This is a genomic window from Pseudozobellia sp. WGM2, from assembly GCF_017810075.1.
Taxonomy (GTDB): domain Bacteria; phylum Bacteroidota; class Bacteroidia; order Flavobacteriales; family Flavobacteriaceae; genus JADNYK01.
Genome location: NZ_JADNYK010000001.1, coordinates 115,343 through 173,013, shown reverse-complemented (window position 1 = coordinate 173,013; position 57,671 = coordinate 115,343). Strand labels below are relative to the sequence as shown.

The window sequence follows — 57,671 nt, the reverse complement described above, 5'->3', positions numbered from 1 at the left end:
CCTAAGCTAATATAGAATTCTTTATCGAGTGAATTCCCATTGCACTCAATCCGTAGATAAGATAATTTAGGGGTTATACTAAATTTAATTCGAACTTATTACAATGTTTGATATGGAGAATTTCTATTTTCAACTTAAGTAAAAATGATACAATGATCTAATTTTTAAGTAAACATCCGAGAAAATAGATACACTATATGTATTCTCTAAACTCAATTTATACATCTCCGTGTATTTTAACAAAGCCTCTTTAACGTCAAAATTATTTTTAAATAATTGCAATGAGAAATTATACATATCATCGTAATAAGCATGGTCTTCAGTAAGACGCTTTATATTATACAGGTTATCCCTCAAGTCTTTAGCACTAGCTACATTTCTTTCTGAAAAATTAGTGCTGAAAAAATTTTCGAAATTTTCATCATTTATTAAAATAGGGATTTCTGAGTTTTTTGCTGGGGTTAATACGGGTAAGCCTAGAGAAGCACCTTCCATTATACCTCTTCCGGTCGCAATTACAGCGTCTGCCAAATAAAGCATTTTAGAAGCTTCTTTGGTATATCTATCATCAGTAAGTAAAGTTATATCCGTCCTACCTTCTATAAGCTCAAACAACTTCACTAATGCATCTTGATCTTGAATGGTACCAATTAAATAAAGCCGTATTTTAAATTCTTGCTTATTAAGTAGTTTAACAAGATTTACAGTTTGTTTAATACTATTAAAATGAAAATGACTTATTCGGGCTATTCTTACCAAACAAAATTTAGAAGCATCTTTACTAATATCAGCTTCGGAATGAACGGTTATTTTTGAAGAGCGATTTGGTATTAACATCTTTAAGGTGTTTTTATATTTTTCTCTCGATTCAAACCACATTAAATTTTCTTTGCTGAACAGAACTAAGTTCTCAACTTTAGGATGGTCAGCTGGGTTTGGTCCACCACATAGATTAGTTACTAATTTGAACTTTTTTTTAACAAATAGTTTGCAGATATTATAAGCGTTAGAATCAAAAAAATGAATAATATCTGGTTTGAGCTCTAAAAGTACGGAGGACAACTCTTTCTTTAAATACCAAATATTTAATCCATTAAAATGTATGTGTCCTTTGAAATATGGGTTATTTATTAGAATATCGCTTTTTGATGTACCCAGAGATAAAATGCCCACACTCTCTCGACTTCCAACTTCTCTTGATATGTGGTTAAGGGAATGATAGTGACCACCTCGACCCTGTTTTAATACTGAAATTATAAATAATACTTTCATAAGAACGCTCTTTATGGAGAATACAAATGCCGTTAGGTTTTCATTTCGTTGATTAAAGAATTTTAAGTGCACATTTAAACTCGTAATTTTTTAATCAGTTTAAATACCGGTATAAAATCACTCTTTTTGTAATAAAGAATAGATTTTACAGGTATACCAACCTCTTTGCTATAAAAAAATAGAAACAAAATAGCTGCTAAACTATAGCTAATGGTAGAAGCAATGGACGCTCCATCAGCTCCGTAATCTGGTATTAATACAAAATTTAAAATTATATTAACTATTAGAGCTGGCACCATAGCCTTTAAAGCAACCCATGGTTTACCTTTACCTGCCAAATCCATATTCATTACTTTGAAGAAGGTTAGCAACAGAACACCAGGTAGTAAAATATTTAGTACACTTACACTTCCTTCGAAAGACTCTCCAAACATGCCAATAATAATGAATTCCGAAAAACAAAAAAGTACTAAAGAACCTATACCTATAGCAACTAAAGATAATCGGAGAAGTTGAGTTATTTTGTATGAAAAAGCCTTATCATCTTTAGAAACTGCACTTCTTGCAAATACGATAGTACTTAAGAGCATAGGAATTTGCCACAAATATTGCGTAATAGCTGATCCCTTTGAATAGATGCCCGTCTCTAAAGGGACACTCAGATAATCTAAAAGAATTACGTCTAACTTATAGTTCAAATTAATTACCAACAAAGAAAAGGCATAAATAAGACCTAAGCCTAACATCTTTTTAATAATACCCCAGCGAAATCTTAGGCTAAACGCACTAGCAAACTTATTTCTATAAAGCAAAGCAACGGATATAAAAAGCGGTCCGCCAATCATTGCTATCAGATAACCTGCAATACCATAAGACAACCACCAAACAAGTAAACCTGTTAACAGGAGTAAAATGAGTGTAGGTATCCAATTAATCTTATTAAATGAACTGATTTGATTTTTACCAAGAAAAATACCGGTATTATAGGTAGCAAACAATGAAAAAGGAATAGGGATAAGGGCCAAAAGCACAAAATCAAGATTGTCACCTGACTTACTTAGGTATCTCATTAATAAAAAACAAACTACTACACTCAAAAAGGCGGTCATAAACCAAATTTGGGTGATTGCAGTTTTTATATCTCGTTCATTAAAGATTTTTTTTCCTAAATAATACGCCGTTGATTGTCTAATTCCCAACGAGCCTATACTCATAAATAACGAAGGGTATACCATTAAAGCCGCAATAATTCCATTTTTTTCAGGTCCCAAAGTTCGTGCAACTATGATAGAAGTAGTAAGACCAAAAAGAATCATCAGAACCTTTGATATGCCTACACTGAACAAATCTGAAACGAAAGATTTCATTCTTTTTTATTTAAAATTCTGCAGGGAATACCAACAGCAACAGTGTTAGGTGGCACATCAATATTAACAACACAATTAGCTGCAATAACTGCATTTTCACCAATGGTAACACCTCCTATAATTTTAGCACCGGTATAAATTTTAGCTCCACTTCTGATTATAGGATATTGTTTCTCTCTGCTTTTTTTACCATGACTACCAAGGGTTACTTGTTGAAATATAGTAACATTATCCTCTACAAGAACTTTATCACCTATGACTATTCCTATTGGATGAGGCAAAGTTAATTTCTTACCGATTACTGCGTTATAGGAAATATCACAACTCCTCTTTACTATTAATTCTTTTTTATAATATGCCCCTAGATGCTTAAATAAGAAAAAGCTACTATTTGAAAAATACTTACCAATACGGTGATTTAGCAAGACCCTGAATTGCGAATTATAAACATAGTTTATGACAAAAACTTTTAACGTAACCCTATTCGACCTTAAATCATTCTTAATATCGAAAAATGTTTTTCTAAGAGAATTCATTCCACTTCCTTAAATAGTAATTCCCAACCCACTCAATTTTTCTTCTAAATTTTCATACCCTCTACCAATTTGCCAAGAACTTTCTATAATAGTTTCTCCTTCTGCCGTTAAACCTGCCAAAAGTAGGGCTATGCCTGCCCTCAAATCCAATGCTTTCACTCTTGCACCATTTAATCGATTACCACCTTTAATGACCAGCATATCTCCATCAACTTTATATTCCATACCCATTTTCGCTAATTCTTCTGCATATCCGTATCTACCTGGAAATCTCAAATCGACAATTTTCGAAACTCCATTGGACATAGCTCCATAAATTGCAAATAATGGTTGCATATCAGAATTTATACCGGGGTATGGACCGGTACTAATCTCAATTGGGTATGCTTCTCCACCTTTCACTATCAAACTTGTACCACCTCTATAAAATTTCATTCCGCTCTCTCGCAAATATACAAGTGGAACCTCTAAATGTTCAAAAGGAAAGTTTTCAATTTCGACCTCCCCCTGCGTTATTACCGCGCCAATTGCCCAAGTTAAAGCTTCTATATTATCTGGGATAACAGTATGCTTCACGCCTGATAGCTCAGAAACCCCTTCGACCACTATACATTTTTGACCGAACACCTCTATCTTGGCTCCCATCTTTGTCAACATATCAATTAAGTCTATGATTTCAGGTCTAATATGTGGATTCCATATTGTAGTGGTCCCCTTCGCTAAACTTGCACATATTATCGAATTCTCAGTAGCTCCGGTAGATCGCATCGGTAGATGTATATCTTTGGCCACTAAGCCCATTTTAGCCTCAGCACAAAGATAATCTCCTTCTTCCCATACTCTTGCTCCCAAATTCTCAAGCAACATGACATGCAAATCATATTTTCTTTCCCCTAGCTTACATCCACCTGGAAGAGGCACTCTACCATAGCCATGACGAGCAGTAAGCGCACCTAATATCAAAAGTGTATTGCGTATTGAGCGACCACTCCATTCTAAAGTAGTTATAGTTGAGTTTTTTTCCTCAATGGTAATTTCATCCTCTATAGCCTTACATTTTTTACCAAGCACCTCAAGCATATTTAAATGAACTTGAACATCTAAAAGTCCATTTGGAAAATTTTTAAGTTCAATAGATCCTTTGGTAAGTAAGGATGCAGCAAGTAACCGTAGTGAGCTGTTCTTAGCTCCGCTCACTTTCACACTACCTGCAAGGGTGCCTTTCTTTATTCTTAAAGTTTTATCTTGTTCCATAATTTTATATCTTTTCTGGATAAATATTTATTCACGTTTTTCCTACCTCAATTTTATTCTATAATATTATTTATAAACCTTCAGAAAAAGTGTTTACTCTTAATATTAAGACTTAGAATTAGGTCTTTTGCCCAGTTTTCTTCAAATAGTTTTTTTCAGTAAGTCTAGCAATATTAGACCAGTCATAGTATTGGTAAATCTCATTCCATATTTTATCATCGGGAAGTTTATGTTTCTCTAAACTTGCTTTAACAATAACACGATTCAGTTCTTCAACGGTTAACTTTTCAAGAACATATCCAATATTTCCTATTTTAAAAGGCTCAGATAACCCTCCTACATCAGATACTATAACTCTCTTTTTTTCACTAATGGCAGTTAAAAGAACACCACTCTGAGAAATTTTTTTATAGGGAAGAAGAACAAAATCTGATAGTTTGAGGCAGGCTAAAAATTCTTCCTGAGAAAGAAATCTGTTCATTATAACGCAATTATCAATTTTTTCCAACTCCTTCAAATCAGTAGCATCGCCTTTTCCTGCAATAAGTAATTTCACTGTTTGATTTCTCCTTAAGTTTTGCCTCTTCCAAGCACCAATTATTAAATCGATGCCCTTATAATCACTTATACTACCCAAAACTGAAAATATCACCTTATCCTGTAGTTTAAAATCAGATTTAAATTTCAAATAGCTTTGGTCTATTTTTTGGTGGTCTACTTCTCCACTAAGATTAAGTATACCATGCGGAATCACATTAACTTTGCTCTCACTAACTTCAAATTTACTGATTAGTTCAATCTTAGTTTTCTCTGAGTGAACAATAATTGAATCTACCGTGCCATAAATTTTTCTAAATATTTTCTTGTAATTTTCACCTGAATCGTGAGGTAGTAGGTTATGGGCCGTGAATACAATATTAACCTTATTTGATATTAATTTTAATATTAAGTAATCAATATAAGGCACTTTGAACCATTGAAAGTGTACGGTATCTACCTTGTGGTTTCTGATTTTCTTTAGAAGTCTTATTTGAGACCATAAATAACTTAAAAGTTTTGATACCCCTGTCTTGCTCGAGTATGTATATATTTTATTGAAATTAGCATTAAACATTTTATAATCATATTTCTTGCTACAGAAATATTCTACATGACAGTTATCCAAATTAGATAAAAGCGAATAATCATAAATGGAAAGATTATTATAACTCATAGGATTAACATAAAAAATACTTAACCTTTCTTTTCTAGGTTTTCGATTATTAACTTTAGTCATTATGGGTTAAGTTTAAATGGGTAAGTAATTGTAGTGGTTTAATTCAAGCCACAAAAATTTCGATATTACCCTATTTTACACTAGGTAGCATAAAGTTTATAATATTCTTTGCTCGTTGAGTAATATCGAATTTTTTAGAGTATTTCATTGCATTTACACCCATCTCCATTAATTTTTCATCATTAAAAAGCGTATTGCTTAAAGCCTCATTAATTGCTTCAACACTCAACGGGTTTACAAGAATTGAAAATTCTGGTTCACACTGAAACCTTATTTCAGGTATATCTGATGAAATTATAGGCAAACCACAAGCCATTGCCTCTACGATAGCATTACACGAACCCTCATGTAAAGTGGGCAATACGAAAATATCAGCAGCCGATAAGTACTCATGAACTTCATTTGTAGGCACTTTATCCTTAAAAACTATCTTATCGCTAATAAGTTCATCACTGCCGCCACCTATAAATATTATTTCTGTATTATCAATATTTTCTACTGCTTTGAGAACTCTTGAGGGGCCTTTATCGTGCACGAAACGCCCAACAAAAATAACCAATTTCTTATCTAAGGGTAATTTATGCTTCATTCGCATCTCAACCTTATCTCTTTTGAAGAATTGATTAAAATCAACCGCATTGGGGCTAATTGTAATCTTATCACTATTAACTCCAACTTCAATGAGATTATCTTTAATCTGGGGAGATACTGCAATAAAACCTTCTATTTTTGATATCAGCTTCTGATAATCGCTGTCTTTATAATATGTTTTTCTGAGATTTATATTTTTCAATTCGCCTTCCGCTACAAAAATGGGTTTACCTAAATAAGATAGTGCTTTGACCGCAATAATTCCATTAACCAAAAAATGACCATATACTACATCGAATTGAAGATTTTCCTTTTTAACAGTCTCTCGTACGGCCTTAACCATGAACTTTTCACCAATTAAGTGGGTATTAAAGTTAAATATCTGCTTATTGGATGCAGAAACAACGTAAGGTCTATAAATAGTTGCTAATTCTTCACCATAATTTTGTTTTGCCCTTTGGCCAATCAATGGCTTCTTCCAAATGGTCCTTGGAGCGATTACTGTTATCTCATGACCCAATTTTACAAATTGCTGTACAAGATTATACACGAACACCCCATAAGTCGGCGCTTCTTCAGAAGGGTAATTATTAGAAATTATTAATATCCTCATTGTTTTATATCGATATACTTTAATACTTATAAACTAACTCTTTTCTCCTGCGTAGATTTTCGAGATCAAGCGTTTTCTACTACCTAACACATATGCCGCCCTACCTCCAATACTTTAACGTTTGACCTAAGGGTATGGTATAAGAGAATTCCATCTTTTTAAATAACTTCATTTTCTATATAGGATAAATTAATTTGAATCAATTTTTCATTGAATTTTTAACCTCATTTTTATCAAAAGTAGAACCAATCAAAATCGCAAAGAAAAACCAAAAGAAGATTTTACCTATTGCACCGCCTGTTTTTCCCATATTGAATAGTACCACGGCCAACATAACCAAAAAAACAACACGTCCATTTCTTTTAAAACTTTGATGCAAATTTTTCCAGAGTTTTAAAATAAAAATTAGATAGAACAGAAAACCGAATAGGCCGGTTGTCATTAAAACATATAAAAAAACGTTATGGGGGTCAATAAGGCGGCCTGTGTATTTCATCATCTCAGGTAAGGCCCCAGCTAACCCTACTCCAAGAAAAAGATTGTCTTCAATTATAATCAAAGAGGATTCCCACAAATCGTTACGACCTGTATCACCAGTTTCAATCGTATTCATAATTCTTCGTTCAAAAGCAGGATTAGTCTTCATCACTATACCTAGAAAAAGGATTGAAAAACCTATACCACCAATCGTCAGAAGAATTTTTTTCCAGATAGTAATTTTCATGAACAAAATTAAAATCGCCAACCCTAAAAAAACAGATAGTAAAGCCCCTCTAGAACCCGTGAGTATAATCAAATTCAAAGTAGAAAATATATATAAACCATTAAGTAATATCTTCTTTAAACTTAGCTTATCATTAATCAGTCTAGATACCACAACTAAGAAGGCCACTACAGCTTTAACACCTATCGAATTGGGATTTTCTCCAAATAATAACAAACGTCCATTTTTAAACTCTGTTCCCACACCCGATAATGCCAAAATATATAATAGAATTATACTAATGACATAAATATTTAAAGCCTCATAGACCAAAGACTTATCATTATAAAAATGATTAACAATCAAGAACATTAATATTATTAATGTGATTACTCTTAAATCGTAAGAATCTTGATAAGATTCTGCATACCCACTATTAAGAGCGGTAGAGAAAATTCCTATTATTGTAAATAAGGTTAAAGGAATCAGGTATTGTTTAAATGAAGAAAGACGGAATTGAGATTTAAGTAGCGGAAGCCAAGATAAAATATATAAAATACTTGCCATATAAGTCACCGATACAATACCAGAGAGATTAAAAGGGTCCCAATTTTCGAATGTGACTGAAAATACCAGTAAAAAAAAACAGTATTTGTTTATTTTTTGTAGGAATTGCATAAATAATTTTTAAAAATACTATATAAATTCAAATCTTATTTGAAAACGTATTTCAGGTTTACATTAAGTCTCAAACAAAAAAGTTCTTACCCTACATTTACCTAGCAAAGAAGGGCAAAAGTATATTAGTCGCTTGGCATTTAACCTGCAAAATTACTCTAAAAGAATTGGTAAACGAAAAATAACTTGATTAACGGAATGAAATCTCTGTTAAACCAATCACGCAAAACTTTATAAAAAGTTAAGCAAAATACTGCTCTTTTATATATTGTTCGATTGGGTCAATATTATCACTATAATCATACGATTAGGGTAGAACTAGGATTGGTGATATATTTGCTGAAATTAATTGCAGAAAATATAAAGACTAAAATAAAAATTCTAGTCAGAGGTGTCTAACGAGGTTGTCAAAAGAAACAAGAATGAACATTTTATATCTACATCAGTATTTCCATACTCCATATCAACCAGGAAGTACTAGATCTTATTGGATTGCTCAAGAACTTATTAAGAACGGGCACAAAGTGACCATGTTGACAATGAACAAAAAAATTGAATCTAATATTGAGAGAATTCAAATTGATGGAATCAATGTAATATACCTTGACGTTCAATACGATAGCGGAACCATGAATATTGCTCAAAGACTTAAAGCATTTTTGAGCTTCGTTTTTAAGTCGATACCAGTTGCTATGAAAGAAAAAGATATTGATTTGGTAATAGCGACCTCCACTCCACTTACAATCGGTTTGCCTGCCTTGGCCTTAAAATGGTTTAAGAAAAAACCATTTGTTTTTGAAGTAAGAGACCTTTGGCCTGAGGTACCTATTCAAATGGGAGGTCTCAAAAATGTTTTCATGATTAAGGCTGCTCTCTTTCTTGAAAAAGTTATATATAATAATGCTAAACAGATAGTCGCCCTTTCACCCGGAATGTATGATGGTGTTATAGCCAGGAACATTTCTCATGATAAAGTTTCAATGATTCCGAATATGTCGAAAATAGATGAATTTTGGTCTCGTGAAAAAAACTTAGACCTGGTTAAGAAATTAGGGTTAAAACCTCATTCTTTTAAAGTGACCTATTTTGGCGCTATGAATATTGCCAATGGTATGCATTACATAGTTGATGCCCTTGAACTTTTAAAAGATGAGGCTGATATAGAATTTATTTTCTTGGGTGGGGGTGCCACCAAATCGGAACTGGAAGAACGTTGTAAGAAAAACAACCTTGTAAACGCAAAATTTTTGGGAAGTTTCCCAATGGAAGAACTATCCGAAATTGTCAATCTCTGCGATGTTTCTTTAATCACCTTTCAAAACATTCCAATACTTGCAACTAACTCTCCCAATAAATTATTTGATTCGTTATCGGCGGGTAAGGCTATTATAGTTAATTCTGCCGGATGGACTAAAAATTTGGTAGAAGAGCATAAATGTGGTCTTTATGTTAATCCTGAAGAACCTGGTGATTTGGCAAAAGCTATTTCTTATTTGAAGGAAAATCCTAAAATTTGTGAACAAATGGGACATAATGCCCGGTTACTTGCAGAAAATACATATGATAAATCAATTCTCTGTGAGAAATTCGCGAAATTGATAGATTCTCTAGAAATGTAATTTAAAGAGACTTTGTTACCTGGGTATTTGTTGTAAGCATTCGATTAGTAAAGCATTTTTCAAATTCTCTTATAAACAATTAGCATATACATTGGGTTAAATAAGTTTTATCCTTATTATAGGTTCTTTGTCTATTGATAAGTCATAATAGAAATATATGTTTTTAATTTGTCATAACTATCACCAAATATTGATATGTATAAACGTTTTTTCAAAAGGCTTTTAGATTTTCTCATTGCCTTGTCAGTTTTAATTATAGCGTCACCAATATTATTAATAGTTTTTATATTTCTAGGCTTCGCCAACAAAGGAAAAGTTTTTTTTATCCAAAATCGTCCTGGCAAAAATGGACAGATATTTACCATTTGGAAGTTTAAGACCATGAACGACCAAAAAGACGCAGAGGGCAACCTGCTTCCTGATGAAATTCGGTTAACTGCTGCCGGTAAATTTGTTAGAAAAACATCTCTTGATGAGCTCCCCCAACTTATTAACGTACTCAATGGAGATATGAGTTTGGTCGGACCTAGACCCTTATTGGTTTCGTATCTTCCCCTATATAACCAACAACAAAAGAGAAGGCATGAAGTTCGCCCAGGCATTACTGGCTGGGCACAAGTAAATGGTCGAAATGCAATTTCGTGGAGTAAAAAATTTGAGTATGATGTTTGGTATGTTGATAATCAATCATTTTCGTTAGATTTAAAAATAATTCTGTTAACCATAAAAAAGGTTTTGAAAAGTGATGGTATCAGTTCAGATACAAGTGCCACTATGGAAGTTTTTACTGGTAATCAATGAGTATGAAGCTTAGTATAATAATACCCTGTTACAATATGGAACTCTATCTACAAGAATGTGTAGATAGTATATTGAACCAAAACTTGTCATCTTCTGATTATGAGATTATCATTGTTAATGATGAATCTAAAGATTCAACTTTACAGATTGCCCATACATACGCAAGCACTCATAATCATATCAAGGTTCTAGATAAAAAAAATGGCGGTGTAGGCGCAGCACGAAACTCCGGCTACGATATTGCAAAAGGTAAATATATTTATTTCTTAGATCCAGATGATTACTTAGCGAAAGACACATTACCCCTATTATTATCAAAGCTTGAAGAATTTAATCTTGACATATTAAGTTTTGACAGCAAATCGGTTTTTGAAAAAAAATACCCGATATCAGATAATCTCGATGGTAAATTCAATGAATTAAAAATTTCTGATGGTTTAACGTATATCGCGAATAAAAAATATCATAACGAAATTTGGTGGTTTATCATAAATAGAGAGTTCATGCAATCTACTGGTATTCGGTTTATTGAGGGTAAATGGATGGAAGATGCCATACTTACGGCAGAGCTGTTTTGCGAGGCCAAAAAAATGACCCATGTATCGCTAGATGCTCATAGATATCGCATTTTACCGACTTCTGCCATGCGAAATAAAAGTCGTGAACATTACAACAAAGTTATTTATGACAATGCCAATGCTGCTCACGTATATCATAACCTGATGCAACGGCTACCTAAAACCCATGAAAATACAGAAGCCTGTCTTAGCCGTTTAAAAACAAGGCAACAATCTTTTGTGTTTTTCTTGCTGGTCAGGTTGATGAAATCTGATATATCTGTTTCAGAGATTCCTAAAATGCTTGATGGCTTTAAAAAAATCGACGCGTACCCTTTAAAGAAGTTCTTGGGTCCTGACTATCACGGGTTCAGTTATTCTTTTTTGGTATTTATATTCAACCGAAAACCATTAATAAATCCTTTTATAAAATTATTCAGGTCATTTTATAACCTCATTAAATGAATATTCTCATATCCTCTGCCGGAAGGCGCGTATCTCTTATAAGGGCATTTCAGAAAGAACTTAAAAAAATCTTTCCAGAAGGCAAGGTTTATGCTTCAGATGCTGACCCGATTTTATCAGGTGCTTGTCAAATTGCAGATGGCTACTTTAAAGTACCTTATTTATCAGAACCTGAGTATTTTGATATATTGATAAAGGAGTGCACGGAACGGAATATCGACTTAATCATTCCAACGATTGATACCGAACTCCTCCCACTTGCGCAAAACAGATCACTTTTAGAAAGTAAGGGCATAGTACCCTTGGTTGCTTCAGAAAATTTTGTTGGCAAGTGTCGAGACAAAAGAGAAATTCATAAGTTTTTTGAATCTCATCAGGTTTCCGTTGCCAAAGAATATGGTAAAAACAACTTTAAACTACCGCTATTCATTAAACCAATTGATGGTAGTCGAAGTGTCGATACGTACTTAATCAAAGAGGAGAGCGAATTGACCGATTATCATTTTGAAAATGAAAAATTAATGTTCTTAGAGTATTTAGACCATGACAAGTACGATGAATTTACCTGTGATCTTTACTATGGGAAGGATAATGAACTAAAGTGTATTGTTCCGCGAAAAAGGTTAGAGGTTCGAGACGGTGAAGTGTATAAGGCGCTTACCGTATATAACAAACTTGTCCCCTATTTGCAGGAAAAACTGATTAACGTTCAAGGGGCTGTAGGTTGTTTAACTGCCCAATTTTTTCTTCACCAGTCGACCCATGATATCTATGCTATAGAAATTAACCCGAGATTTGGTGGAGGATTTCCATTGTCTTATCTAGCTGGGGCCAACTATCCCAAATGGATTATAGAGGAATACGGTAAAGGAAGCAAAATTGATAAAGCATTTGACTGTTGGGAAAAAGACTTGCTAATGATTCGTTACGACGATGAAATTTTAGTACATGGATATAAAGGTTAATTCACAAACAGTGGTAGTATTCGACCTTGATGATACACTTTACAATGAACTCAACTACCTACAATCGGCCTACCGAGAAATAGCCTTCAAAACGGATCCTAAAAGTTGGCACAAACTTTATTTACAAATGTTCTCATTGTACAGATGCAACGAGAATGTCTTTGATTTTCTGGCTAAGAATCATAATCTTGATAAAAGTGAATTAATTACCCTCTATCGAAACCACAAACCAAAAATTGCACTGGCCGAAGGGGTTGCAGAACTATTTCAAAAATTAAGAGAGAAAAAAGCAGGTCTAGGCCTTATCACAGATGGTAGAACGGGCACGCAACGGGCAAAGTTAAAAGCTTTGGGTATAGAAAATTCATTTGATTGTATCGTCATTTCAGAAGAGTTTGGTTCTGAAAAACCATCGGAAGAGAATTATTTGGCCATTGAAAACCAATTGCCTGAGTATACTGACTTTTATTACGTAGCGGATAATGTAAAAAAAGACTTTATAGCGCCAAATCAACTTGGCTGGGAAACCATAGGTGTTTTAGATAATGGCCTAAACATTCATAATGATGCTCACCTATACATGACTAAAAAACATCTTCCCAAAAAATATGTTTATAGAATTGGTGATATAAATATCATCTAATCATCTACATACATGTACTGAAGGTATAGGTAGAAACTTTAATGTACACCAATTACTAAACTAAAGCAATTAAATTCAATAGCACGCGTTTTAAATACTAAAGAAAACTATTTAACTGAATATTCTTAATTATTTCATAAAATACATCTAAGAGTTGTATTTCATCGTAAATATTTACACTTAAACCCCAAAAACAAGATTAAGTGTCTTTAAAAACAAATGCCCCACGAAAATCTAATTCTCATCAATGGCTAGCGACATTGAGAGAGGAAATCATATTATCTATTTATCATAGATATCCGGTATTCTTCTTACTTTTCATTAGATAAGGGGCTATAATCAAATTTTTAGCTCTTACAATTGACAAGATTAGAAAAAAGATTTAAAAGTCTTGATGGAAAAAAAGTTATTTTTACAGACTTTTTTGATACCCTTGTGCACCGTTCGGTACACCCGAACTATACATTGCGCTTATGGGCAAAATTTATTATTCGCGAACTCGGAGTTGAAATTACATCTGAACAACTTTTCAGTATAAGAGCTAATACCCACACATTTTTATCTACTAGGGAAAACAAAAACTCGTTAGAAATTGACTATACTTTGTTGATACACGAAGTGTTTCTGAGATTGCAACACAACAATCTCTTGCAAGGTGTAAGCCTCAATGTCTTTGAATCACTTTTTAAACAGGCTGACACTATTGCAGAAACTTCGGTTCAGTTTAAAAACGATAACCTCATTCAAGATTTATTCAAACTGAAGGAAAAGGGATACAACATCTATCTCTTGTCCGACTTCTACCTTTCCAAAGAAATCATTTTGAAAATTATTGAACATCATGGTTTTTCGAATTTATTTAGAGACGTTTTTATTTCAAGTAATGAAGGTGCTTGTAAAGAAAACGGATCGCTTTATCAGCACGTGCTTAATCAACTGAATATCGACCCCTCAGAAGTAGTAATGATTGGCGATAATAAGAATAGTGATATCTTAAACGCAAAACGTCATGGTGTTACGGCCATTCATTTGAAGCATAGGTCGCACAAGTTTAGAAACAAAAAAAATCTTTTTGGTACCGATAAAAAAGATTTTTATAGGGTTTGTAAGTCAATTGAAAAAAAGTGTTTGAGAAGCGAACACCCCTTTAGTGAGTATGTTACACACTTCTATTTTTTTACAGAAAGACTTTATATAAATGCTAAAAAAAACGGTATTAAAAATTTATATTTTTTAGCCCGTGAAGGTCACTATTTAAAAAAACTATTTGATTGTTATCAAGATTTAAACCAGATACCAGAAGATAATAGAATAAAAACACATTATTTAAAGGCATCCAGACAGTCGGCCACCCAATTAGCCTTAAAACCTTTAGAAGAAGAAAACTTTAAGAAATTAACAAAGAAATTCGGCGAAATGTCGCTGAGTCATTTTTTAGATTGGTTTCCTTTCGATACAGACGTTAAGCAACAAATCATTGACGAATTAAATTATCCCTCCGACAAGTTGCACACTCAATTTCCTACTTCTGAAGCAATGCTTCTGCTCAGAGCGAATAGCACTTTTCAAAATGCTTATGCCGATAATAGACAGCTTCAAAAAAAGGCTTTCATAAGTTACTTGAATTCTTTTGGAGCCAATTACCAATCCGAAGGTCTTACCTTGGTTGATGTAGGTTGGGGGGGTACAATGCAAGAAGCGCTATATAAGTTCTTTAACAAAAAAATCCCCGTTACCGGTTATTATTTAGGACTCAAGGAAATTTATAATATTGAGAATGATACCAAACGTTTTGGACTGAACTTCTCTATTTATCCAAACAGTACATTTTCAGATGATATTCTAATGGCTAATGGGCAACTGTATGAACAACTTCTAGCGGCTCCCCATGGCAGTACGTTGTATTATAATTTAGATTCCAGCAAACCAACCATGGAGTTTCATGAGGAAAATGAAAAATATAATTACGGTCATTTAATTGCACCCATTCAAGATTTTATGTTCGAAAGGTTTAAAGAACTTTTTAAAGAGCTAAGAAGCGTTGATTATACTCAAGAAATGGTTCAAGACTATATGACCGACATGGCTTTACGTACTGGTATCTTTTCTACTAAAGAAAAAATTAAGTTCATAAATCAACTTTCAAAAGGCTTTTACCAAAATGTGGGTGCCAATAAAGTCGGTATTGCTTACAATCCAAACCAACTGAAAACAAGTAAGCTGACCTTACTGAAAAGATTTATTATATCTCCGGAAAAAGTATTTAGATATTTAGTTAAGCTAAAGCCTTTTTTATACAGTAAAGGTCTCTACTGGGCTTCAAAACCAATTGATTTAACATATTACTATATTAAATTTAATAGTTGGGCAAAAAAGAAATGGTTCAATAAAGGACTCATTTCTTAAGTGCGATCCTTTCCTAGAATTTAGTGATGACAAAATCAGATCTTCGATTAACCTTATGTTTCTCTTCATCACAATAAATAGTATCATCACATTCGTTTAGCAGTTCTTCTTCTCCTTTCGCCTGTGCCTGCAGTCTTTCTTTTGAAACCCCTAATGTTAATAGGTATTTCAAGGTTCTTTCAACCCTTCTTTCCGATAACCAGTTATTGTATTCATTAGTTCCCCTTGAATCTGTATGTGAAGAAATTTCAAGTTTTAGCTGAGGATATTTCTTCATAACATTTGAAAGTCCTTTCAAAACTTCTTTAGAGTCTTCAGAAAGATACGATGAGTTTAGAGCGAAGTAAACATGCCCTAGGGCTTTAATTTCATTCACAATACGCTTTTTTCTGGCGTTTTCAGCTGCAAGTTTAGCTTCTTCGATAGCTTTTTGTTCAGCTAACATTTTTTTTCTGGCCAATTCTTGAGCTAAAGCTTCTTCTGAACGGTTAATAGCTTCTAAGGAATCTTGTTTTCTTTGTCTCGCTTCTTCTAGAGCTTCGATTTGAGCAAGTCTTTCTTCCCCTTTCTGAGATAGTTCTTTTTCAATTCCAAATCTATAGACTACACTAGCAGCGTGCTGTAAGTGATTGGTACCAATATTACCCATTCTCCATTTACCAGAAGAATTTAAGTCCAAAGCTATTTTTTCGGTTATCCAAGTCCTTAATCCCACTACCGCGTTATAAGTACCTCTCGGCTCCTCCCTAGCTGATGTATAGCCCAGCCCCACACCTATATATGGGTCAAACCAAGAATCTCTACCGAACAACTTCATTAAATCATAAGTTATTCTAGAGTCTATAGCATAATAGTCCATTTCCTCTTGATTAATCTCACCGTCAATCAATTTACCTACTTTATATTTATTATAAGATCCGATAGCTTCCACACCGAGCCCACTTTTAAAATATCTGCCAATATTTATTCGCGATGGATAAGGGAGGGCGTTCCATTGGTCACTGACAGAGAAAAGCTCATCAAATACATCCCCCGAATCATCAATTATATTATATCCGATACCAATATGCCAAGAACGGGCAATCACACTATCTTTTGAAGTTAAGTGAATCTCATATTCTTTATCTTGCGAGTAAGAAGATTGAGATATAAGGCAAAGTAAAGCCAGAGTGACTTTTATAAAATGATTCATAACCGATAAGATTTGGGCGTTCTCTATACAAAAATACCCGGTACTCATCAAGTATTTAAAAAAAGCATGTGAATTACATTGATTCTCGTCGGAATGCACCTAACGGCATGTGAACCACTAATCTAAGTCTTATTTGATTACCACCTTTTTATCCATTTTGTTCAATAGGTATATTGAAAAGGGCACCAGCATTGTAGAGCTAGACTCTCTGATGAAGTCATTCTCCCTTTCAATTAGTATAAGTGAATCTTGAGTTGATTTGCTGAGAACCAACTGGGAAGTGGTGTTGGCATTAAAATTCCGATGCCTATAAAATAGTAACATATTCGTTGAAAAATCTACCTTGAGAAGCGGAAGCCCAGGTTTTCTGGTACTATTGATCTTTGAGTACAACTTCTGAAGACTTTTAAAGTCTCTAATGACCAATACACGTTCCACACTAGTACTATCAATATAATCCCTCGAAAGCAGTGTCAAGGTGGATTTCGCTAAGTCACTTTTGCCTAAAATTTGATTTGGTTTGTTTTTTTGCCCTTTACAGGATAAGGCAACGAAAACCAATAAAATTAATAGCCATGATATTTTAACCGTAAGTTTTGTCGAACCTACTTTTATATGCTTCTTCATAAAGACTTTCGTACAACGGTAGAACTTTAAGAATGTCAAATCTTTGAGCCGATTCTCCTGCATTCTGTTTAAACTTTTCAAGGACCTCGTCATCACCTAAAATTTTAAGAGCATTTTTGGCCATTTCCTCCACGTCTCCCACATCACTCAAAAACCCGGTGACCCCTTCAATATTCACCTCAGGAATTCCTCCGGCGTTACTTGAAATGACCGGCACCTTATTTATCATGGCTTCTAGAGCGGCAAGACCGAAACTTTCTGATTCTGAAGGTAGCAAAAACAAATCTGAGAAACATAGTATTCGATCTATTTCGTTACTATTACCCAAAAAGATTACTTTATCCGAAATTCCCAAGGTATCGCACAACCGTTCTGCAACCTCCTTTTGAGGCCCCTCGCCTACCATTAGCAATTTGGCGGGTATTTCTTTCTGAACACGATAAAACACTTCCACAACATCAGGTATTCGCTTTACTTTTCTGAAATTGCTGATATGCGTAATGATTTTTTCATGCTCTTCTGCCATAAGTGAACGCTGGCAATCGGTAAACGTAGTGCTATACTTCTTTTTATCTATAAAGTTCGGCACCACTTTAATCTCCTTTCTGATATCAAAAAACTCCAAGGTTCTTTGTTTGAGATTTTCAGAAACCGAAGTAACTACATCAGACTGGTTAATACTGAAGGTAACCGCAGGTTTATAAAATGGATGTTTACCCACTAAAGTAATGTCGGTACCATGAAGCGTTGTAATCATAGGTACATAAATACCTTCTTCTTCCAACATCTTCTTGGCCATATAACCAGCGTACGCATGGGGTATAGCATAATGTACGTGAAGCAAATCTATATGGTGAAGCTTAATTGTATCGACCAGTTTACTGGAAAGTGCCAGTTCATAAGGTTGATAATGAAAAAGGGGGTATTCAGGTACGTGAACTTCATGAAAATGAATGTTGGTACTCAACAAACTTAAACGCACCGGCTGGCGGTAGGTAACAAAATGTACCTCGTGCCCCCTATCGGCAAGGGCTATACCTAATTCGGTAGCAACCACTCCACTACCTCCAAAGGTAGGGTAACAAACAATAGCTATTTTCATCGTTCAAATTTAACCAAAACTACAATCTATGTCGGTAATGGTACTCCGTAATTTCAAAACGAATTAGTTAAGGTTTAGTTAAGATAACCACCTAGTTTTCTATAGCGTCATAGATAGCCTTTTGAATTCGGGTACGAAGACCAGATTTCACCAAAAGTGTGTTTGATGCTGAGGGGTATGTTCTATTGGATAGAAAAACGTATACCAATTCTTCCTCCGGGTCAGCCCATGTGTAGGTACCTGTAAAGCCACTATGCCCGAAACTTTTTCTTGATACACAACCACAGGTAGGGCCTTTGTCTTCTAATTGAGGCTTATCGAACCCTACACCCCGTCTCACCTTTTTATCACAGAAATAACAGGTGTTGAATTTTTTCACCGTTCTCGAATCTAAAAATCGGGTACCACCGTAGGTACCGCCTTGAAGGTACATTTGCATAATTTTTCCTACATCTTCGGCATTGCTAAAAAGTCCGGCATGCCCCCCTACTCCGCCCTGCATTGCAGCACCCATATCATGAACATACCCTTGAACGGTCCCGTATCGATAATACTTATCTTCTTCTGAAGGTACTATTCTGTCTTTCGGTATTCTATTTAATGGATTATAACCTGTATTGGAGGCACCAATCGGTGTATAAAGAAAATCTTCCACTAACTTATCAAGCGGTTTTCCTTTTTTGTCCTCTATATACTTTTTCATGACATAGTAAGCTACATCACTATATCTATATCGATTCGATTTTAAATCTTGACGACCAATACGGTTATAGATTGAATCTTTATAGGCATCGGTTAAGTACAGTTTATCGGTAACCTTTATGGAGTAGCCGTCCATAGGAGCTTCTCGATAGAACTCTTTCGAAGGTTTTCGGTTCTTATCTAAAGTATCTACATAAAATGCAATCCATGCGGGCAACCTTCCGTAATGGGATAAGGCTTTTAGGACAGTAACATCTTTCAATTCAGATTCAGCGTATTCAGGAATTAAATCTTGAAAAGTATCGTTTAAGGCAATATCTCCATCCTCTTCCATTTTCATAACCATGGGCAGTGTTCCCAGTATTTTTGTGATGGATGCCAAATCGTAAATATGGTCAGTTGTAATACTATCTTTTGAGTCATAAGTTGGCTTACCAAACCCCTTGTTATAAACAACCTTACCCTTACGGGCAATCATCACCTGTGCTCCCGGAAACATTAACGAATCTAAACCATGCTTCACCAAAGTATCGACCTCTGCCAATTTTTCAAGATTAAAACCGACCCTCTCAGGATAACTATAACCTAATCTTAGAAGCGATTTCAACTCGATCTGGGTATTGACTGGAAATTCTCTATGTGACGATACCGGAAGCTTTCCTTTTGCAGGTATTGCTCCAAAAATAAGTTCCGCAGCTTTTTTTTGAGCCAATTCACTGTTCTGATAGGCCACTACTACCCCGTCTATGCTTTTAAAACTTGTAATGTCAAGCAAGGCATAAGGTTTAGCGAAAACAGACAAAATAAGGTTGGAGCTTCTCATCTCAGCAATCTCCTGAAGCCAAAGCTGTTCCTTTTGGGTAAGTTTATAAGGTTTCCAAGGGCTTTCGTTGCTTTTATGGTGCCCGACAATCACTAAATTATAGTTCTTTAATTTACCTTTAAGGGTGGCAATATCTTTGGCATTTACTTGAGTAACCTTTGCATATTTGTTCAGGGTTTCCAAAAACGGATCGCTTTCAGCATCGCCCAACTTAACAAATGCTATCTTTTTATTTTCTAAACGTTTAATACCCATTAAGAAAAAATTATTCTTAACTACGGTAATCGCATTCTCAATAGCCTCTTCATACAGCATATCATCTGAACGGGAGTTCAAATCTTCAAATAAGTTTTGCTCTTCGATCGGCTGGTAATCATTGAGACCTACCTTATATTTTGCCAAAAGTATCTTCTTTACCGAGTGGGCTAATCGCTCATCTGTAATTTTCCCTTTTTTATATGCCTTCGTCAACTTTTCTTTAGCTTTTTCCACATCCGTAGGCATAAGTAAAATATCGTTACCGGCCATGAAGGCAGCCAACTCGGCATCGCCGTTTTTACCATGATCGGTAACACCTTTCATATTTAATGCATCGGTAAATACCAGACCCTCGAAACACATTCTTTCTTTGAGTAGTCCCGTGATTATTTGTTCCGATAATGAGGATGGTAGTTCTTTTTTAAGTTCAAGGGCGGGCACTTCTAGATGTGCGACCATAACACTACTTAAGCCCTCTTCAATCAATCTTCGAAATGGATATAGTTCAACACTGTCAAGTCTAGCCTCAGTAAAATTGATTACGGGCAAAGCGTGATGTGAATCTGTAGCCGTATCGCCATGACCGGGAAAATGTTTTCCGCTAGAAAGTACACCCGCTCTCTCCATACCCTTCATAAAGGCAATACCTTTTTCCGCCACATTCTCTCTGTCCTCGCCAAATGAGCGATTACCGATGATAGGGTTTTTGGGGTTTATATTAATATCTAAATCAGGTGCAAAATTAATATGCACCCCCAAACGCTTGGCATGTTCGCCAATACGCTCGCCAACTTTGGCCACTATGGTATTATCAGTAATGGCGCCCAACGTCATATTCCAAGGAAAAGCGTAGGTAGAATCAAGCCGCATGGCCAGACCCCACTCCGCATCCATACCGATTAGTAACGGAGTTTCTGAAGCCGCCTGAAATTCATTGGTCAGTTTTGCTTGTCGAACAGGGCCCCCGGTTGAAAATATCACACCGCCTATTTTCTGATTCTCAATTAGATTCTTTACTCCGTCAGTTGCTACTTTACTTTGGTCTGAGGCTACCATGACCATAAAGAGCTGACCTAGTTTTTCATCTAAGGTCATGTTATTATATTTTGAATCTACCCATTTTTGCTGCGCCAAACTATCTTTGACCAACAATGGATTTTTCTGTGCAGAAGCACCTAAAAACACTAAGAAGAATAAAGGGAAAAGTAATAAAAATCGCATAGTAAGAACAGGTCTATGGCAATAACTGAAAACTAAAAAAAATATTGCATTTCATCGGATACTTATAATGAAATCAATACTTCGAAATGGTTGTAGTACGAATAGTTACATGAAGCGTGAATGCCAACTTTCGGCCGCAGGCACCTCCCAATGATCTTCATACTCTTGTTTATTGTTCACAAGGTTATTAAAAACAATAGTATTTTTTGAAACCGCTTTTTGTTTTGCCATTTTTTTAAAGTCTATTAGAGGCTTGTAGGCAATATATTCTCCTTGCTTATAAGAGACGTTCATTTTATCTAACAGTTCAACATCATATTTTTTTTCTAAATGTTGAATAAAACGGACCGACGTGTCAATAGAACAACCTGAAGCCGAGGTTTGTGACTGATCAAGACCGATAATAATAAATCGCTTATACCTGATTTCATACCCCGCACTCAACGAACTTCCGTGGGCTGTCCACTCTTTGATAAACTCGTTTAACTCACTTTGAATTTCTGTCAATTCACTATCGGTAAATGACCGATTGGCCTGGTAGATCCAAACGCGAGAAGTTTCAGGCAATTTTTCAAATTCTACTAACATGTTCTCATTTAATTTGAGGGTTTCACTCCATCCTATTCAAAAACAATACCAATCGAGACTATAAATTTTCTGCCGAAGCGATAAGCTCTGCAATATCCATAACCGCAACGGAATCTTCTTTTTCCTTATTCTTTACACCATCTGTCATCATCGTATTACAGAACGGACAAGCCGCCGCAATAATTTCAGGTTCAACCTCCATAGCCTGTTCCGTACGTTCAATATTTACATCTTTATCACCTTCTTCGGGCTCTTTAAACATCTGTGCCCCACCGGCACCACAACAAAGACCTCGTTGCTTACAGCTTTTCATCTCTACCAGTTCGGCATCAAGTTTTCTTATCAACTCTCTCGGGGCCTCAAATATATTATTTGCCCTACCCAAGTAACAGGGATCATGGTACGTAATTCTTTTACCTTTGAATTTGCCACCTTCTAAAGATATGCGTCCTTCTTCAAACAGTTGTTTCAAAAATTGCGTATGGTGAACGACTTCATATTTACCACCTAAACCAGGGTACTCATTTTTAATGGTGTTAAAGCAATGGGGACAGGCAGTAACAATTTTCTTGATTTCATAGGCGTTCATTACCTCTATATTGGTCATTGCCTGCATCTGAAACAAAAATTCATTACCGGCTCGTTTGGCAGGGTCGCCGGTACAACTTTCTTCGGTACCCAACACGGCAAAAGATACATTGGCCTTTGTTAATAATTGAACGAAAGCTTTTGTTATTTTCTTTGCCCTATCATCAAAACTACCTGCACAACCCACCCAAAACAATACTTCGGGACTCTTGCCTGCCGCAAATAATTCGGCCATCGTTGGAACTTTCAGTTCTTCTGCCATTATTCAAATTCTATTTCACTTAATAATCATTATTCGGAGTAAAGAGATATGTAATCTCTAGTCTTCATTGGCCCAATTCAATCGATCCATCTGATTGAACGGCCATGGGGCTCCATTATTCTCTACGTTACCCATCATATTATTTAAATCAGTCGGTGCCGCTGATTGCTCCATAACCAAATATTGACGCATATCCATAATTATGGATAAAGGGTCGATACTTACCGGACATGCCTGCACACAGGCATTGCATGTGGTGCACGCCCAAAGCTCCTCTCGGGTAATATAATTATCGAGCAATTGATTGTTATCTTCTACAAATTTACCTTTGTTGGCTTCTAAATTCTTACCTACTTCCTCTAATCGGTCTCGAGTATCCATCATTATCTTTCTCGGAGAAAGTTTCTTTCCGGTCTGGTTTGCCGGGCACTCATCGGTGCACCTACCGCATTCAGTACAGGTATAGGCATTAAGTAGTTGAACCCAGTTTAAATCCGTAACATCAGAAGCGCCAAATTTTTCAGGTTCGGCAGCATCTTCCGCAGGTGCGGCAAAAGGGTCTGCCGATGGGTCTAACATTAACTTCACTTCTTCGGTGACCGCATCCAAGTTTTTAAACTGACCTTTCGGTTTAACTTTACCATAATAGGTATTTGGGAAAGCCAATAAAATATGTAAGTGCTTTGAATAATAGAGATAGTTCAAAAAGAACAGAATGCCCACAATATGCAACCACCAAGCTATTCGCTCTACAACTATCAAAGAAGAGATGGACAACCCTTCGAAAAGCGGGGCAATAATTTGGCTTATAGGAAAAGCGCCTGCTTTTGTATAATGAGCAGCGTCTAATTGCTGTAATTGATAATCAGCTGCATTCATGGTCAGAAACAAAATCATCAATACCAATTCTATATATAGAATCATATTGCCATCTTGCTTGGGCCAACCTTTCATTTCTGGTTTGATAAATCTTTTAAGCCGAATAATATTTCTTCTCACCCAAAATGCAGAAACCGAAATAATCACCAATAATGCCAACACCTCAAATGAAGCGATGAGCACATCATATAACACCCCTAAAGAACCGAAAATACGATGTGTACCCAAAAGCCCATCAATTATTATTTCAAGAACCTCAATATTAATGACGATAAAGCCTACGTAGACAATTACATGTAATATACCAGCTATTGGTCGTACTACCATTTTAGTCTGGCCAAGGGCAATTTTAGCCATATTTCTCCAACGCTGGCCAGTATTATCAGAGACATCGACATCTTTACCCAATTTGATGTTTCTTCTGAGTCGGTTCACATTTCTAGTGAAATAACCGATACCCGCAACCAGTACAAAGGCAAATATAATATTAGGAAGATATTCCATCATTGATTCTCTACATTAGGCTTTGCCGCAGGATCTTCTTCCGGTAGCTCATATTCCTTTTGCTTTTTACCAAATACCGAAACGTTAACATAGCGTTTGGGGTTCAAACGAAAATCTTGCAATAACAGGTCTAACTCACGTGAGGCGTTATTTAAATTCTCATAAAGTTCTTCGTCCTTAGTGAGTTTACCTAAGGTACCCTGACCACTCTCAATTCGCGCCATCAATGTATTCAGGTTTGCCATACTTGATTCTAAATTTGCTAAGGTTCTACCTAAACCAGCATTATTCAGTGAATCTGACAACTTCGAAAAATTTGCGGTAAGCGCTTCAAAATTCTTTAAAGAACCTTCAAGCTTACCCTCATTAGTGCTCAAGATCCTGTTCAAGACCTCTGCACTTCTTTGAAAGCTTGCTACTGTAGAATTGAGTCCGCTCAATGTTTCACGTAAATCTCTTCTTGCTTTATCGTCTAGAACGTCATTTACGTTTCTAAGCAGCGTATCGGCATTGGTCATCGCCCCCTCCACCTTTTTCTGTAATGGCGTCAATTGTTTTTGAACCAATTGAGTAAGTCCCGGTTGCGTTTGACTTGGTAGCGTATCGCCTGTCTTGGCTATAGGCGAACCATCGAATACGGGTTTGATCTGTATACCCTTTCCACCGATAATACCGGTATCATACAATTCTGCTAAACTTTGCTTTGAAAACTCAAAATCGCTTTTCACAAAAAGAGTAACCGCTAGACTGCCTCCTCGGTCTTTAAAACTTATATCCGTTACATTGCCCACCGTAAAACCGTTGACGGTAACCGGAGTACCAACCTGAAGACCACCTACATCTTTATAGACGGCATATATCGTCTTGCCGTTCTCAAACAAAGGTGATGATTTCAAATAGCTAAAGCCTAAAATGAACAAGAGTATACCGCCAATTACGACAATGCCTGTTTTAATTTCCCTGGATAGTTTCAAAAGAATAGATTTTGGGGTTAATAGCGACTATTTAAAATCTAAGGGTTCTTAACAAAATTAGAAATAAAATATGGAAGGTTATTATTTATCTTCTCTAAAGCTATTTTAAACTGTCTTTAAAGGGAATCCGCTCTCCATTTTTATAGGCCACTATATAGGAAGTCGTATACCCCTTTTGATCGGCATTACGCTTCATCATCTTGGCCTCCTCTAAAGACTGCGTACTTCCATACACATACCTATACAAATTTTTAAAAGGTTCTTTTGCCACGCGATTCAGACCATTGAAAGATTCAGGTCTTAAAGGTAAGTTCTTCGCACTTGCCATAATCTGAATTTTATAAATAATGGTAGACTTATCCGACTTTTCTTTTTCGGCAATGGCAATTTTATCATTTTCCTCTGCGGCAACTGGCTTTGTGTCTAGAGAAACCACCTCTGACTTTTTCTTATTTGCAGCCTCTTCAATGATTTGTGCAGCCTCCTTTTCAGCCTTAGAATTATTAGGTTTCTCGATAAGTTCGTTTGAAGCTATCAAATCTTTTTCTTTTCTAGATTCAGATTTTTGGGCTATATCACTTTTCTTTTTCTCAACCTCTTTCTTTACCGGTTTTTTAACCTCTTTTAGAGGTGCAGGAACCTCCACAACACTAGAACCCATATCTGCCCTATTCGCTTGGGCAGTGTTTTTGTAATCAACAATTGCTTCTGCAATAGAGGTACCCATTTCAGATTGGCCTTTTTTCGAATTAAGATAAGCCCCTTCTTGCTTATTGGTCAAAAAACCGGTCTCTACCAGAACACTTGGCATAAAAGTTTGATGTAACACAATAAAACCGGCTTGCTTCACTTTGCGGTCGGTACGTTTTAGTTTGTTCGAAAAATTATCTTGGATCACTTTTGCCAGCCCAATGCTATTATCTAAAAACTCTTCTTGCATTATGGTCAAGCCGATAACCGACTCTGGTGAGTTAATATCATAATCGGCATATCGCTTTTGATAATTGTCTTCTAAATAAATTACCGAGTTCTCTTTTTTAGCAACTTCAAAGTTCTGCTTATTGGCGTGCAGCCCTAAAACAAAGGTGCCTGCACCATGAGCATTTGAAGTGTGCGAATCACAATGTACCGACACAAAAACATCGGCATTGGCCTTGTTCGCAATTTCACCTCTAACATATAGGTCGACGAAAGTATCATCCTTACGCGTATAGATAACTTTAATATTGGGGTCTTTCTCTAAAATTTCACCGGCCTTGAGTACGATATTCAATGCAATATTCTTCTCTAAATATCCATTTCCTAAATTACCAGGATCGTGCCCCCCATGACCAGCATCTAAAACAACGACGAATTTCTCGTCGTTTTGTAATGTATCAGTACTTTTGCCAAAAGATATAAGTGGCGAGCTAAATGTTATGGCAAGAAGTAAACAAAACTCTATTGCATGCACGCTCACACTGTATTTCAAAGCTTTCATTATGGTTAAATTTATGGTAACACCCTATCAGGGGAAGAAAAAATATATGTAAGTTTGACCTCCGAAAGCCAAGCCAAACGCTTACAAAAATAGGATATATAGCCTTGCAATCAAACAAACAGCTTTTTCTTTTACTGGCATTGCTATTGGTCGGCACTCTTTCGGTCACTGCCCAAGAAGATGGTATCATTCCCTTACCGATTAAGGCTGAGAGCGATACACTTGTGGCTCCCCTCTTTCCTGGCCCTATAAAAAGCAATTCGACACAAAAAGACTCGACCGCTAAAGACACGCTAAAAAGACAGCCGGGCCTACTTCTTGATAAAATCAAATACAAGGCTAAAGATTATGTAAAACTTAGTCAGAAAGACCAGAAAATATACCTCTATAATGAAGCTGAGATCTATTATCAAGATACCGAACTGAAGGCAGGTATTATTATAATGGATTATGTGAAGAATGAAGTCTACGCGGGCCGTATGAAAGATTCATTGGGCAATTACACGCAACTGCCCTACTTCAAACAAGGGGATAACGAAGTTAGACCTGACAGTATTCGCTTCAATTTTGATACGGAGAAGGCACTTATCTTTAATTCAAGAACAGAGCAACAAGCAGGTCTGGGCCAATTGGGTAGCGACGCCATGAAAGTGTATGCCGAGATTACGAAAAAAGAAAATGACTCGGTATACTTTATGAACGAAGCCAAAATAACGACTTCAAAAGATACGGTGAATCCCGATTATTACATACGCATTCGCAAAGCCAAATTTGTACCGAAGAAGAAAGTCATCGCTGGTTTCAGTAATCTTTACATTGCCGATGTGCCTACACCTGTCGCATTGCCATTTGCTTATTTTCCATTGACCGTTGGCCGAACGGCTGGTCTAATGATGCCAACATTCGGTAATGACCCCAACCGCGGATATTTTTTACAGAATGGTGGTTACTACTTGCCTTTTAGCGAATATGCAGATTTAACCCTAACCGGTGATTTTTACACGAATGGAAGCTATGGGTTCAGAACTGCCACCGTTTATACCAAAAGATATAGATACCGGGGCAATATTAATTTTCGGTATGAAAATTTGGTCACCAGTCAGAGAGGGTTTGACGATTACGCCAATTCCAAAGTTTGGAATATTCAAGTATCGCATTCGCAAGACACAAAAGCGAGTCCCAACTCTCGATTTTCAGCCAGTGTGAATTTGGGTAGTAGTTCGTATTATCAAAACTCGCTGAACCAAGTAAACCTGCCCCTTACACAAAATAACAATTTATCATCATCGATTTCGTATTCTAAGACCTTCCCGAATTATCCTTCGGTGAATATGAGTTTGACGGCAACGCATTCACAAAATACAAGTGCATCGGCGAGGGCGAACCCTGACCAAGATAATATTCAAATGACCCTACCTACCTTTCAGGCAAGTATGGAGCGAATATTTCCCTTCGCAAAAAGAGATGGCATCAAAAAAGGAGCTTTACAGAACATTAATTTTCAATACGATGTAAACGCACGTAACCAACTGACCACCAATGATGAAGATTTTTTAAAAGCTGCCATGTTCGATGACGCCAAAGTGGGGGCCCGACATCGAATACCCATTAGCACCAACTTTAAGGTCGCCAAATTTTTTAGTGTTAGTATGGGCGGAAGTTATGAAGATGTTTGGGCACTTGAAACCTACCGACAACGCTACGAGCTGGGCGAAGAAGACGACAGGGGAGCTGTAGTACGTGACACTATTCCCGGTTTTGACCGATACAATAAGTATAACTTAAGTGCCAGTGTCGGTACAACTGTCTACGGTACTTTCAATTTCGGTGAAGACAAAAAGATTCAAGCGATAAGACACGTCATGAGACCTTCTTTGAGCTACGGCTATGCACCTTCTTTTGACCAATTTTACGATGAATACTTGAACAACGATACCGGAGAAGTTGTTCAATATAGTCGTTTTGAAGGCACTTTGAACGGCGCACCCAGTTTAGGAAAATCGAATAGTTTGAGCTTCTCTTTAGCAAACACCTTAGAGGCCAAGGTAACCGACAAAGACTCGACTGCCTTAGAGGCTAAAAAGGTTTCCATTCTCAATAACTTCAATATTTCTACGGGATACAATTTTGAATCTGATTCGTTGAGATTAAGCCCCTTAAGAGTGAATGGAGGTACGAACATTATCAATAATAAAATGTCGATAAACTTCTCCGCAGGCCTTGACCCCTATGCGATAGACAATAACGGAAGACGTATCGAAAAGTTCAATATAGATAATGGTGGAAGTCTCTTTCGCTTAACCCAGGCCAATATTAATGTCGGCTATTCTATTGATAGCGAAACCTTCGGAAAAAAGAAAAAAGAGGAAGAAGAGGAGGATGAAGACGAACCAGGTGCCTATGACTACGTAGCACAAAGTGGTGGTCGAGACGATGACCTTTTTGGGCGATCGGATAATTACAACAATCGCCTTATAGAGGATGAATATGGCGACCGCGATGAGGATGAGGATATCGAAAACCCACCCTATGCAACCAAAATACCATGGAATTTTAGATTGGCCTATTCTGCCTCTTACCTTAATTCGGCACGCCAAAATGAATTCAGTAGCCATTCGTTAATGTTCTCCGGCGATATTGAACTTTCCCCTCGATGGAAAGTGGGTGGCTCATCCGGATACGATTTTAAGAACAAAGGCTTCACTCTCACACAATTGCGTTTTGAACGGGACCTGAAAAGTTTTAGAATGAATTTTAACTGGACCCCCTTTGGCACCTATAGCCGTTGGTACTTTTTTATCGGAATCAAGAGCTCTATCTTGAGCGACCTCAAATGGGAAAATAGAAGTCAAAATTAAAAATCTAGAATTGACTATGAAAAAAATCATAAACACCTCTAAAGCACCTGCCCCTATCGGGCCTTATAACCAAGCAGTTCTTGCTGGAGATACGTTATACATTTCCGGTCAGATACCCATGAATGCCGAAACGGGCGAATTGGTCAACGGCGATATCAAAGCGGAGACCACCCAATCAATGGAAAATTTAAAAAGTATACTTAGCGAAGCTAATATGAGCTTTGAAAATGTGGTCAAAAGCAGCATCTTTCTCAAAGACATGAACCAATTTTCAGAAGTGAACGAAATCTATGGTTCTTATTTTAATGCGGAAACTGCGCCAGCACGGGAAACCGTTGAAGTAGCCAACCTACCAAAATTTGTAAATGTTGAAATTTCAATGATTGCGGTTAAGTAAACATTTTTTCGAAAGTCTAGATAATACAAAAGGCCCATTTACGGGCCTTTTTCTTTTTTGGTGATCTAGCTAAAACGTTAGAGTGTTTCTCGATGAAACTCCATAAGACCTTCGATTGGTCGTTGACGAATTACCCCAACAATCAAATCATTTCGCTCTAATACCGTAGTCAATTCATCTTTTAAATAATGCGCAATACTGCCCACAAAATTTATCGGCACCTTCGTGGCCAATTCGAATTGCATGATATAATTATTCACAAACTGCTGGAAACCTTTGTCAATAACACCCTTACAATACGGATGGTTCTTATTCTCGATCAAAAACCTCGCAAAGGTCGCTAGGTATGTGTTCGGGTTCGGCTGTTTGTATAAGTTTTCTTTAATAACATCTGGATCAAGATCGTATTCTTTAGCGAACTTGATACCCAGATCTTGAGGTATTTTATGAAAGTAATAATCCCTTATCAATTTTCTTCCGAAGAAATTACCACTACCATCATCCATAGGAATATAGCCTAACGAAGTGACTTTTTGTATAAGTTGATGCCCATCATAATAACTACAATTGGATCCGGTACCTAAAATACAAACGATACCTTGATGCCCAATTTTAGTAGTAGAAAAGATAGCCGCGTAGGTATCTTCTTTGACATCGGCAATCGCATTAGGAAAAAAGTCTTTAAAAATGTTCTTCAGAAAAACCTTCATTCGATCGGTGCCACAACCTGCACCATAAAAATGAAGGCGTGTAACCTTTTCTTTGTTCTTTGAAAGTTCAAAATTATTGGCCAACCGGTCTTCTATAACCTCACGGGTCAAAACCTCGGGACTCAAGCCCAACGTTTGGGTCAAAAATAACTGCTCACCCTTTTCATCAAGGGCAATCCAGTCAGATTTGGTAGCTCCACTATCAACAATTAAAATCATAAATACTGTTTAAAAAAGAATCCTGAAAATAAGCAAATTTCGCCCATTTTCAGGATTCCATATTAAATACTTAAAAAAAATTACAAACTTGATACGTGTTGAGCCAAATCTACCATTTTATTGGAGAAACCTGCTTCATTATCATACCAGCTAATTAATTTAAAGAATTTAGAATTCAATTCAATTCCAGCACCAGCATCAAAAATACTTGTGCGCTTATCGCTAACGAAATCTTGTGAAACAAGAGCTTCTTCGGTATAACCTAAAACACCGGCCAACTCACCTTCTGAAGCTGCTTTAAAGACTTTTTTGATTTCTTCGTAAGAAGTATCTTTTTCAAGTTTTACCGTTAAATCAACAACTGAAACATCAGCAGTAGGAACTCTAAAAGCCATACCTGTCAATTTACCCTCTAATGCTGGTATAACCTTGGTTACAGCTTTTGCAGCACCGGTAGAAGCAGGTATAATGTTCAACATTGCACTTCTACCACCTCTCCAATCTTTCTTAGACGGGCCATCAACAGTCATCTGAGTAGCTGTCGTTGCGTGAACGGTAGTCATCAAAGCTTCTTCGATACCAAAATTATCGTGCAATACTTTAGCCAAAGGAGCTAAACAGTTCGTAGTACAAGATGCGTTCGATACGATTGTATCGGTAGATTTAACATCTTTATGGTTCACACCCATAACGAACATAGGCGCATCTTTAGATGGCGCAGAGATAACAACTTTCTTAGCTCCACCATCAATGTGGTATTGTGCAGTTTCAAGAGTTGTGAAGATACCGGTACACTCAGCAACGACCTCAGCACCAACGGCATCCCACTTTATACTTTTAGGATCACGTTCTGCAGTGATTCTTACGGTAATACCGTTTACAACAAGATTACCGTCTTGTATCTCAACGGTTCCTTCAAACTTACCGTGAACAGAATCATACTTCAAGAGGTAAGCAAGGTGCTCTACATCTAATAAGTCATTGATAGCGACTACATCTACACCCTCTCTTCTTACTGTTTCCCTGAAGACCAATCTTCCGATTCGGCCGAATCCGTTAATTCCTATTTTTAAATTTGACATGTGTTCTTGTTTTTAGAATTATAATTACGTTGTCATTATTTCAGAAACCCTGATGAGTTCCTTATCTATTTTTGTATGCCCCTTAATCGCTTTGCTGATCGGGGTAAGAATAATTTTATTGTTTTGAACGCCTACCATGAAGTTCGATTGGCCCTCAAGAAGACTCTCTACGGCTTTAACACCCATTCTACTGGCCAAAACCCTATCATAACAAGACGGAGCCCCACCACGCTGCATATGGCCAAGCACAGAAACTCTTACATCGTAAATCGGTAAATGCTCTTCAACATATTCTTTAAGTTCGAAAACACTTTTACCTATTTTATCACCTTCCGCTACTACAACTATACTTGATGACTTACCTGATATTTTACTGCGTTTCAAAGACTCTAAAAGACGCTCTAAACCTCGATTCTCTTCAGGAATCAATATCTCTTCAGCACCGGCACCAACCCCAGTGTTCAATGCAATATGGCCAACATCTCTACCCATAACCTCAACGAAGAACAGTCGGTTATGTGAACTTGCCGTATCTCTAATCTTGTCTATAACTTCAACCACCGTATTCATGGCAGTATCATAACCAACGGTGTTCGATGTACCGAAAATATCGTTATCAATAGTGCCCGGTATGCCTATTATAGGAAAGTGATATTCTTGATTAAATATCATGGCCCCGGTAAAACTTCCGTCACCGCCAATTACCACAAAGGCATTTATACCCTCCGCGGTCAATTGTTCGTAGGCTTTCTTTCGACCCTCTGGGGTTCGAAAATCATCACAACGGGCCGACTTTAGAATTGTGCCTCCTTTGTTGATAATATTATTTACGCTTCGCGCATCCATGGGTTTGAAATCACCCTCGATCATTCCCTGATACCCCCTGTAGATTCCAACGCAATCTACCTTCATATAGGCACAAGTTCGAACGACCGATCGAATGGCCGCATTCATGCCCGGAGAATCTCCTCCAGACGTTAAAACACCTATCTTCTTTATCTCTGAAATCATTGAAAAAAACTAAGTTGCAATAATAGCAAACTTATTTCAAATTTAAGCTCGGAAGGATATCAAATTTACATCAAAGATTGTTACGAAAACGATTTAGCAACAATTATCAGAAAAGCCCCGTAATTTTTACGGAAATCTTATTGTTCAATTACAATTAACAATTAGATTATTGACACTTAATAAGAGAAGCAATCAGTGACAAATTCAGGAGAATATTGACATATGCTTTATTTCAACCTTTTTTCTTTTGCATAAAAGCGAAGTAGACTGTCTTTACCCATAACTGCTGTGGGGACTGCATTAGGAGCAGGAATTTCTTTTTTGGGTTGTTCCCCACCCTCTTTTTTAAGTAAATTTTTAAAAAGTTCTCGAAAACTATTGAAATCAACTTCGTATTGAATACCTACACCTTGAGTGTACCCCAAGCGATCAGCCAAATATTCTTGAATTTCATTTTCACGATTAAAGAATTTGGCACTTAAGGTACCCTCTTCATTAAGTAACAGTTGAATTTCAAAATTACCGGCAACTACGGTCTCAGTAGTACCGCCAACCGGCACACCTACCCTGCCGTTGAACAATAAGCGGTCACTGATTTGCGTAGATACCGTGACCCCAATTCTATTTTCGGTCTGAAAATCGGCACTACGGTCCAAAACTCCCTGTTCGTACGAGAGTCCGAGGTTAAATTTATCATTTTCTCCCAAAACTTGATTCAACAAGCCAGAGGCCGACTGCAACAAGTTACCCGTAACGGCTTGCTGATTAATACCTGTCTGATCATTTACGAAAGACCCCTGAGCCAGCAGAAAAAGTGCATTCTGTTCCTCTACCGTAGGATCTTGAAGACGATATTCCAATTCAGATTGTATAATCGAATTTGTACCCGGGAAATCGATATTAAATTCAATATCGGGGCTCTCTAAATCATCGGTCAGCTTAATAACAACTTCGGTAGGAATTCTTCTGGTATACCCCGGATTATCAAGTAGAGGCGCAGGGTTAGCGTTCAATGAATAAACTGCTTCTAAATCAAGCGTAGCTTTTAGCGGCTCTCTATCCCAAACTATGGTTCCACCGGGTTTTACTTGAAAGGTCTTATTAATAACGCCCCCGAACTTATAATTGTATTGCCCGTTAACAACAACGAAATCTCCATACATTTCAAAAGCACCCCTGGTATTTATACGAATCAAAAGAATACCCACACCACTACCTTTTAAAGAGCTTCCAGTTCTGGTATCAGTCACGATTTCTACCTCGGCATCTGGTGTTACATCAAGGTCAAAAGCCAACTCTAATCCTTGAAATTCGTCTATGACCCGCGTTTCCTCAACCTTATCGTATCCGTTTTTCTCTACAAAATTGATGAAAGAATAATCTCCGATTGAAGCTACATCGCTTAATGGTATCTTCAATGATGTACCAGGCGCGGTCTCACCTTCCACTTTAATATTTAAAGCTTTCGTCGGACCGAATATTCTACCCTTTCCGTTTAAAAAACCTGTTCCATAGTACAGAACTTCTTCTTCAAAGTCGGTATTTAGAATGAGTAACCTATCATTATTGGTATCTACATTGAGGTCTAGCAACCAATTATCAAAAAAGGAGTGGGTAATCGTACCATCTAATGTGGCTTTTGTTTTCTTATCTACGTCGGTAATTTTGATATTGTCGAAATCAAAGGTCTGATTCGTCAAATTTACCCTTGAGTTTTGGGCAAAATCATAGTCAACATTTAAATACGGTATACCAATACCAGCATTATCAAGGGTAAGAATTCCACTAAACACGGGGTTATCAACGGGTCCGTCGATGCGGGCATTACCACTTACGTCACCACGAATATTACTGATTATTTCTTCACCTAAGGGTGCGAACGGTTCTAAATCAAAACCATCAAAGTTGACAAGCAATTTAGCTTCGGGCATATCGCCTTTGTTAAAAACATTGCCCACAATGCCTAATTTTTCTCGACCCTTATCAGTGATTTGAGAGTTGACTACAAAATCTGTTAAATCTTTATTACCGACAATACCCAACGACAAATCACCCAAGCGTATACCATTGATAGAAAAATCTTCTACCCCTAAGTTCGATGAAGGCAGGTAAACATTATCTTTTTGCAGAATGTTCAACGTACCATTCACCTCACCTTGCAATCGAAGACTATCTATGGCCGGGGTAATTTTGTTCAGTGATACTATCTTAAACTGAAGCTGTAAATCTTTATAAGTAGAATCAGCGAGCTCTCCCCTGAGGCGTATTTGCTCTTGCTCACTGTTATTCATCACAATCTCTTGAATACTAATACTATCTAGGGTACGGTTTACAATTACCTTATTTTTATTGTCACCATCTTTATTCAGCACCCAATTGTTACCCTTAAAACTTACATCGGAAGTCTTCAGGCCGATTACCGATTTATTCTCTTTATTAAAAGTGTGGTAAAAATTGAGATTATAGCTATCATTTAGATTACTACCACCCTTAAACTCGGTTCGAAAGAACAATGTATCTTTCAGCGTCGTATTAATAAGTTTAAAATCTTGTACGTCGTAATAGCTGGTCTTAAGGTCGCCTACAGAAACATAGGTGTTAAATAACGGGTTTTTATTATCTATTTTCACATCGATGCTATCGGCCTCATTACCGTAGGCAACGATACTGGGTGATTTGAAATTAAGCTTAAAATCTCCATCGTCGGCCACAATATTACCTCGAATAAAGGTATTTGGGTCAAATTTCACTTCTGGAAAGAAAACGTCTACAATCTTATTGTAAATTTTAAAATTAAAGGCTAAAGACTGCCCTCCTGAAATTTTAAATGGTCGGTAATTGGTATAAATACTACCTAATGAGTTCTGTACCAACTTACCCAACTCTTTCACCCTGAAATTACCCTTCATATACCCGGTGATAATATCAGGTGAGTTAATATCGATAATTCTTGTGGAATCATTTTCAAACGTTGAAGAAACCTTAAAATCTTCGAAGTAATAAGTGTCATTCTTATTCTCGAAAACTGTTTTGGTGAAATTGATGTCACCAACGAGATTATCTAGGGTATTTCCCGTGACATCCATATTAACATTACCCTTAAATATGGAAATGCTATCATTAATAAAATTCAACTTTTTCAAGTCTGCATAATCAACGGAGGCTATAAAATTAAAATCGTTTCGATTTTCCCCGAAATCGGCCAACCCCTTAAAACTGAACTTCAGGTTTTCATCATTGCTCAGCAGCGTACCGTCGAACAACTGCTCTTTCAAAATACCCGACACCTTTAAATCGTTGTATTCATAATTATTGAAGGTAACCGAGTAGACCTCACCGATTACTTCGGTATTAAGAGTTTCTTGCACAAACCCTTTTCCTTCTACATTAAAATCTAAACTGGTTTTACCCAACCGTTCATTTTCGACGAAATCACCTAAATCAAAATCGATAAGTGAAACAAAGCCTTCATAAGTGGCATTGTCGATATTATTTACATTGGTCAACACTAAGTCAGCATAGCTACTGCCAATAGCCGTATTCAAGTTGACTTTGGCATTAATAGATGTTTCTGTAATAATCGCATCACCACGAATTGTAAACTGCCCCAACTTTTGAAATGAAGACGGTAAGGATTTACCTAAAATATTAGGCATTAAAGACCGTAGCTCATAGTAACTAGAGGTCACATTTCTCATGTTAGCGAATAATGCAAACGGCTCGGCTCGGCTAAAGAGATTTTTGAAATTAAAATCACCGCGAATGCCCGTATTATCTGATTGGAGAAAAAGCTCTTCAGTATTCAGGTCATTTAACACACCCGAAACTTTACTTGAGAAGTTCACTTCTTTACCTCTGCCAAATTGATCATAGAGCATGTTAATTTCATCGAACGCTACTTTCGACTCATTAAATTCGGCTGTCAAATTCACTTTATTCAAAAAGTCGGCAAAATCTTTTCGCTCATAATTAAATACCAAATTGCCCTTTAAATGAGAACCATGAGTACTAATATAGAGCGAATCAAAACTCATTCGCTTTTTGGTGTATTTGAACTCGGTTTCTAACTGCTCTACATTTATACCCCGTTGACTCGCAAAAGACATTTTATTGATAGAAGCACTTACCTCTGGCCCCAAAATTTGAAAATCGTTTGCGTCTATATTCAAATTTTTGAAGTTCAACATCTCTTCAGTCGCTCGGTTTTCATCTAAAAGCTTGAATGTACTATTGGCTATAACAACATTTGATGAAGAAAAATAGAAGGGCGCAGTGCCCGGTTTACGAGGCTGACCATCATCAAGCTTATCGATAAACACCTCTAAATTGGTATTCTTATTATCACGATATGTTTTGAGCTTAAAGTCTAGCTTATCGATATCGATGTCACCAAATTCTAAACGACCGCTGACCAAATTTCTAATACTCAGTACCGATGTGGTCAGCCTATCGACATAGAACAACGTATCTTTTTGATAGTCTTCAATATAGACCCCCTCGAGATTGGTATCCCAAGAAATCAATGAAACTCGAAGCCTATCAATATTTATATTGGTACCAAAATCTTTGTTGATCGTATCGGTAGCATATTTTGCAAAGCTCGTTTGAACAAATGGCAAAGAGAGTATCAAAGTGCCCAAAACACAAATCAGCAGAACCACGAGAAGAGTTCTAACCAGTATTTTTCTAAGTTTTTTGATAGGGCTAATATGTTTTACCTTTGCGCGTCCAACTTTTATTCCAAACTCGGTGGAAAAAGAAACTATTTATATTCTAGCCATAGAATCTTCATGTGATGATACTTCTGCGGCAGTATTGAGCAACAAAAAAGTGTTGAGCAATATTACGGCAACACAGCAAATTCATGAGGAATATGGGGGTGTTGTGCCCGAACTTGCCTCACGGGCACATCAGCAAAATATTGTTCCCGTAGTGCACCAAGCTTTGAACAAAGCAAATATCGATAAAAAACTGATATCAGCCATAGCTTTTACTAGGGGACCAGGTTTAATGGGATCACTTCTTGTAGGCACCTCGTTTGCGAAGTCGTTGGCCTTGGGCTTAAATGTTCCGTTAATCGAAGTTAACCATATGCAAGCCCATATTCTAGCACATTTTATAGAGGAACAAAATGACGGTTCTCCTGAATTTCCATTTCTAGCTATGACCATTAGCGGAGGGCACACTCAAATAGTTCTAGTGAAAGACTATTTTGATATGGAAATTCTCGGGCAGACCCTAGACGACGCTGTTGGTGAAGCCTTTGATAAAAGTGCCAAAATATTAGGACTGCCCTACCCTGGCGGACCTCTTATCGATAAATACGCAAAAGCTGGAAACCCTGATGCATTTCCCTTTCCTAAACCCAAAGTTGATGAGCTAAACTTCAGTTTCAGCGGATTGAAGACAAGTATTCTTTATTTCATTCAAAGAGAAACTGCCGAAAACCCGAATTTCATCGATGAAAATTTGAATGACATTTGCGCTTCCATACAAAAAACCATTGTTGGCATCTTAATGGATAAACTTAAAAAGGCCGTTAAGCAGACCGGCATCAAACAAATAGCAATCGGCGGTGGTGTTTCTGCCAACTCAGAAATAAGAAGTGCATTGAAAGCAGGGGAAGCAAAATGGGGATGGAAGACGTACATACCTAAATTTGAATATTGTACAGACAATGCAGCTATGATAGGTATTGTAGGCCATCTAAAATACAAACAAAGGGTATTCACCGACCAATCTATCAGTGCAAAGGCCCGTTATATTCTAGATGCTCAAAATTGATTGATCGTTTACACCCCTCAGTTCATCTTAACTTAATTTGGTTATCGATTTTTTGTGCTTAATTTAGTCTTATGCAGCTTTTCTACAACCCACATCTCGACCAAAGTGTTTCACAATTCACGTTTCCTGAAGAAGAAAGTAAACATATAATACGTGTTTTACGAAAAAAGGAAGGTGACAGATTATGGGTGACGAATGGTAAGGGATATCTTTTTGAGACCGAAATAATGTCGGCAGAACCCAAAAGGTGCAAAGCCCAAGTCTTGAGCAGCGATAAGAAACACCAAAAAATGCACTGGTTTCATATGGCCGTAGCACCAACAAAGACCAATGACAGGTTTGAATGGTTTTTAGAAAAGGCTACGGAAATTGGCGTAAACGAAATCACCCCAATATTCTGTGAGCATTCAGAGCGTAAATCGATTAAAAAAGAACGGCTTGACAAAGTAATTCAATCGGCAATGAAACAGAGTCAACGTACCTATTTGCCAAAACTGAACGATTCAATGAGTTTTAATGATTTTCTGGAAAAAGAAAACTCGGGACTACTATTTATTGCACACTGCGAAGATGACGAAAAGATGGACCTCAAGCGCAGAGTCGCACCCGATAAAGATATCACAATTCTTATAGGGCCCGAAGGTGACTTTAGCTATAATGAGATTCGCTTAGCTTATGACAAGGGGTTTTTACCGGTTTCGCTCGGCGAGAGCCGACTACGAACGGAAACCGCAGCCTTGGTCGCTTGCACCACAGTCAACATCATAAACAATGGTTAAGATTTATCGATCAAACCACTCTGTGCAGCACCGGTAATCTTATATTCCTCATTCTCTACCAACACGATTAACTGCAACTTTTCACCTCTTTTTACCAATGATGGAATAGAAATACTCAACCTTCCCGTGGAGCCCAAATTTTCTTTGTATTTTTCAGTCACTACGATATTACTATTTACCAGTTTTCGGTTTCTATTTTCGCCTCTCTTCACATTTGTCACACGCTCATCCAAAACCAAAACAGCTTTCAATTGTTTACCGGTCAAAGCACCATGAACCAAATAATCAAACGAAATCATATTTGAGCTTGCTTCAACATTCTTCAGCACCACCGAGTTTTCCACTTTTGACGCACCATATTTGATAATGGCATTGTTCATATCACTAACGTTAGACCCAACAAAATGGGAATCACCATTTACCACCAATTGAGGGGTGTAAATTCTCTTCGAAGAAAATTTCCTGTTATAATATTTTTGTTTTTCGGTGAAAGCAGGATTGGCAAAGGGGTCTTCCCAACCTATATAATCCCAATAATCGACATGGTAAGATAAAGTAAAAAGATTCTCTTCATTCCGGGCTTTCACCTTATCCAATAATTTATCGGCCGGTGGGCAACTGGAGCATCCTTGAGAAGTAAACAATTCTAACACAACAATTGGCGCATAGGGCTCATCCGGAGTATTGTCAATACTATTTTTGTCTATCACGGATGAAAAGGAAAAGAAACTAATTGCCGCAAAAATCACTATCATCAAGAATACTATATTGATATACTTTGCTTTACTAAAGGTCATATTTCTTACATTTGAAGTATTGTGACAATAGGTCGTTTACTTATGAAGAAACTTACCTCAGGGCTCGTATTTATTGTACTTATAGGACTTTCAAGTTCATATGCTCAAGAAGTTGCCATACTCAAGTATAAAGGCGGAGGTGATTGGTACGCCAACCCCACGGCCTTACCCAATTTGATTCGATTTTGTAATCAAAATGCGGGTACGAAAATTGATGAAAAACCGGGTACGGTCGAAGTAGGCAGCAGTGCTATTTTTCAATACCCGTTTCTTCATATGACAGGGCATGGCAACGTAGTTTTCTCTGAGAATGAAGCAGAAAATCTGAGAAATTATCTTTTTTCAGGAGGTTTTTTACATATTGATGACAACTATGGTATGGCACCTTATCTTAAAAAAGCTCTTGAAAGCGTATTCCCTGATAAGAAATTATTAGAATTAGATCGTGAGCATCCGATTTTCAACAAATTGTTCGCCTTCCCCGAAGGGCTACCAAAAATACATGAACATGATGGTAAGCGTCCTCAAGCCTTCGGCATATTGCACGAAAATCGACTGGTATTACTTTTCACCACTGAAAGCGACCTTGGAGATGGTTGGGAAGATCCTAGTGTTCACAATGACCCAGAGGATATTCGCAAAGAAGCACTTCAAATGGGTGCCAATATTGTTACTTATGCCTTTGAGAATTAATTGTTTTTATTGACGAACCATCGTGGCAACCACATCAACCAAAAACTAATAGTAATGACCTCTAAGACAATTTCACAGGGCATTTTAAGAGCTGTCGGCATTATTCTAGGCATCGCTCTACTTTTATATTTTCTATATCAAATTCAATCGGTAATCGCCTACTTGGCCATAGCCGCAGTTATAGCGCTTATTGGCAGACCCATAGTGCTATTTTTACGTCGAAAGCTCAAATTACCCAACACCTTGGCCGTAATTTTGACCATGCTATTTATGGTAGCTATTTTTGCAGGTGTAATAGCTTTGTTTGTTCCATTGATTTCAGAGCAAGGCAAAAACTTATCGCTTCTTGATATCGATCAGTTAAAAGATAATCTAAATACGCTTTATCAAGAGGTAATGGCCTTTTTTGGGGCCACACCCGAAGTAGTGGATGAGATTATTCAAGAAAGTGACTTTGAAAAAAACATAGTAGATAGGCTAGATATTGGCTTCATACCCAATATTCTCAATTCGTTTTTAAATGTTTTAAGCACCGCCAGCATAGGCCTGTTTTCAGTTCTGTTTATTTCTTTTTTCTTTCTAAAAGACAGTAAACTATTTCAAAGAGGAATTTTAGCTTTCGTACCAAAAACCAAGGAGGGCGGTACGGTAAACTCTATTGATAAAATCAATAATTTATTGTCGCGTTACTTTGTTGGGCTACTACTTCAAATCTTTATTCTTTTCGTAATTTATACGATTACATTGCTAATTGTCGGCATCGAAAATGCTATTGTTATCGCCTTCTTATGTGCCCTCTTTAACATCATTCCGTATGTGGGCCCGATTATCGGTGGGGCCATTATGATCGTACTGACCATGACAAGCAATTTAGGCATGGATTTCAGCTCCGTTATTTTGCCAAAAACGGGCTACGTGCTCATTGGTTTATTAGTGGGCCAATTGGTCGATAATTTCTTTTCACAGCCGTTTATTTTTTCAAATAGTGTCAAGTCCCATCCCCTTGAAATATTCTTGATTATTATCATCGCAGGCTTGCTTTTCGGGGTGGTAGGAATGATTGTCGCCGTGCCAGGTTATACCGCCATAAAAGTAATTTTAAAAGAGTTTTTGGCCGAAAACAAGATTGTTAAGTCACTAACCAAAAGCTTATAGTTTCACTTTGAATAGTAACATACTAAATACTGGTGCACAAAATTTTATATCTGAAAATAAGAATACTGACATCGTGACAGTATTGCTTAAAAAGCCAATCTTTGAAGGTATTTCCAACAAAGAACTCGCCCAGCAAATTGAGTCTCGAAAAAAGTGCGAAAAAAAGCTACCTACTTGGTTCAAAACTCCTAAAATTTATTACCCGAAAAAGTTAAATATTGAACAGACATCATCTGAAATAACCGCTGACTACAAAGCGTCTATATGCAGTGGAAATTCGCTTGTAGATTTAACCGGTGGATTCGGAGTCGATAGTTACTTTTTCAGTAAGTATTTCGAACAAATTCTACACCTTGAAATTGACGAAGATTTGTCTAAAATAGCATCACACAATTTTGAAATTCTAGGCGCAAAAAATATACGTGCAAAAGCTCAAAACGGTATTGATTATTTAGAGAAAACAGAGAAGAATTTCGACTGTATTTATTTAGATCCCGCAAGGAGAAAAGAGGGCAATCAAAAAGTTTTTATGCTCTCTGACTGTACCCCTAATATTTTGAAACATCTACCTCTTCTTTTTTCAAAAGCTGAAAGGGTTTTAGTAAAAACCGCCCCCCTGTTGGATATTAGATTAGGACTTAGCGAACTAAAACATGTTAGAGAGATACATGTAGTGGCAGTAGAAAACGATGTTAAAGAATTACTATGGCTGATGGAAGATGGTTATCAAGGAAAAGTCAATATAAAAACCATCAATTTTACAAAAGGTGATACGCAAAAATTCAATTTTCATCTTGAAGAAGAAAGCCATGCCACCTCTGAATTCTCAAAAGCTAAAACATACCTCTACGAACCAAACTCAGCCTTACTAAAATCAGGGGCATTTAAATTTCTAGGTCAACAATTAGGGTTGGAAAAATTGCACGAACACACACACCTGTATACTTCTGATAAATCAATTGAGTTTCCGGGCAGGGTTTTTAAAATCATAGAAAAGATACCTTTTAACAAAAAGTCTTTGAAAGCACTCAACATTAAGAAGGCTAATATCACTACTAGAAATTTTCCAGAGACCGTTGCACAAATACGTAAAAAACTTAGAATCGCCGACGGTGGAAAATTATACCTTTTTTTTTGTAAAGAAATTAATCAAGAATTGGCAATTATGGTTTGCGAAAAGGTAACTTCTGAGGTAAAATGACTACCCTACCCTCCGATTAAATTTAGTTCTAAATTTATATCAATTATTAATCACCTCTTTAAATGATATTTTTTTAAACATAAGACAATTCCTACAATCATAGGTTTTTTTAAAGTATCTTCTAAAAATAATAATTTCCAATTTTAAGGTTTCTAAATTGAGACATCCGTAAGATATACAGGCTCTTAATACCAAAATACCATTAATAAGTGTTTTACCTACACCAAAAAGTAGGCTAAAATATAACGTTTGAGTAAGGTTTGTTCTCACAAAATTTTGTTATCATTATCGTTTAATTATAGTTTTTGTTAACATATAAGATTTCAAATCTTTATTAACAAAACAACAACTCAATATCATTTTTAAACTAACAAACAACAATGATTATGAATCAAAAACGCTATCCTGCTTTTGCAGGAAGACGGAGTGCATTACTACTTTCAATGTGCTTCATGTTCTTTGGTCTGGGAACACAAAGCTCCCATTCAAAAGAAAAAAACGTCAACTCTAGAAATCTCAACGACACTAAACCCCAAACAACGATTACAGGTACTGTAATTGATGAGGCAGGTCTGCCTCTACCTGGTGCCAATGTTATTGAAAAAGGTACTACAAACGGGACGCAAACAGATTTTGACGGAAATTTCAGCTTAAATGTTGCCGAGGGTGCAACATTGGTCTTTAGCTATGTCGGTTTTCGTAACCAAGAAGTAGCTGTTAATGGTCAATCAGCAGTGAATGTTACCATGACAGAAGACGCAGCTGCTCTTGACGAAGTCGTTGTCACTGGTTACTCTGTACAAACCAGAGGAGATCTTACGGGTTCAGTGGGTAGTGTAGATGTATCTGAAGCTACAAAAGCTCCAATAGTAAACGCTGCGGAAGCTTTACAGGGCAGGGTTTCGGGGGTAACCATTACCAATAATGGTGAGCCGGGGTCATCTCCCGTCGTAAGAATTAGAGGTTATGGAACGGGAAACAGTAACGATCCGCTGTACATTATTGATGGGGTACAGACCGATGATGCCAGTATTTTAAACTCCATTAACCCGGCAGACATTGATCAAATGAACGTGCTTAAAGATGGTGCCGCCGCAATATATGGAGCAAGAGCGTCCAATGGGGTTGTAATTATCACCACTAAAGGAGGTGGTTATAATATGGATACTTCTAAAATATCTCTTGATATGTACACGGGCTTTTCAAGAGCCTCTAATTTACCCGAGCTCTTGAATACTGAGCAACACGGTCAGATGATTTGGCAGAGTATTTTAAATGATGGAGGAAAGCCATCCCATCCTCAATACGGAGATGGTCCTAACCCTGTTACCCCAGACCAATTACAAAGAACGCCCGTTAATGCGCCTATTACCCCTGGAGGTGGTACAGATTGGCTTGACGAATTATACAGGACCGCTATTACACAAAATGCGTCAATTACTTTTGAAAATGGTAATGAAAAATCTAAAGTTCTATTTTCCGCTGGATATTTAAATCGTCAAGGTATTCAAATTGCCTCTGGTTTTAAAAGAGGTTCGGTTAGATTAAACTCAGAATTTAAAATTGGCAATCGAATTAGGGTTGGCGAACACGCCAATATTTCCTTTGACCGAAGAGCTGGAGGTCAATCATGGTATAATTTTGCCACGAGAATGTCACCATTGGTTCCCGTGTATGATGCCGAGGGTAATTTTGCGGGTAACTACAGTAATGACACTGGTCTTTCCAACCCGAACAACCCGGTTGCGGAAGCTAGTAGACAAGGCAATGATTTCAACAAAACATTTAGGGTTTTTGGAGATATTTATGCCACTCTTGACATAATAGATGGTCTTCAGTTCAAAACTTCAATTGGAGGTTCTATTAGAGCTTACAATGATCGTAGGTTTAGAGCTTTAATTCCTGAATCATCGGAACCCATTGCAACCAATACCCTTCGAGAAGCTGATCAAGATGCCTATGAATGGGTTTGGAACAATACTTTAAATTATAACAAATCTTTTGGTGACCATTCCATTAATGCCTTGGTAGGTATCGAAGCCTTAAATGTAACAGGTAAAGGAAAGGAAATAGAGAGAACCAATTATTTCTTTGAAACACCGGAGTACTACTTACTAAGTAATGGCGGGGGAACACCTAACGTGTCTTACGCCTATGACAATGCATCGTCTCTATTTTCTATCTTTGGCACAATCAATTATAACTATTCAGGAAAATACCTTTTGACCGCCACAGTACGCCAAGACGAATCCTCAAGATTCCTTGGAGACAATAAAAGCGACGTTTTTCCTTCTTTTAGTGGTGGTTGGGTAGTTAGCAACGAGAATTTCTGGCCAGAAGATTTTTTCTTGAACAGACTAAAGTTTAAGGGATCCTGGGGGCAGTTGGGTAACCAAACATTACCGGTAAACAACCCCACCTCAAATATCTCGGTCTTAAGTGATCAATACGCCAATTATGTATTTACCGGAAGTGGAGGGCCCACACAGGGAGCTATTTTAAATGCGGTAGGAAATGCCGATCTTAAATGGGAAACCAGTGAAACTACCAATGTTGGTGTAGAATTGAGCTTTTTAGAAGGAAAATTAAATCTGGCGGCAGAGTACTTTACGGTCAAAACAAAAGATTTGATCAATCAAGATGCCAGTCTGATCAGTTCTACTGCTATTGATGCGGCACCACCTTATGTTAATCTGGGTTCTATTGAAAACAAAGGAATCGATGCAACTTTAAGCTTTGCCGACGTTACTAAATCCGATTTTCGCTATGGTGTCGACATTAACTTCTCCAGTTATAAAAATGAAGTTACTGATCTAATCAGTGCTTTCCAGACCGGATTTGGTGGTTTTAGAACCACAGGAACCGTAACACGAACCCAAGAGGGACAACCAATCTCTTCATTTTATGGCAGAATTGTGGAAGGCATTTTCAGTTCGCCCGAAGAAGTGGCTGCACACCCTGACCAAGGGTTTGAAAACCCGGCAGACGGCGTTGGTAGGTTTAAGTACAAAAATCTTAATGGCGACAATGTCATTGACGATGCCGATAGAACATTTATCGGTTCTCCCCATCCTGATTTCACTTATGGTGTCAATCTAACATTGGGTTATAAAGGTTTTGATATGTCAGCATTCTTTCAAGGATCTCAAGGAAACGATATATTCAATAACGACAAGGTTTATACCGATATGCCAACCTTCTTCAATGCTAACCGAAGCACAAGAGTATTGGATTCATGGAGCCCGGAGAATTTGGACGCTTCATTACCGGCCTTAAGCCAGAGCATTACAAACAATGAAGGTACCGCCAATTCCTTTTATGTGGAAGACGGCTCTTATATGAGGTTAAAGAATATACAAATAGGATATACTTTCAACGAGGAGGTTTCAGGTATATTGGGAATGGACAGTATTAGGTTTTACCTGCAAGGAACCAATGTGTTCACCATAACAGGGTATGATGGGATCGACCCAGAACTAAGACCAAGATTTTTGGATAGCGGCGCCGTTGACAACCTTACCATTGGTGTTGCGGACAACAACTACCCTTTAGCCTCAATTTACTCATTAGGTGTTAATCTAAAATTTTAAAAAAATGAAAAGGAAAATAATATATTCAATTACGCTTACATGCATGTTGCTAGTTGCATGTAGCGACGATTTTACGGAAATAACCCCCACGGGCGCCCTTTCCGATGAGGCATTACAGAATGCCACCGGGGTTGATTTAAAGTTGACCGCAGCCTATTCCGTTTTAGATGGTGAACGCATCAACGCACAAGGTGAAGCAGTTTCACGTGGTGGTGACAACTGGTGGACAGACGTTGTATCAGATGATGCCCATAGAGGTAGTACGGATGGCGACAATACCGAATTATTTCAAATTGAGACCTTTGACTGGCAAACGGGCAATTCTTGGTTTCTTGGCCGGTGGAGTGCCTTGTATGCTGGAATAAACAGATGTAATGCCGTAATTGAGCTCATTAACCAAATTCCTGAAGGAGATTTTACGCAACAGCTTGGTGAAGCTCAGTTTTTAAGAGGATATTACAACTTTGATCTACAAAAACATTACGGGAATATACCTTTTATTTCTGTCGAGAATTTTTCGAACCAAGAGTTTAACCAACCTAATCCCGGCCCCATTTGGGTAGAGATAGAAGCCGATTTTCTTGCCGCAATTGAAAACATAGGTGAAGAAACCTCAGTAGGAAGGTCAAACAAGTGGGTGGCCAAAGCCTTTTTGGCAAAGGCCTATCTGTACCAAGAAAAATGGGATCAGGCCTTACCTCTCTTCCAAGATGTAATTGAAAATGGTCCATACAGCTTAAATGCAGAATATTTGGACAACTTTAGGTTAGCAGGGGAAAACGCTTCAGAATCTATGTTCGCAATTCAATTTGCCTCTGATTCCGGGCAATCCTACAACGGTAATGGTACGGGCACCCTAAACTTTCCAGGAGGTGGTCCGTTGGGAACCTGTTGTGGTTTTTATCAGCCTACACAAGATTTGGTGAACGCTTTTCAAACAGATGGCTCAGGATTGCCGCTATTGGACACATTTTATCAATCTGATGTAGCCAGCGATTACGGCATTAACAGTTCAGAAGAGTTTGTACCTCACACAGGCCCTTTAGATCCAAGGTTGGATTATACCGTATCTAGAAGGGGTATTGACTACAATGGTTTTGGACCCAACCCAGGAAAAGAATGGATCAGGGCAACTTTCCAAGATATTTCAGGGCCCTATTTACCTAAGAAAAATGTATATCAAGCAGATGAGGTAGACGCCCAGCGAGGTACTGGTGGTTGGGGATCGGATTGGTCCGGAATCAATTACAACATTATGCGCTTTGCAGATGTTCTATTGATGGCCGCAGAAGCAGCCGTAGAAAAATCGAGTCCAGATTTAGCTCTTGCTATGGAATATGTCAACCGCGTAAGAAACCGAGCCAAAAACATGACGTACGTAAAAGATACAGAAAGTGAGGCAGACGAACCTGCAGCAAACTATCAAATCGAACCTTATGTTAGCTTTCCTAATCAAGATTTTGCTAGAAAAGCCGTACGATTTGAAAGAAGACTTGAGTTTGGAATGGAAGGTCATCGTTTGTTCGATTTAAGAAGGTGGGATGTAGCACAGGAAACCCTTAGTGCCTATATACCTAGAGAAGCCGAGGATATCAATCAAGCTGATTACGGGTCTAAATTCAAGACGTATGAAGACAAGCATGACTTGTTTCCTATACCAATCAACGCTATTGATCAAAGCGGCGGCATTCTGGATCAAAATCCAGGATATTAATATCACATATCATTTAATAAAAACTTATCAAAAATATAGACATGACTAAAATAAGAATTATAAGCATGCTCTTTTCGCTGGTCGCCCTATTGGGGTTCAACTCCTGCGAAGATGATAACAGCGATTCTGTGGGCGGCGATGCAATTATTGGTCCAGGAACGGTGTATACTAGAATTAGTACGAGTGGAAGTACCACATCTCTAGAGGCCGCTCTTAACGCAGCATCCGGAGAGCTGGCAACGACTTTAGAAGGCACTGGTCCTTATACAGTTTTTGCACCCAACGATGGCGCCTTTACCGCTTTGGCAGAATCACTTGGTTATGAATCTACAGATGATGTTCCGGCAAGTGATGCATTATTGGCAGACATTGATCCCTCTTTACTTTCAGAAATTTTAAGCTATCACGTGGTTCAAGATAGTATAGTAACAGGTTCATTAACCGATGGATCTACGCTATCTACTGTTTCAGGTGATAATTTATCGGTTATTTTAACAGCCGATGGTCAAGTACAACTTCAAGACGCCACAAAATTGCCTGAAACAAACCCTGTATCTAACATTGTTCAGGCTAACACATATGCAGACAACGGTGTTGTGCATATTATAGATAGAGTGCTTATACCACAAGGTGTTATTGATGCCATTGATATTGACATAAGGCCTACTCTTTCTGAATGGGTTATGGGAACCGACGACTTATCGATTTTGGCTAGTGCTATTGATAAGGCCGGCTTAACGGATGCTATTATGGAAGTGGATACCGCAAGAATTTTAGCACCTAACAATCAGGCGTTCGAGGATTTATTGAACATGCTAGGAGATGATTATAATAGTATTGATGATTTTGATAATGAGACTGAAATTACACTTTTAGGTAATGTTTTAAAATATCATGTTCTTCTTCCTTCGGAAGGTTCAATAGATTTAATAGAAGGTTCGGCAACCACTCTTTTTGAAGATAACTTTATTGATGTAATGACCGAAGGTAGTGCATTCGTTTTCGGAGATGTTACTCCTACCACAGCAAGTATTGTTGATGAAAACATTGATGCTAAGAATGGTATGGTCAATATAGTTGATAAAGTACTTTTACCGCAGGCCGCTTTGGATTTCGTTGCTTTGTTGGAATCGGATGATTTGGCAACCGTGATTTCAACATCCCCAGAGCTAAGTATTCTATTAGAAGCCTTAAATGCTACGGAATTGACAGAGGCCTTTATTGATGCTACTAACACTTCTAATACCGAGGATACCGAGGATACTGAGGATACTGAGGATACTGAGGATACTAAGTATACGTATTTCATGCCAGCAACCGTATTTGCTCCCACAAACGCGGCATTTAATGAATTATTCAACACTTTAGGAGATGACTATACGGGTATTGCCAGTTTTGACACGGAAGATGAGATAGCCCTTCTTAAAGAAATACTTCTTGGCCATGTGTTAGAAATGAAGGCATCTACCGAAGATTTAGAAGAAGGCTCGTTAACTACTGCTTCGGGAGAAGATATAGAGATTATCGATGTTATTGGTTCAGATATGTTTGTGATAGGCGACGCAACAAATGATGTTAACGCCAATATTACGGTAGCTGATGAAATGGCAAGAAATGGCATAGTTCACACTGTGGATAAAGTATTGTTATCTAATGCCGCGGTAGATTTTATCAACGAACTGGAAGAAGAAGAAGAAGAAGAAGAAGGTGAGTAGAACGAAATTTTAATTTGTATTTTAAATTTAATAAAACACCTTGCATCTTATTTGCAGGGTGTTTTTATATAACTTGTTATGAATAGTAAAACCCTGATTTATATTTATTTTAAATATTTGGAAGTTATTCAGCCAAAAACCTAGTCCAAATGAATGAAGTGCATTTGTAATTAAATCAATGTCCTTACTTATCTTTCGCTGCAACCAAATCATAATTACTACAAATGTTCCCACACATTTGAGCTAATAATAGTTATACTTTTTTGTGACTAATCAAACGATATCAGACCATTATAAATTCAAAAGCACCCTTAATCATAAAATCAACTTTTGCGAAGTCGATTGTAGAAGATTCTTTAGTTTATTAATTTCAGATATTTAATATGCTCCTTCAACTTAAACTATGAAAAACTCCATTTTTGTTATACTGTTCCTTTTGTTCTTAACGACTTCCTGCCATCGGGAGAAACTGAAGATGTTTTCACTAATATCTTCTGAAAACTCCGGTATTGATTTCAATAATAAAATTGTAGAAACCGATAGCTTTAACATTATCACCAGTGAATATATTTTTAATGGGGGCGGTGTTGCTACAGGTGATTTTAATAACGATGATAGACCAGACTTGTTCTTTTCGGGCAATCAAGTAAGCAATAAATTATACCTTAATCAAGGTAATCTGAAATTTAAAGATATATCTAAAATTGCCGGTGTTGAAGCTGAAGATAGTTGGAGTACAGGTGTTTCTGTGGTAGATATAAATAATGATGGCTGGTTAGATATATACACTTGTGCCGCTATGTTACCCTCTGATGAAGAAAAGAAAAATAAACTTTTTGTGAATCAGGGGCTTGATGATTCTGGCAATCCGAAATTCATTGAAATGGCCGAGCAATACGGTATTGCAGGCAATCACAATAGTATGAACGCCACTTTTTTTGACTATAATAAAGATGGTTACTTAGACCTCTATGTACTCAACAATGTTGATATACATGTTTTACCTGCTAACTACAGAGAGAAAATAACCGATGGTTCTGCTCTTAGTAATGATAAACTTTATCGAAACAATGGAGATGGCACTTTTACCGATGTAACTATTGAAGCGGGTATAGTAATTGAAGGTTATGGTCTTGGCTTAGCAATTTCAGATATCAATTATGATGGTTGGCCCGATATTTATGTGAGTAATGATTATTTGACCAACGATATTCTCTATATGAACAATAAAAACGGTACGTTCAGCAACCGTATCGATGATTATATAAAACATCAGAGTAAATTCTCGATGGGCTCTGATATTGCCGATTTTGATAATGACGGCTACGTTGATATCGTTACGCTAGATATGCTTGGTGAAACCAATCAAAGGCTTAAAACAACCATTGCCAATAATAAATATACCAGTTACATCTTGAATGAAAAGTTTGGGTACCAGTACCAATACACAAGAAATATGCTTCAAAAAGGTAATGGTAGCAACATTCCTTTTAATGAGATAGGGCTAATGGCGGGAGTTGCAAAAACAGATTGGAGTTGGAGCCCCCTATTTGCTGACATGAACAATGATGGCCTTAATGACCTCTTGATTACGAATGGTTTTCCAAGAGATATCACTGATTTAGATTTTGGTGAATTCAAATTCAATACAAGTCGATATTTAAAACCGGCTCAAATATTAGATTCTATTCCTACTATCAAAATTCCGAATTACGCTTATAAGTACATTGGAGAGGGTAAGTTTGAAGACGTTAGTGACAAATGGGGTTTGAACATACCATCGTTTTCGAATGGTGCGGCTTTTGTTGACCTTGACGGGGACGGTGATTTAGATTACGTGACCAACAACATAAACGACAAAGCCTTTCTCTTTGAGAACAACCTCAACACAAAAGATGAAGAGCACAATTACGTTTCGGTAAAGCTCGAGGGGCCCGCTAACAATCCTCTAGGAATTGGTGCAAAGATCGTTCTAAAATCAGAAAACGGAACATTTCAAACAAAAGAACAATATTTAAGTCGTGGCTACATGTCTTCAGTCGATAATATTGTTCACTTCGGTTTGGGTAATTCAAAAGATTCTCAAACTTTAGAAGTGCTCTGGCCGAACGGAAACTTTCAAAAAATATCCCAAGTTCCCTTAAATGAACAAACTTTGGTAACCTATAACGATGCGGTTCAAACCGACAGGTCCGATTTATCTTTTCCACTTGTCAAAGAACAATTATCGACCCCTATTTTCAGAGAAATTTCAGAAGAAATCAATATCGATTATGTGCATGAAGAACAAGATGTCGTCGACTATAATGTTCAAAGAATACTACCTCACAAACTCACACAAAACGGACCATGTTTGGTTGCAGGCGACATTAACGGTGATGGCCTCGAAGATTTTATAATTGGTAGCTCACCAGGCTTCTCTCCCATTGTTTATCAACAAAATATTCAAGAAGGCTTTATTAAATCTGAATTATTTTCTGATGAAATTGATAAAGGTTATGAAGAAGAAGGCCTATGTTTATTTGACTTGGATAATGATGGCGACCTTGATCTATATTTAGTTTCAGGTAGTAATGAATTTATGCCAACGAACACCAAATATGATGATAGGTTATATATTAATGATGGAGATGGCAATTTCACTAAAGCAGTGAATAGAATGCCTAAAATCGTTTCCAGTGGCGCTGTTGTGAGGGCGCATGACTTTGATAGTGATGGCAGTGTCGACCTCTTCGTCGGTGGCCGTACACCTTTTGCTCAATATCCGCTCGCCGCTCGAAGTTATATTCTTAAAAACAATAATGGAATTCTAGAAGATGTTACCGACCAAATGGCACCTGAATTAGCAAATATTGGTATGGTGACCGATGCAATTTGGTCTGATATCGACAACGATGGGCACAAGGATCTAGTGCTGACAGGTGAGTTAATGCCCATTACATTCTTCAAAAACGAGCAAAATAGTTTACATAAATACACGGATACCGGACTTAATAATTTATTGGGTTGGTGGGAATCTGTAGAGGGAGGGGATTTCGACAACGATGGTGACCAAGATTTTATAGTTGGCAATATGGGGGGGAATAACTTCTATCAGCCAAGCCAAAATAGGCCGACCACCATCATAGCCAAAGATTTTGATAGTAACGGAACCATAGATCCAGTTATGTTCGCCCATTTCAAAAGTAGCTTTAATGATACATCATATCAATCGTTTCCTGTAAATTTTTGGGGTGACTTATATGGGCAAAGTCCTCTTTTTAGATCTAAATTCAACTCTTTCAAAGCATATGCGAAAGTCACTAAAGACAGCCTATTTACGGAAGAAGAGTTGTCAGGAGCTAAAATCTGGACAGGCAATTATGATAGAAGCATATACTTGGAGAACCTTGGAAATGGGCAATTTGCATTTAAAGAACTCCCTTGGCAAGTTCAAATGGCGCCGATTAATAGAACTTTAGCAACAGACTTCGACAATGACGGAAATTTAGATGTACTAATGATCGGTAATGATTACGGCAATGAAATCTTTATTGGTAGGTACGATGCTCTAAATGGATTATTGTTGAAAGGGAATGGAAAGGGTGATTTTCAAGTTGTCAAGCCACAAAGAAGCGGATTTTCAGTTCCCGGTGATGCAAAAGACATGATAGAACTTAAAGGCAGTAACAACACCCCTTCCTTATTTATCGTTTCACAAAATAGGGATGCTTTAAAGGTTTTTAAAAATGACAAAAGCAGATAATGCAGTTAATGTGTTTTAATAGTACTAAATGTTTAATCTGTTATATCTATAGGTGCTTTCTTTCAAAATTAAGTTATACGAATAGAACCTTTACCCAAGTACTTTCCGGATATAAACCATTAACTACTCTTATAATCCTAGCCAGTATGCTGTCCTGCTCTTCAAAGGATGAAAGAGGGGCTAAACTGTATAAAGTTCATTGTGCAAGTTGTCATATGGTGCCTGACATACAAGATTTGCCCAAAAATATATGGAAGCAAAGTATTCTTCCTGAGATGGGTGCAAGACTGGGGGTGCAAGATTCACTGTTCGATCCCTTAAAAGGTCATCCTTATTCCGAGCAATTCGCAATTATTAAAAGTGGCGTTTATCCAATAAAACCATCTATTTCAAAGCAAAACTGGAAAGTGCTAAATGATTATATTTTAAAATTGGCTCCTGATAGCTTGCCTCTCTTTCCTATACCTAGAGTTGACAAACTTGAAAATTTTAATCCCATATCGGTAAACGTCGACAGCATAAATGGAGCGTTCTTTTCATTTTTAAGATTCAGCAAGCACAATAACAAAATATTTTGCGGTGATATAAATGGTAACCTAGTAAGCTACGACCACTCGGCTAAAGAAATAAAATCTCTTCTTCAAACTAAACAAGCCATAACCGACTATACTGAGTCAAATGAAGGAAAAATAGTTACACATGTCGGATATATGAACCCTTCAGAAATTGCAAGAGGTAATATTCAAATTGTGAATGACTCAATCAAAGAATTGTCTTTCTCTTTACATCGACCCGTAGCAAATCTGGTTAAAGATTTGAATTCTGACACTATTCCTGAAATGGTCATCTGTGAATTCGGAAATTTAACAGGCTCCTTATCTCTACTGAGCAAAAGAGGCACAGGTGGTTATGAGAAAACAACACTTCTAAACCAACCCGGTGCAACTCGAGTAATTGCTAGAGATATGAACGGCAATGGTAAAGACGACTTAATAGTTCTAATGGCTCAGGGCGACGAAAGAATTTTAATTTTTGAGCAAAACCCAAATTTCACTTTCAATTTAAGACCAGTACTACAGTTTAGCCCACTATACGGTACCAGTTGGTTTGATTTAGTTGATTATGACGGTGATGGTGACCAAGACATAATTACTGTGCATGGAGATAATGCAGATAAAACCTATATTCAAAAACCCTATCACGGAATGAGGATTCATATCAATGAGGGTAACTATAAATTCTCGGAGAAATTTTTCTATCCTCTCAATGGTGCAACTCGATTTGTTGCCAGAGATTTTGATCAAGACAACGATATAGATTTTGCTATAATCTCCACGTTTCCTGATTATGAAAGAAAACCTGAATTTTCATTTGTCTACCTAGAAAATAAAAACTCTGAAGACTTTATATTCAACTCTAAAATTTCAGATATATCAAATTTGGGGAGATGGCTTCTTATTGATTCTGGCGATTTCGACAGTGACGGAGATGAAGATATTGCCCTCGGTAGCTTCACTTACTCTTTTACTCCAGTACCTACTAACATGCTCGAAAATTGGGAGCAATCAAATACAGATCTATTAATTTTAGAAAATACCCTTAAGCCTTAAATCATATGTAAGAATCTAATATTATATCGGTTACGTTTATAAAAATCCCACGAAAATTCTTGAGATTTTTGTTAATACTCGTTTTCATGTTTAAAATCTCCGTAGCGATATTTGATAGTTCGTTTTAACGGAATCTGCATGCCCTTGGTTTCACCAAGCCAATCGTAAATCGCCGTTGTCATTGATTTTACAACATCTTGTTTATCGGGGTCCGCTATCAGATTATACATTTCGTAGGGGTCATTTTCGAGGTCGTAGAGTTCATTTCTATCCCAAATACCATGAAATTTCATGAATTTGTATTTATCTGTTCGCATACCAAATACGGTAGGCGTCATAGGAAAATCATACTCCCAGAAATACTCATAGAACACTTCTTTTCGGGTGGGTGCATTTTGATCGCCATTTAAAATGGGAATGAATGATACCCCAGGCATATTTTCTGGTTGTTCGACACCCGCTTCGTCCAGAACTGTAGGGCCAATATCAATATTCTGAACCATAGCCTCTGGCTTAACCCCTCCTTCAAATATTTCAGGACAACGTACCAGCAAGGGTACCTTCACCGATTCTTCATAGAAATGACGCTTATCTATCAACCCATGTTCTCCCCAGCTAAATCCGTTATCGCCCATGTAGATTACCAAAGTAGATTCATCTAAATTTTCTTTTTTTAAATATTCCATGACCGAGCCCACACTCTCATCGACCCCTAATAATGTCTCACAATAATCGACGACCATTTTGTGTATATCTCGATTGTCGTGATACATATAATCTACCCCATGCCAACTCACTCTTTGGTCGGCGACCCATTCTGGCCATTTTAAGTCTCTGTATGCTCCGGTTTTTGTTTGGTCATAGGTTGTCGGTAATTCTATTTCCTTCCCTTTATACCTCCCTTTATGTCTTCTAGCGGGTTTGAACGCAGCATGAACGGCTTTGTGCGATAAATAAAGAAAGAATGGCTTCTCTTTATCCCGATTATCCAACCAATCTATGGCATGTTCCGTGAGCAAATCGGTTATATAGGTAGAGTCTTTGTAGGCTACCCGTTCTCCGTTAATATTTAGTGTGGGATTGTAGTATACCCCCTGCCCCGGAAAACTTTCCCAATGGGTGAAACCCGGTTGGGGCTCATCGCCATGGTCGCCCATATGCCATTTACCAAAGAAACCCGTTTGGTAACCCGCTTTCTCAAGATGCTGAGGAAAATAGGTCAAGTTACCTGGGTCCGGGGCTTGATTATCAACAATGGTGTGCGAATGTGAAAACTGTCCCGTTAAAATGGAGGCTCGACTCGGTGAGCATAACGATGTAGTAACAAAAGTGTTGGAAAAATATGCGCCTTCCGAAGCCAATTTATCCATATTTGGGGTTTCCAGCCAAGGTACCTTGCCCGTAAAGCCCATATAGTCATACCTATGGTCATCGGTTAAAATAAAAATGACATTTCGAGGTTTCTTTTTTTTCTTTTTTATGGGTTCGGTACTTGCCATAAGTGAAAGAGTACCTATTAATAAAAATAATAGGAATAAGTTAGGTGTTCTCATAGTCTTTCGGTTGATTGAGTTTCTATTTTAGTTAGCCAAATCTTCTTTACGCGATTGTTGCATAAACCATTCGTATAATTCTTCAGTGTCATAAGCTTTTACCCAAGCATCA

41 protein-coding genes (1 of these 41 cut by a window edge) are annotated in these 57,671 nt (G+C 37.2%); 18 read left to right on the top strand and 23 right to left on the bottom strand.

Annotated features, from left to right (window positions below):
- Positions 1–129 precede the first annotated feature (129 nt).
- The 7 genes from IV512_RS00695 to IV512_RS00665 form a co-directional block, all read right to left on the bottom strand.
- Entirely contained in the window at positions 130–1,272 is a 1,143-nt protein-coding gene (locus IV512_RS00695; RefSeq protein ID WP_209399710.1) for a hypothetical protein, read from the bottom strand.
- Positions 1,273–1,346: 74 nt separating this feature from the next.
- Entirely contained in the window at positions 1,347–2,639 is a 1,293-nt protein-coding gene (locus IV512_RS00690; RefSeq protein ID WP_209399708.1) for a polysaccharide biosynthesis C-terminal domain-containing protein, read from the bottom strand.
- Positions 2,636–3,175 carry a serine O-acetyltransferase gene (locus tag IV512_RS00685; RefSeq protein ID WP_209399706.1) on the bottom strand — a complete coding sequence of 180 codons (540 nt, stop codon included), beginning with the start codon at positions 3,173–3,175 and terminating at the stop codon, positions 2,636–2,638. Before IV512_RS00685 ends, IV512_RS00690 begins: the two co-directional genes overlap by 4 nt.
- 9 nt (positions 3,176–3,184) lie before the next feature.
- Entirely contained in the window at positions 3,185–4,429 is a 1,245-nt protein-coding gene (locus tag IV512_RS00680; RefSeq protein WP_209399704.1) for a UDP-N-acetylglucosamine 1-carboxyvinyltransferase, read from the bottom strand.
- Between the two features lie 118 nt (positions 4,430–4,547).
- Positions 4,548–5,705 (bottom strand): glycosyltransferase, encoded by a 1,158-nt coding sequence (locus tag IV512_RS00675; protein ID WP_209399702.1) that lies wholly within the window; start codon positions 5,703–5,705, stop codon positions 4,548–4,550.
- 70 nt (positions 5,706–5,775) lie between these two features.
- On the bottom strand, positions 5,776–6,909 hold the full coding sequence (locus tag IV512_RS00670; protein WP_209399700.1) for a glycosyltransferase family 4 protein: 1,134 nt from the start codon (positions 6,907–6,909) through the stop codon (positions 5,776–5,778).
- A 199-nt stretch (positions 6,910–7,108) separates the two neighbouring features.
- Positions 7,109–8,179: an O-antigen ligase gene (locus tag IV512_RS00665; protein WP_209399697.1), complete on the bottom strand. Its 1,071-nt coding sequence runs from the start codon at positions 8,177–8,179 to the stop codon at positions 7,109–7,111.
- Between the two features lie 533 nt (positions 8,180–8,712).
- On the opposite strand from IV512_RS00665, the gene IV512_RS00660 reads away from it, so the two are divergent.
- The 6 genes from IV512_RS00660 (at position 8,713) to IV512_RS00635 (ending at position 15,746) form a co-directional block, all read left to right on the top strand.
- Complete coding sequence (locus IV512_RS00660) at positions 8,713–9,909, top strand: glycosyltransferase family 4 protein (RefSeq protein ID WP_209399695.1); 1,197 nt, start codon at positions 8,713–8,715, stop codon at positions 9,907–9,909.
- A gap of 195 nt (positions 9,910–10,104) precedes the next feature.
- The gene (locus tag IV512_RS00655; protein ID WP_209399693.1) at positions 10,105–10,710 is read left to right on the top strand and encodes a sugar transferase; all 606 of its coding nucleotides are present in this window, start codon (positions 10,105–10,107) and stop codon (positions 10,708–10,710) included.
- On the top strand, positions 10,707–11,732 hold the full coding sequence (locus IV512_RS00650; RefSeq protein ID WP_371743239.1) for a glycosyltransferase: 1,026 nt from the start codon (positions 10,707–10,709) through the stop codon (positions 11,730–11,732). The genes IV512_RS00655 and IV512_RS00650 overlap by 4 nt, the downstream gene beginning before the upstream one ends.
- Positions 11,729–12,697 (top strand): ATP-grasp domain-containing protein, encoded by a 969-nt coding sequence (locus IV512_RS00645; RefSeq protein WP_209399689.1) that lies wholly within the window; start codon positions 11,729–11,731, stop codon positions 12,695–12,697. Before IV512_RS00650 ends, IV512_RS00645 begins: the two co-directional genes overlap by 4 nt.
- Positions 12,681–13,340: an HAD family hydrolase gene (locus tag IV512_RS00640; protein WP_209399688.1), complete on the top strand. Its 660-nt coding sequence runs from the start codon at positions 12,681–12,683 to the stop codon at positions 13,338–13,340. Before IV512_RS00645 ends, IV512_RS00640 begins: the two co-directional genes overlap by 17 nt.
- Before the next feature lie 360 nt (positions 13,341–13,700).
- The gene (locus tag IV512_RS00635) at positions 13,701–15,746 is read left to right on the top strand and encodes an HAD-IA family hydrolase (protein WP_209399685.1); all 2,046 of its coding nucleotides are present in this window, start codon (positions 13,701–13,703) and stop codon (positions 15,744–15,746) included.
- Between the two features lie 13 nt (positions 15,747–15,759).
- On the opposite strand, the gene IV512_RS00630 is transcribed toward IV512_RS00635, so the two are convergent.
- From IV512_RS00630 to IV512_RS00590, 9 genes are all read right to left on the bottom strand, one after another.
- A complete protein-coding gene (locus IV512_RS00630) occupies positions 15,760–16,938 on the bottom strand; it encodes an OmpA family protein (RefSeq protein ID WP_209399683.1) in 1,179 nt (392 codons plus the stop codon).
- 129 nt (positions 16,939–17,067) lie between these two features.
- Entirely contained in the window at positions 17,068–17,565 is a 498-nt protein-coding gene (locus tag IV512_RS00625; RefSeq protein ID WP_209399681.1) for a hypothetical protein, read from the bottom strand.
- The gene (bshA, locus tag IV512_RS00620) at positions 17,522–18,667 is read right to left on the bottom strand and encodes an N-acetyl-alpha-D-glucosaminyl L-malate synthase BshA (RefSeq protein ID WP_209399679.1); all 1,146 of its coding nucleotides are present in this window, start codon (positions 18,665–18,667) and stop codon (positions 17,522–17,524) included. Before bshA ends, IV512_RS00625 begins: the two co-directional genes overlap by 44 nt.
- Before the next feature lie 91 nt (positions 18,668–18,758).
- Positions 18,759–21,671, bottom strand: coding sequence for a glycoside hydrolase family 3 N-terminal domain-containing protein (locus tag IV512_RS00615; RefSeq protein WP_209399677.1), 2,913 nt, complete (start codon positions 21,669–21,671; stop codon positions 18,759–18,761).
- A 105-nt stretch (positions 21,672–21,776) separates the two neighbouring features.
- Positions 21,777–22,259, bottom strand: coding sequence for an ABC transporter ATPase (locus IV512_RS00610; protein ID WP_209399674.1), 483 nt, complete (start codon positions 22,257–22,259; stop codon positions 21,777–21,779).
- A gap of 58 nt (positions 22,260–22,317) precedes the next feature.
- On the bottom strand, positions 22,318–23,109 hold the full coding sequence (locus IV512_RS00605) for a (Fe-S)-binding protein (protein WP_209399672.1): 792 nt from the start codon (positions 23,107–23,109) through the stop codon (positions 22,318–22,320).
- Between the two features lie 57 nt (positions 23,110–23,166).
- A complete protein-coding gene (locus IV512_RS00600) occupies positions 23,167–24,492 on the bottom strand; it encodes a (Fe-S)-binding protein (protein ID WP_209400677.1) in 1,326 nt (441 codons plus the stop codon).
- The gene (locus IV512_RS00595) at positions 24,492–25,466 is read right to left on the bottom strand and encodes an MlaD family protein (RefSeq protein ID WP_209399670.1); all 975 of its coding nucleotides are present in this window, start codon (positions 25,464–25,466) and stop codon (positions 24,492–24,494) included. Before IV512_RS00595 ends, IV512_RS00600 begins: the two co-directional genes overlap by 1 nt.
- 100 nt (positions 25,467–25,566) lie before the next feature.
- Positions 25,567–26,946 (bottom strand): N-acetylmuramoyl-L-alanine amidase, encoded by a 1,380-nt coding sequence (locus tag IV512_RS00590; protein WP_209399668.1) that lies wholly within the window; start codon positions 26,944–26,946, stop codon positions 25,567–25,569.
- 104 nt (positions 26,947–27,050) lie between these two features.
- Here IV512_RS00590 and IV512_RS00585 point away from each other — a divergent pair, with 104 nt between their 5' ends.
- Together IV512_RS00585 and IV512_RS00580 are read left to right on the top strand one after the other, a co-directional pair.
- Positions 27,051–29,804 (top strand): putative LPS assembly protein LptD, encoded by a 2,754-nt coding sequence (locus IV512_RS00585; RefSeq protein WP_209399665.1) that lies wholly within the window; start codon positions 27,051–27,053, stop codon positions 29,802–29,804.
- Between the two features lie 16 nt (positions 29,805–29,820).
- Positions 29,821–30,201: a RidA family protein gene (locus IV512_RS00580; protein WP_209399663.1), complete on the top strand. Its 381-nt coding sequence runs from the start codon at positions 29,821–29,823 to the stop codon at positions 30,199–30,201.
- Between the two features lie 77 nt (positions 30,202–30,278).
- Here the strand turns inward: IV512_RS00580 and IV512_RS00575 are convergent, their stop codons facing one another.
- The 4 genes from IV512_RS00575 to IV512_RS00560 all read right to left on the bottom strand — a co-directional run bounded on the left by IV512_RS00575 (position 30,279) and on the right by IV512_RS00560 (position 37,884).
- On the bottom strand, positions 30,279–31,130 hold the full coding sequence (locus IV512_RS00575) for an N-acetylglucosamine kinase (RefSeq protein ID WP_100869000.1): 852 nt from the start codon (positions 31,128–31,130) through the stop codon (positions 30,279–30,281).
- A gap of 80 nt (positions 31,131–31,210) precedes the next feature.
- Entirely contained in the window at positions 31,211–32,212 is a 1,002-nt protein-coding gene (gene gap, locus IV512_RS00570; protein WP_209399661.1) for a type I glyceraldehyde-3-phosphate dehydrogenase, read from the bottom strand.
- A 24-nt stretch (positions 32,213–32,236) separates the two neighbouring features.
- On the bottom strand, positions 32,237–33,223 hold the full coding sequence (gene pfkA / locus IV512_RS00565; protein WP_100869002.1) for a 6-phosphofructokinase: 987 nt from the start codon (positions 33,221–33,223) through the stop codon (positions 32,237–32,239).
- A gap of 227 nt (positions 33,224–33,450) precedes the next feature.
- Positions 33,451–37,884, bottom strand: coding sequence for a translocation/assembly module TamB domain-containing protein (locus tag IV512_RS00560; RefSeq protein ID WP_371743238.1), 4,434 nt, complete (start codon positions 37,882–37,884; stop codon positions 33,451–33,453).
- An 88-nt stretch (positions 37,885–37,972) separates the two neighbouring features.
- On the opposite strand from IV512_RS00560, the gene tsaD reads away from it, so the two are divergent.
- Together tsaD and IV512_RS00550 are read left to right on the top strand one after the other, a co-directional pair.
- Entirely contained in the window at positions 37,973–39,007 is a 1,035-nt protein-coding gene (gene tsaD, locus IV512_RS00555; RefSeq protein WP_209399658.1) for a tRNA (adenosine(37)-N6)-threonylcarbamoyltransferase complex transferase subunit TsaD, read from the top strand.
- Between the two features lie 71 nt (positions 39,008–39,078).
- Positions 39,079–39,786 carry a 16S rRNA (uracil(1498)-N(3))-methyltransferase gene (locus IV512_RS00550; protein WP_209399656.1) on the top strand — a complete coding sequence of 236 codons (708 nt, stop codon included), beginning with the start codon at positions 39,079–39,081 and terminating at the stop codon, positions 39,784–39,786.
- On the opposite strand, the gene IV512_RS00545 is transcribed toward IV512_RS00550, so the two are convergent.
- Positions 39,783–40,583 (bottom strand): thioredoxin family protein, encoded by an 801-nt coding sequence (locus tag IV512_RS00545; protein ID WP_209399654.1) that lies wholly within the window; start codon positions 40,581–40,583, stop codon positions 39,783–39,785. The two genes, IV512_RS00550 and IV512_RS00545, sit on opposite strands and share 4 nt — an antisense overlap.
- Positions 40,584–40,625: 42 nt before the next feature.
- Here IV512_RS00545 and IV512_RS00540 point away from each other — a divergent pair, with 42 nt between their 5' ends.
- From IV512_RS00540 to IV512_RS00505, 8 genes are all read left to right on the top strand, one after another.
- Positions 40,626–41,276, top strand: a complete 651-nt coding sequence (locus IV512_RS00540; protein ID WP_209399652.1) for a DUF4159 domain-containing protein — start codon at positions 40,626–40,628, stop codon at positions 41,274–41,276.
- Positions 41,277–41,330: 54 nt separating this feature from the next.
- Positions 41,331–42,431, top strand: coding sequence for an AI-2E family transporter (locus IV512_RS00535; RefSeq protein WP_209399650.1), 1,101 nt, complete (start codon positions 41,331–41,333; stop codon positions 42,429–42,431).
- Between the two features lie 7 nt (positions 42,432–42,438).
- Positions 42,439–43,632 (top strand): class I SAM-dependent methyltransferase, encoded by a 1,194-nt coding sequence (locus tag IV512_RS00530; RefSeq protein WP_209399648.1) that lies wholly within the window; start codon positions 42,439–42,441, stop codon positions 43,630–43,632.
- 386 nt (positions 43,633–44,018) lie between these two features.
- Positions 44,019–47,222, top strand: a complete 3,204-nt coding sequence (locus tag IV512_RS00525; protein WP_245224637.1) for a TonB-dependent receptor — start codon at positions 44,019–44,021, stop codon at positions 47,220–47,222.
- A gap of 4 nt (positions 47,223–47,226) precedes the next feature.
- Positions 47,227–48,936: a RagB/SusD family nutrient uptake outer membrane protein gene (locus IV512_RS00520; protein ID WP_209399646.1), complete on the top strand. Its 1,710-nt coding sequence runs from the start codon at positions 47,227–47,229 to the stop codon at positions 48,934–48,936.
- Between the two features lie 41 nt (positions 48,937–48,977).
- Entirely contained in the window at positions 48,978–50,651 is a 1,674-nt protein-coding gene (locus IV512_RS00515) for a fasciclin domain-containing protein (RefSeq protein ID WP_209399644.1), read from the top strand.
- 475 nt (positions 50,652–51,126) lie between these two features.
- Positions 51,127–54,396 (top strand): VCBS repeat-containing protein, encoded by a 3,270-nt coding sequence (locus IV512_RS00510; RefSeq protein WP_245224636.1) that lies wholly within the window; start codon positions 51,127–51,129, stop codon positions 54,394–54,396.
- Between the two features lie 236 nt (positions 54,397–54,632).
- Entirely contained in the window at positions 54,633–56,006 is a 1,374-nt protein-coding gene (locus IV512_RS00505; RefSeq protein ID WP_209399640.1) for a VCBS repeat-containing protein, read from the top strand.
- Between the two features lie 71 nt (positions 56,007–56,077).
- Here the strand turns inward: IV512_RS00505 and IV512_RS00500 are convergent, their stop codons facing one another.
- Together IV512_RS00500 and IV512_RS00495 are read right to left on the bottom strand one after the other, a co-directional pair.
- Positions 56,078–57,559 carry a sulfatase gene (locus IV512_RS00500; protein ID WP_209399638.1) on the bottom strand — a complete coding sequence of 494 codons (1,482 nt, stop codon included), beginning with the start codon at positions 57,557–57,559 and terminating at the stop codon, positions 56,078–56,080.
- Between the two features lie 27 nt (positions 57,560–57,586).
- Positions 57,587–57,671, bottom strand: the 3' end of a protein-coding gene (locus IV512_RS00495; protein ID WP_245224635.1) for a prolyl oligopeptidase family serine peptidase. It continues 626 nt past the right edge of the window; only the last 85 of its 711 coding nucleotides appear in the window; its start codon lies off the right edge, out of view; its stop codon occupies positions 57,587–57,589.

Coding starts and splice junctions, on each gene's coding strand:
- IV512_RS00660 (WP_209399695.1), top strand. CDS start 8,713: ATGAACATTTTATATCTACATCAGTATTTCCATACTCCATATCAACCA.
- IV512_RS00535 (WP_209399650.1), top strand. CDS start 41,331: ATGACCTCTAAGACAATTTCACAGGGCATTTTAAGAGCTGTCGGCATT.
- IV512_RS00590 (WP_209399668.1), bottom strand. CDS start 26,946: ATGAAAGCTTTGAAATACAGTGTGAGCGTGCATGCAATAGAGTTTTGT.
- IV512_RS00540 (WP_209399652.1), top strand. CDS start 40,626: ATGAAGAAACTTACCTCAGGGCTCGTATTTATTGTACTTATAGGACTT.
- IV512_RS00695 (WP_209399710.1), bottom strand. CDS start 1,272: ATGAAAGTATTATTTATAATTTCAGTATTAAAACAGGGTCGAGGTGGT.
- IV512_RS00665 (WP_209399697.1), bottom strand. CDS start 8,179: ATGGCAAGTATTTTATATATTTTATCTTGGCTTCCGCTACTTAAATCT.
- IV512_RS00545 (WP_209399654.1), bottom strand. CDS start 40,583: ATGACCTTTAGTAAAGCAAAGTATATCAATATAGTATTCTTGATGATA.
- gap (WP_209399661.1), bottom strand. CDS start 32,212: ATGTCAAATTTAAAAATAGGAATTAACGGATTCGGCCGAATCGGAAGA.
- IV512_RS00550 (WP_209399656.1), top strand. CDS start 39,079: ATGCAGCTTTTCTACAACCCACATCTCGACCAAAGTGTTTCACAATTC.
- IV512_RS00650 (WP_371743239.1), top strand. CDS start 10,707: ATGAGTATGAAGCTTAGTATAATAATACCCTGTTACAATATGGAACTC.
- IV512_RS00670 (WP_209399700.1), bottom strand. CDS start 6,909: ATGAGGATATTAATAATTTCTAATAATTACCCTTCTGAAGAAGCGCCG.
- IV512_RS00600 (WP_209400677.1), bottom strand. CDS start 24,492: ATGGAATATCTTCCTAATATTATATTTGCCTTTGTACTGGTTGCGGGT.
- IV512_RS00525 (WP_245224637.1), top strand. CDS start 44,019: ATGAATCAAAAACGCTATCCTGCTTTTGCAGGAAGACGGAGTGCATTA.
- IV512_RS00625 (WP_209399681.1), bottom strand. CDS start 17,565: ATGAAGAAGCATATAAAAGTAGGTTCGACAAAACTTACGGTTAAAATA.
- bshA (WP_209399679.1), bottom strand. CDS start 18,667: ATGAAAATAGCTATTGTTTGTTACCCTACCTTTGGAGGTAGTGGAGTG.
- IV512_RS00515 (WP_209399644.1), top strand. CDS start 48,978: ATGACTAAAATAAGAATTATAAGCATGCTCTTTTCGCTGGTCGCCCTA.
- IV512_RS00580 (WP_209399663.1), top strand. CDS start 29,821: ATGAAAAAAATCATAAACACCTCTAAAGCACCTGCCCCTATCGGGCCT.
- IV512_RS00655 (WP_209399693.1), top strand. CDS start 10,105: ATGTATAAACGTTTTTTCAAAAGGCTTTTAGATTTTCTCATTGCCTTG.
- IV512_RS00510 (WP_245224636.1), top strand. CDS start 51,127: ATGTTTTCACTAATATCTTCTGAAAACTCCGGTATTGATTTCAATAAT.
- IV512_RS00615 (WP_209399677.1), bottom strand. CDS start 21,671: ATGCGATTTTTATTACTTTTCCCTTTATTCTTCTTAGTGTTTTTAGGT.
- IV512_RS00520 (WP_209399646.1), top strand. CDS start 47,227: ATGAAAAGGAAAATAATATATTCAATTACGCTTACATGCATGTTGCTA.
- IV512_RS00605 (WP_209399672.1), bottom strand. CDS start 23,109: ATGGCAGAAGAACTGAAAGTTCCAACGATGGCCGAATTATTTGCGGCA.
- IV512_RS00675 (WP_209399702.1), bottom strand. CDS start 5,705: ATGACTAAAGTTAATAATCGAAAACCTAGAAAAGAAAGGTTAAGTATT.
- IV512_RS00500 (WP_209399638.1), bottom strand. CDS start 57,559: ATGAGAACACCTAACTTATTCCTATTATTTTTATTAATAGGTACTCTT.
- pfkA (WP_100869002.1), bottom strand. CDS start 33,223: ATGATTTCAGAGATAAAGAAGATAGGTGTTTTAACGTCTGGAGGAGAT.
- IV512_RS00610 (WP_209399674.1), bottom strand. CDS start 22,259: ATGTTAGTAGAATTTGAAAAATTGCCTGAAACTTCTCGCGTTTGGATC.
- IV512_RS00640 (WP_209399688.1), top strand. CDS start 12,681: ATGGATATAAAGGTTAATTCACAAACAGTGGTAGTATTCGACCTTGAT.
- IV512_RS00680 (WP_209399704.1), bottom strand. CDS start 4,429: ATGGAACAAGATAAAACTTTAAGAATAAAGAAAGGCACCCTTGCAGGT.
- IV512_RS00575 (WP_100869000.1), bottom strand. CDS start 31,130: ATGATTTTAATTGTTGATAGTGGAGCTACCAAATCTGACTGGATTGCC.
- IV512_RS00685 (WP_209399706.1), bottom strand. CDS start 3,175: ATGAATTCTCTTAGAAAAACATTTTTCGATATTAAGAATGATTTAAGG.
- IV512_RS00645 (WP_209399689.1), top strand. CDS start 11,729: ATGAATATTCTCATATCCTCTGCCGGAAGGCGCGTATCTCTTATAAGG.
- IV512_RS00630 (WP_209399683.1), bottom strand. CDS start 16,938: ATGAATCATTTTATAAAAGTCACTCTGGCTTTACTTTGCCTTATATCT.
- IV512_RS00690 (WP_209399708.1), bottom strand. CDS start 2,639: ATGAAATCTTTCGTTTCAGATTTGTTCAGTGTAGGCATATCAAAGGTT.